Annotated in this window: 54 protein-coding genes (1 of these 54 running past the window's edge); 24 read left to right on the forward strand and 30 right to left on the reverse strand. The window is 60.6% G+C overall.

Annotation, left to right across the window (positions count from 1 at the left end):
- From P9L99_18790 to P9L99_18825, 8 genes are all read left to right on the forward strand, one after another.
- Window positions 1-200: diadenylate cyclase (locus P9L99_18790; protein ID MDP8225414.1), on the forward strand; the 200-nt coding region annotated here is incomplete at its 5' end.
- A 3-nt stretch (window positions 201-203) separates the two neighbouring features.
- Window positions 204-1,178, forward strand: a complete 975-nt coding sequence (locus P9L99_18795; GenBank protein MDP8225415.1) for a CdaR family protein — start codon at window positions 204-206, stop codon at window positions 1,176-1,178.
- A gap of 28 nt (window positions 1,179-1,206) precedes the next feature.
- Window positions 1,207-1,944 (forward strand): pyridoxine 5'-phosphate synthase, encoded by a 738-nt coding sequence (locus tag P9L99_18800; GenBank protein ID MDP8225416.1) that lies wholly within the window; start codon window positions 1,207-1,209, stop codon window positions 1,942-1,944.
- Complete coding sequence (gene acpS, locus P9L99_18805; protein ID MDP8225417.1) at window positions 1,944-2,315, forward strand: holo-ACP synthase; 372 nt, start codon at window positions 1,944-1,946, stop codon at window positions 2,313-2,315. Before P9L99_18800 ends, acpS begins: the two co-directional genes overlap by 1 nt.
- Window positions 2,312-3,895: an NAD(P)H-hydrate dehydratase gene (locus P9L99_18810; GenBank protein ID MDP8225418.1), complete on the forward strand. Its 1,584-nt coding sequence runs from the start codon at window positions 2,312-2,314 to the stop codon at window positions 3,893-3,895. The genes acpS and P9L99_18810 overlap by 4 nt, the downstream gene beginning before the upstream one ends.
- A complete protein-coding gene (gene tsaE / locus P9L99_18815; GenBank protein MDP8225419.1) occupies window positions 3,892-4,365 on the forward strand; it encodes a tRNA (adenosine(37)-N6)-threonylcarbamoyltransferase complex ATPase subunit type 1 TsaE in 474 nt (157 codons plus the stop codon). The genes P9L99_18810 and tsaE overlap by 4 nt, the downstream gene beginning before the upstream one ends.
- 3 nt (window positions 4,366-4,368) lie before the next feature.
- Window positions 4,369-5,607 carry an aspartate kinase gene (locus P9L99_18820; protein ID MDP8225420.1) on the forward strand — a complete coding sequence of 413 codons (1,239 nt, stop codon included), beginning with the start codon at window positions 4,369-4,371 and terminating at the stop codon, window positions 5,605-5,607.
- Between the two features lie 30 nt (window positions 5,608-5,637).
- Window positions 5,638-7,230, forward strand: a complete 1,593-nt coding sequence (locus P9L99_18825; protein MDP8225421.1) for an oligosaccharide flippase family protein — start codon at window positions 5,638-5,640, stop codon at window positions 7,228-7,230.
- Here P9L99_18825 and P9L99_18830 read toward each other — a convergent pair.
- Window positions 7,196-8,575: an FAD-dependent oxidoreductase gene (locus P9L99_18830; GenBank protein MDP8225422.1), complete on the reverse strand. Its 1,380-nt coding sequence runs from the start codon at window positions 8,573-8,575 to the stop codon at window positions 7,196-7,198. The genes P9L99_18825 and P9L99_18830 overlap by 35 nt on opposite strands.
- A 109-nt stretch (window positions 8,576-8,684) precedes the next feature.
- Between P9L99_18830 and P9L99_18835 the strand changes: the two genes are divergently transcribed.
- The 9 genes from P9L99_18835 to galE all read left to right on the forward strand — a co-directional run bounded on the left by P9L99_18835 (window position 8,685) and on the right by galE (window position 19,050).
- Window positions 8,685-9,578 carry an SUMF1/EgtB/PvdO family nonheme iron enzyme gene (locus P9L99_18835; protein ID MDP8225423.1) on the forward strand — a complete coding sequence of 298 codons (894 nt, stop codon included), beginning with the start codon at window positions 8,685-8,687 and terminating at the stop codon, window positions 9,576-9,578.
- Entirely contained in the window at window positions 9,575-10,732 is a 1,158-nt protein-coding gene (locus P9L99_18840; GenBank protein ID MDP8225424.1) for a glycosyltransferase, read from the forward strand. The genes P9L99_18835 and P9L99_18840 overlap by 4 nt, the downstream gene beginning before the upstream one ends.
- Complete coding sequence (locus P9L99_18845) at window positions 10,729-11,898, forward strand: glycosyltransferase family 4 protein (GenBank protein ID MDP8225425.1); 1,170 nt, start codon at window positions 10,729-10,731, stop codon at window positions 11,896-11,898. The genes P9L99_18840 and P9L99_18845 overlap by 4 nt, the downstream gene beginning before the upstream one ends.
- 62 nt (window positions 11,899-11,960) lie before the next feature.
- Entirely contained in the window at window positions 11,961-13,151 is a 1,191-nt protein-coding gene (locus tag P9L99_18850) for a glycosyltransferase (GenBank protein ID MDP8225426.1), read from the forward strand.
- Complete coding sequence (locus P9L99_18855) at window positions 13,148-14,266, forward strand: glycosyltransferase (GenBank protein ID MDP8225427.1); 1,119 nt, start codon at window positions 13,148-13,150, stop codon at window positions 14,264-14,266. The genes P9L99_18850 and P9L99_18855 overlap by 4 nt, the downstream gene beginning before the upstream one ends.
- 86 nt (window positions 14,267-14,352) lie before the next feature.
- Window positions 14,353-15,753, forward strand: coding sequence for an undecaprenyl-phosphate glucose phosphotransferase (locus tag P9L99_18860; protein ID MDP8225428.1), 1,401 nt, complete (start codon window positions 14,353-14,355; stop codon window positions 15,751-15,753).
- Window positions 15,754-15,778: 25 nt separating this feature from the next.
- Window positions 15,779-17,110: a UDP-glucose/GDP-mannose dehydrogenase family protein gene (locus P9L99_18865; GenBank protein MDP8225429.1), complete on the forward strand. Its 1,332-nt coding sequence runs from the start codon at window positions 15,779-15,781 to the stop codon at window positions 17,108-17,110.
- Between the two features lie 19 nt (window positions 17,111-17,129).
- Window positions 17,130-18,068, forward strand: coding sequence for an SDR family oxidoreductase (locus tag P9L99_18870; protein ID MDP8225430.1), 939 nt, complete (start codon window positions 17,130-17,132; stop codon window positions 18,066-18,068).
- 4 nt (window positions 18,069-18,072) lie between these two features.
- Window positions 18,073-19,050 carry a UDP-glucose 4-epimerase GalE gene (gene galE, locus P9L99_18875; protein ID MDP8225431.1) on the forward strand — a complete coding sequence of 326 codons (978 nt, stop codon included), beginning with the start codon at window positions 18,073-18,075 and terminating at the stop codon, window positions 19,048-19,050.
- A 76-nt stretch (window positions 19,051-19,126) separates the two neighbouring features.
- Here the strand turns inward: galE and efp are convergent, their stop codons facing one another.
- The gene (gene efp, locus P9L99_18880; GenBank protein MDP8225432.1) at window positions 19,127-19,699 is read right to left on the reverse strand and encodes an elongation factor P; all 573 of its coding nucleotides are present in this window, start codon (window positions 19,697-19,699) and stop codon (window positions 19,127-19,129) included.
- A 141-nt stretch (window positions 19,700-19,840) separates the two neighbouring features.
- Between efp and dacB the strand changes: the two genes are divergently transcribed.
- Genes dacB through P9L99_18895 form a run of 3 tightly spaced genes read left to right on the forward strand, consistent with a single transcriptional unit; the run spans window position 19,841 to window position 22,772 of the window.
- Window positions 19,841-21,370: a D-alanyl-D-alanine carboxypeptidase/D-alanyl-D-alanine-endopeptidase gene (dacB, locus tag P9L99_18885; protein ID MDP8225433.1), complete on the forward strand. Its 1,530-nt coding sequence runs from the start codon at window positions 19,841-19,843 to the stop codon at window positions 21,368-21,370.
- Entirely contained in the window at window positions 21,367-22,224 is an 858-nt protein-coding gene (locus tag P9L99_18890) for a shikimate dehydrogenase (GenBank protein MDP8225434.1), read from the forward strand. Before dacB ends, P9L99_18890 begins: the two co-directional genes overlap by 4 nt.
- Window positions 22,221-22,772, forward strand: coding sequence for a shikimate kinase (locus P9L99_18895; GenBank protein ID MDP8225435.1), 552 nt, complete (start codon window positions 22,221-22,223; stop codon window positions 22,770-22,772). The genes P9L99_18890 and P9L99_18895 overlap by 4 nt, the downstream gene beginning before the upstream one ends.
- Here P9L99_18895 and P9L99_18900 read toward each other — a convergent pair.
- The 11 genes from P9L99_18900 to P9L99_18950 all read right to left on the reverse strand — a co-directional run bounded on the left by P9L99_18900 (window position 22,769) and on the right by P9L99_18950 (window position 33,172).
- Window positions 22,769-23,701, reverse strand: coding sequence for a dihydroorotate dehydrogenase (locus P9L99_18900; protein MDP8225436.1), 933 nt, complete (start codon window positions 23,699-23,701; stop codon window positions 22,769-22,771). The genes P9L99_18895 and P9L99_18900 overlap by 4 nt on opposite strands.
- Window positions 23,698-24,519, reverse strand: coding sequence for a dihydroorotate dehydrogenase electron transfer subunit (locus P9L99_18905; protein ID MDP8225437.1), 822 nt, complete (start codon window positions 24,517-24,519; stop codon window positions 23,698-23,700). The genes P9L99_18900 and P9L99_18905 overlap by 4 nt, the downstream gene beginning before the upstream one ends.
- On the reverse strand, window positions 24,516-25,001 hold the full coding sequence (gene rimI / locus P9L99_18910) for a ribosomal protein S18-alanine N-acetyltransferase (GenBank protein ID MDP8225438.1): 486 nt from the start codon (window positions 24,999-25,001) through the stop codon (window positions 24,516-24,518). Before rimI ends, P9L99_18905 begins: the two co-directional genes overlap by 4 nt.
- Window positions 24,994-26,553, reverse strand: a complete 1,560-nt coding sequence (locus tag P9L99_18915) for a hypothetical protein (protein ID MDP8225439.1) — start codon at window positions 26,551-26,553, stop codon at window positions 24,994-24,996. The genes rimI and P9L99_18915 overlap by 8 nt, the downstream gene beginning before the upstream one ends.
- 76 nt (window positions 26,554-26,629) lie before the next feature.
- Entirely contained in the window at window positions 26,630-27,316 is a 687-nt protein-coding gene (locus P9L99_18920) for a hypothetical protein (protein MDP8225440.1), read from the reverse strand.
- Between the two features lie 70 nt (window positions 27,317-27,386).
- Window positions 27,387-28,277 (reverse strand): FHA domain-containing protein, encoded by an 891-nt coding sequence (locus P9L99_18925; protein MDP8225441.1) that lies wholly within the window; start codon window positions 28,275-28,277, stop codon window positions 27,387-27,389.
- A 28-nt stretch (window positions 28,278-28,305) separates the two neighbouring features.
- Window positions 28,306-29,475: a glycosyltransferase family 4 protein gene (locus tag P9L99_18930; protein MDP8225442.1), complete on the reverse strand. Its 1,170-nt coding sequence runs from the start codon at window positions 29,473-29,475 to the stop codon at window positions 28,306-28,308.
- A complete protein-coding gene (locus P9L99_18935) occupies window positions 29,472-30,419 on the reverse strand; it encodes a glycosyltransferase family 2 protein (GenBank protein MDP8225443.1) in 948 nt (315 codons plus the stop codon). The genes P9L99_18930 and P9L99_18935 overlap by 4 nt, the downstream gene beginning before the upstream one ends.
- A gap of 46 nt (window positions 30,420-30,465) precedes the next feature.
- A complete protein-coding gene (locus P9L99_18940) occupies window positions 30,466-31,056 on the reverse strand; it encodes an XTP/dITP diphosphatase (protein ID MDP8225444.1) in 591 nt (196 codons plus the stop codon).
- Window positions 31,053-31,784, reverse strand: coding sequence for a ribonuclease PH (rph, locus tag P9L99_18945; protein ID MDP8225445.1), 732 nt, complete (start codon window positions 31,782-31,784; stop codon window positions 31,053-31,055). The genes P9L99_18940 and rph overlap by 4 nt, the downstream gene beginning before the upstream one ends.
- Entirely contained in the window at window positions 31,784-33,172 is a 1,389-nt protein-coding gene (locus P9L99_18950; GenBank protein MDP8225446.1) for an HD domain-containing protein, read from the reverse strand. The genes rph and P9L99_18950 overlap by 1 nt, the downstream gene beginning before the upstream one ends.
- Window positions 33,173-33,302: 130 nt before the next feature.
- Between P9L99_18950 and P9L99_18955 the strand changes: the two genes are divergently transcribed.
- The gene (locus P9L99_18955; protein MDP8225447.1) at window positions 33,303-34,283 is read left to right on the forward strand and encodes a hypothetical protein; all 981 of its coding nucleotides are present in this window, start codon (window positions 33,303-33,305) and stop codon (window positions 34,281-34,283) included.
- Here P9L99_18955 and coaE read toward each other — a convergent pair.
- The 4 genes from coaE to P9L99_18975 form a co-directional block, all read right to left on the reverse strand.
- Window positions 34,280-34,879 carry a dephospho-CoA kinase gene (gene coaE / locus P9L99_18960; protein MDP8225448.1) on the reverse strand — a complete coding sequence of 200 codons (600 nt, stop codon included), beginning with the start codon at window positions 34,877-34,879 and terminating at the stop codon, window positions 34,280-34,282. The two genes, P9L99_18955 and coaE, sit on opposite strands and share 4 nt — an antisense overlap.
- Window positions 34,876-36,069 (reverse strand): hypothetical protein, encoded by a 1,194-nt coding sequence (locus P9L99_18965; GenBank protein MDP8225449.1) that lies wholly within the window; start codon window positions 36,067-36,069, stop codon window positions 34,876-34,878. The genes coaE and P9L99_18965 overlap by 4 nt, the downstream gene beginning before the upstream one ends.
- A 3-nt stretch (window positions 36,070-36,072) precedes the next feature.
- Complete coding sequence (locus P9L99_18970) at window positions 36,073-38,523, reverse strand: MFS transporter (protein MDP8225450.1); 2,451 nt, start codon at window positions 38,521-38,523, stop codon at window positions 36,073-36,075.
- A 70-nt stretch (window positions 38,524-38,593) separates the two neighbouring features.
- Complete coding sequence (locus tag P9L99_18975; GenBank protein ID MDP8225451.1) at window positions 38,594-39,178, reverse strand: HD domain-containing protein; 585 nt, start codon at window positions 39,176-39,178, stop codon at window positions 38,594-38,596.
- Between the two features lie 109 nt (window positions 39,179-39,287).
- Here P9L99_18975 and P9L99_18980 point away from each other — a divergent pair, with 109 nt between their 5' ends.
- From P9L99_18980 to P9L99_18990, 3 genes are all read left to right on the forward strand, one after another.
- Entirely contained in the window at window positions 39,288-39,863 is a 576-nt protein-coding gene (locus P9L99_18980; GenBank protein ID MDP8225452.1) for an HDIG domain-containing protein, read from the forward strand.
- A 14-nt stretch (window positions 39,864-39,877) separates the two neighbouring features.
- Window positions 39,878-40,186 (forward strand): hypothetical protein, encoded by a 309-nt coding sequence (locus P9L99_18985; protein MDP8225453.1) that lies wholly within the window; start codon window positions 39,878-39,880, stop codon window positions 40,184-40,186.
- 208 nt (window positions 40,187-40,394) lie between these two features.
- A complete protein-coding gene (locus P9L99_18990) occupies window positions 40,395-41,471 on the forward strand; it encodes a PilZ domain-containing protein (GenBank protein MDP8225454.1) in 1,077 nt (358 codons plus the stop codon).
- On the opposite strand, the gene P9L99_18995 is transcribed toward P9L99_18990, so the two are convergent.
- From P9L99_18995 to acnA, 13 genes are all read right to left on the reverse strand, one after another.
- A complete protein-coding gene (locus P9L99_18995) occupies window positions 41,452-42,627 on the reverse strand; it encodes an MFS transporter (protein ID MDP8225455.1) in 1,176 nt (391 codons plus the stop codon). The genes P9L99_18990 and P9L99_18995 overlap by 20 nt on opposite strands.
- Window positions 42,624-43,736, reverse strand: coding sequence for an MFS transporter (locus P9L99_19000; GenBank protein MDP8225456.1), 1,113 nt, complete (start codon window positions 43,734-43,736; stop codon window positions 42,624-42,626). The genes P9L99_18995 and P9L99_19000 overlap by 4 nt, the downstream gene beginning before the upstream one ends.
- Before the next feature lie 140 nt (window positions 43,737-43,876).
- Window positions 43,877-45,013 carry an AmmeMemoRadiSam system radical SAM enzyme gene (amrS, locus tag P9L99_19005; GenBank protein MDP8225457.1) on the reverse strand — a complete coding sequence of 379 codons (1,137 nt, stop codon included), beginning with the start codon at window positions 45,011-45,013 and terminating at the stop codon, window positions 43,877-43,879.
- A gap of 106 nt (window positions 45,014-45,119) precedes the next feature.
- Entirely contained in the window at window positions 45,120-45,701 is a 582-nt protein-coding gene (locus P9L99_19010) for a hypothetical protein (protein ID MDP8225458.1), read from the reverse strand.
- Window positions 45,679-45,894, reverse strand: coding sequence for a hypothetical protein (locus tag P9L99_19015; GenBank protein ID MDP8225459.1), 216 nt, complete (start codon window positions 45,892-45,894; stop codon window positions 45,679-45,681). The genes P9L99_19010 and P9L99_19015 overlap by 23 nt, the downstream gene beginning before the upstream one ends.
- A gap of 17 nt (window positions 45,895-45,911) precedes the next feature.
- Entirely contained in the window at window positions 45,912-46,931 is a 1,020-nt protein-coding gene (locus P9L99_19020) for an iron-containing alcohol dehydrogenase (GenBank protein MDP8225460.1), read from the reverse strand.
- A gap of 155 nt (window positions 46,932-47,086) precedes the next feature.
- Entirely contained in the window at window positions 47,087-48,322 is a 1,236-nt protein-coding gene (locus P9L99_19025; protein ID MDP8225461.1) for a citrate/2-methylcitrate synthase, read from the reverse strand.
- A 123-nt stretch (window positions 48,323-48,445) separates the two neighbouring features.
- Window positions 48,446-49,870 carry an aspartate ammonia-lyase gene (locus tag P9L99_19030; protein MDP8225462.1) on the reverse strand — a complete coding sequence of 475 codons (1,425 nt, stop codon included), beginning with the start codon at window positions 49,868-49,870 and terminating at the stop codon, window positions 48,446-48,448.
- Between the two features lie 5 nt (window positions 49,871-49,875).
- Window positions 49,876-50,583, reverse strand: coding sequence for a 2Fe-2S iron-sulfur cluster-binding protein (locus P9L99_19035; GenBank protein MDP8225463.1), 708 nt, complete (start codon window positions 50,581-50,583; stop codon window positions 49,876-49,878).
- 15 nt (window positions 50,584-50,598) lie between these two features.
- On the reverse strand, window positions 50,599-52,290 hold the full coding sequence (locus P9L99_19040; GenBank protein MDP8225464.1) for an FAD-binding protein: 1,692 nt from the start codon (window positions 52,288-52,290) through the stop codon (window positions 50,599-50,601).
- Window positions 52,291-52,352: 62 nt separating this feature from the next.
- On the reverse strand, window positions 52,353-53,216 hold the full coding sequence (locus tag P9L99_19045) for a thiamine pyrophosphate-dependent enzyme (protein MDP8225465.1): 864 nt from the start codon (window positions 53,214-53,216) through the stop codon (window positions 52,353-52,355).
- A complete protein-coding gene (locus P9L99_19050; protein ID MDP8225466.1) occupies window positions 53,216-54,919 on the reverse strand; it encodes a 2-oxoacid:acceptor oxidoreductase subunit alpha in 1,704 nt (567 codons plus the stop codon). The genes P9L99_19045 and P9L99_19050 overlap by 1 nt, the downstream gene beginning before the upstream one ends.
- Before the next feature lie 62 nt (window positions 54,920-54,981).
- A protein-coding gene (gene acnA / locus P9L99_19055; GenBank protein ID MDP8225467.1) for an aconitate hydratase AcnA crosses the window boundary here: on the reverse strand, window positions 54,982-57,671 show its 3' portion. Its footprint extends 25 nt past the window's final position; 2,690 of the gene's 2,715 nt are visible here — the last part of the coding sequence; its start codon lies beyond the right edge, outside the window; its stop codon occupies window positions 54,982-54,984.

Genomic DNA, 57,671 nt, shown 5'->3' on the forward strand with positions numbered 1-57,671 from the left:
CGCTGGCCAGCGACGTGGAAATCGACAAAGACCTGGGCACGCGGCACCGGGCCGGCCTAGGCGTCTCCCAGGAAACCGACGCGCTGGTTCTCATTATTTCGGAGGAAAAAGCGCAAGTGAGCGTGGCCCGCGAAGGCCGCTTGACCAGTAACGTGTCCAACGAAGATTTGTTGGACCTGCTCCACTCGCATTTTGGGTAAGCGATGAAATCGTCTCTGATCAAATTCTTTTCCGAGAACCTGCTGCTCAAGCTGATTGCTTTGATGATTGCGGTCCTGCTGTGGAGCCACGTCAGCTCTCGGGAAACGGAACTTGAGGTGCCCTCCAAGGTCAATTTGGAAATCCGAAACCTGCCGCGCACCCTGGTTCGCATCTCCGACTTGCCCAACGAAATCGAAATCAAAGCCCGCGGCCCGCGCACCGCGCTACGTGCCCTGCGCAACCGCGAATTGCGCTACGTTCTCGACCTCGCCGGCGCCAATCCCGGCCCGATGGTCGCCAAATTCTATGCGAGTAAGATCGAAGGCCTGGCCAGCGGCGCTAAGGTGACAGAGATCTACCCGAGCCAAGTGCAGATCATCCTCTCGGAGCGAAAGAATAAAACCGTGCGTGTGCGCCCGGTCTTTCGCGGCGAACCGCCGGAGGGGCTCGAACCTCTCAAGCCGGTTGTCGAGCCGGAGTTGGTGGAGATTTCCGGCGCCACCGAGGAGATTGACATCCTCACGGAGGTCGAGACCGAAATCATCGACCTGACGGGCCACGGCGAAACGTTCTCGGTGGAGGTCGGCCTGGACCTGATCAACCGACACGTCGAGCCGGTGCGTGAAAAAGGCGTGCGCGTGACGGTTCCGATCGGCCGGCCGAAAATCAAGAAGATGTTCTACGGTATTCCGATTACCGTGCGAAACGCGGAGTACAAGTACAAATTGAGTCGCCAGGACCTCGACGTCCAACTGGAGGGTTCGGCCGAGCAACTCACGCTGCTCACGGCCGGCGATCTGACTTTGGTCGTTGACGCCGCCGACATGAAGCCTGGTGAAAAACGCGAAGTGACGCCGACCCTCGAACTGGCCGGCGGTATCGCCTTGCGCAACTACAGCATGCCGCCGGTGACGATCCAAATCGCGGGCGGGAAGAAACCGAATAAAACGCCGTCGGGCAAAAAGAAACTGAAATAGTCGGCTTCGTTTTCCTAAGGAGGCTAGGTTGCCAGTAAAACTTTCGGTCAACGTGGACCACGTCGCAACGGTGCGCGAAGCGCGCAAAATCGATCAACCAGACCCGGTGGCGGCCGCGGCTATGGCGGAACTGGCCGGGGCCGACGGCATCACGATTCATTTACGCGGCGATCGCCGGCATATTCAGGAACGCGACCTGGAGCTACTGCGCAAAACCGTTAAAACGAAACTGAATGTCGAAATGGCCACCACCCAGGAAATGACCCGCATCGCCTGCGAAGTGCGGCCCGATATCGTGACCTTCGTACCCGAACGCCCCGATGAAATCACGACCGAAGGCGGCCTCAACCTGTTGCACGCAAGAGAAGCCGTCAAAAGCGCCGCCGCCGTGCTGGCCGAACACGACATCATCGTCAGCGTTTTTATCGATCCCGATCTCGACCAGATCAAAGTGGCGCGTGAGGTCGGCGCGAAGGTCGTCGAGATCAACACCGGTCGCTACTGTGACGCCCGCAAACGCGAAGACCGCGAACGCGAGTATCGACAGATCGTCGACGTCGTGCGCCTCGCCGCAAAATTGCGCCTCGACGTGGCCGCGGGTCACGGTTTGGACTACAAAAACGTTCAACCGATCGCCGCCATCCTGGAAATCCGCGAACTCAACATCGGCCACACCATCATCGGCCGCGCGATCTACGTCGGCCTCGATCAGGCCGTGCGCGAAATGATCGCCGCCATTCGCGAAGGAAGGACAGCCGCCGAGTGATGATCCTGGGCGTCGGCGTCGATCTCGTTTCAGTGCCGCGCATCGAACGAATCATCGCTCGCTCACCGCGTTTTCTGCGACGCGTGTATCACCCGGTTGAAATCGAAGAAGCCAACGGACGCCCCGATCGATTCGCCACACGGTTTGCCGCCAAAGAAGCATGGCTCAAAGCCATGGCGTTGCCCCTGTTCACTGTGCCGCTCACCGAGGTCCGCATAGAAATAGGCCGGAGCGGCCAGCCGCAACTGCATCTGGACGGACGCGCCGCCGAACTCGCGCGCGAACGAAACGTGCATAACTGCCACGTCAGCCTAAGCCATACCGCCACCGAAGCCGTGGCCGTTGTCGTATTAGAGGGAGAGAAGTCATGAAGCTCGCCACCGCCGCGCAAATGCGCGAAATGGACCGCGCCGCCATCGAGCAATACCGTATCCCCGGCATCGTTCTGATGGAAAACGCGGGGCGGGGCGCCACCGAGACACTGCTCGGGCGCTTCCGCGATTCTTGCGAATTCGGCGTTGCCGTGCTCTGTGGGCCCGGCAATAACGGCGGCGACGGTTTTGTGATCGCCCGCCACCTGTTCAATCGCGGTTTCGAAGTGGAGTGCTTTCTACTCGGCGCGCGCGGTAAGTTGAAGGGCGACGCCAAAATCAATCACCGCATCGCCGCCAACCTCGGCCTACCGATCACGGAGATAAAAACCGATCGGGATCTTCTCAAAGCGGCCGTGATTCTCGCCGACGCGGGGTTGATCGTTGACGCCTTGTTCGGCACCGGCCTCTCACGTTCCATCGAAGGCGTGGCGGCGGACTTGATTGAACTCGCCAACGAGCTTGAGGTGCCCCTGGTGGCCGTGGATATGCCCAGCGGCGTGGGTTCCGACGACGGGCGCCCGACCGGGCCGGCGATCATCGCCGATCTCACGTGCACCTTCGGCCTGGGCAAGGTAGGGCAGTTCATCCACCCCGGATGCCGGTATTGCGGTGAGATCGAAGTCATCGATATCTCGCTGCCGCCGTACTTCACGGCCGAATTCAGTCTCGACCACGTCCTGTTGGAAGAAGCCGATTTGCTGCCGCTGTTTGGCCGCCGCGAAATGGACACCAACAAGGGAACCTATGGCCATGCCGTCATCCTGGGTGGCGCGCCGGGCATGAGCGGCGCAGTACGTATCGCCGCCGAAGCCGCCGTGATGGCCGGGGCTGGGTTGGTTACCGCCGCCGTGCCGTCGTCCTTGGCCGGCGTGATCGAAACGACGCTCACCGAAGCCTTGAAAACGTCACTGGCCGCCGATCCGCAAGGTCGCTTGGCCGATCGAGCCCTCGACGCCGCGCTGGCCTTGCTCAATGAGCGAAGCGCCGCCGCCGTCGGCCCGGGCATGGATCGTTCCGACGGGCTCGAGACGTTCATGGCCGGTTTGGTGGCCGGAATCACAACGCCTACGGTCATCGACGCCGACGGGCTGAACAACTTGGCCGCTAATGTCGCCGCGCTGAAAGACGCGAAAGCACCCATCGTCGTGACGCCGCATCCCGGCGAGATGGCGCGCCTGCTCGGCACCGATACCACCGCCGTGCAGTCCGATCGACTCGGTGCCGCCCGGCGATTCGCCGCTGAATATGGAGTGGTGACGGTGCTCAAAGGATCGCGTACCGTTGTCGCCGCGCCGGATGATCGCGTTTGGATCAACCCCACCGGCAATCCGGGCATGGCCACCGGCGGCACGGGCGACGCGCTCACCGGCCTGATCGCCGGATTCCTCGCCACTGGTTTGGCGGCTTTGGACGCCGCCCTGTGCGGTGTCTACATTCACGGACGCGCGGGAGACCTCGCCGCTGCCGCCGTGGGTGAGCGGGCCCTCAGCGCCGGAGTGTTGTTGCGGTTCCTGCCCGAAGTGTTGCGAGGCTTGGAAGCGACGCACGCCAAGTTCGAAACGGAGGATGGTGTTTGACGGCTCGCATCGCCGGGATAAGCCGCGACGAAGAGGAAACCCGTGAGTGGGGAAAACGGCTGGCCGTGTACCTGCGACCGGGCGACGTCGTCGGTCTCGTGGGCGAGTTGGGCGCGGGCAAAACTCGCTTCGCCCAGGGATTGGCCCGCGGTTTGGGCGTCCCCGCCGACACGGTCATAACAAGCCCGACTTTCACGCTGTTGGCGATTTACGAATCCGGACGGTTGCCATTCTACCACTTTGATTTCTATCGCCTAGAAACGGCCGTGGATCTTGAGCGCATCGGTGCGGAGGAATACTTGTGGGGCGAGGGCGTCTGCGCCGTCGAATGGGCCGAACGCATACCGGAGGCGTTGCCGGATGAAACTCTGTATGTAAACTTCGTCATTGACGGCGATACCCGGCGGCTCGATTTTCGCGGCGCGGCGCATCGTTGGCGTGAGGTTTTGGATACTTTGGTAGCGGAGTAATAGATGGCGATCATCGTGCAAAAATACGGCGGGACGAGCCTCGGCTCGATCGAGCGGATCCGCGAGGTCGCCCGGCGCGTTGTGGCGACGCACGAGGCAGGCAACGAGGTCGTCGTCGTGGTCTCGGCCATGGCCGGCGAAACCGACCGCCTGCTCGGTCTGGCCGCACAAATCACTGAGCGCCCCAACGACCGCGAAGTCGACCAACTTCTAGCCACAGGCGAGCAAGTCAGCATCGCTTTGCTGGCGATGGCCATTGAATCGACGGGCCACCAAGCCCGCTCTTTCTTGGCCCACCAGGTGCGTATCCGCACCGACAACCGCTTCTCGCGCGCCAACATTATCTCGATTGACCCCGACGCCATTCTCGACCGACTCGGCGAGCGAAAAATTGCGGTTGTCGCGGGCTTCCAGGGCGTAGACGTCGAAGGCAACGTCACGACGCTGGGCCGCGGCGGGTCCGACACCACAGCCGTCGCGCTGGCTGCCGCACTGAAAGCGGACGTGTGCGAAATTTACACCGACGTGGACGGCGTCTACACCACCGACCCGCACCTTTGCCCCACGGCGCGCAAGCTCGACCGCATCAGTCACGATGAAATGTTGGAACTGGCCAGTCTCGGCGCCAAAGTGCTGCACATACGCGCGGTGGCGTTCGCCAAAAAATTCGGCGTGCCTCTCCACGTGCGCTGTTCGTACAACGACCGACCCGGCACGTGGGTCGTACCGGAGGATAGCTGTATGGAATCGGCACCCATCACCGGAGTCACCTACGTAAAGGACGAAATGCGCATTCGCGTCTTGGGCGTGCCCGATCGCCCGGCCGCGACGCGCGACTTGATCGTGCCGCTCGGCCGCGCGGGTTTGCGCGTTGATACGATCGTGCAAAACGCCGGGGTTGACGGCTTTTTCGACCTCTCCTTCACCGTACCCAAAACCGAGGCGCAGCAGGCCCGCGAGTTGGCTGAGCACGCCGCGGACGATCTGGGGGCTATCGGCGTGGAACTCGAGGGACCGGTGGCCAAGGTGTCGGTCATCGGCGTGGGATTGCGTACCCATACGCAGGTGCCCGCCAAGGTTTTCGAGACGTTGGCCGCTCACGACATCCCCATACAGATGGTCGCCTCCAGCGAGATCAAGCTGAGTGTCATCATCGACGAAGTGCACCTCGCCGAAGCCGTACGCGCTTTGCACACAGCGTTCGAACTCGACCAGGGAGACGCCGGTTGCGAAGAGGTGTAAATCCTCGGGCAATCGTTTAGGATCGCATTCATGAATCCCGCTCCAACCGAAACCACGGGACCGCCGCGCCTCGGCGAGCGTGCCGCCGGTGCCATGTATTGGAACCTGCTGGGCAAGTTCGCCCTGATGCTGCTGCGCTTTCTCGAATCGGTCGTGCTCATCCGCCTGCTCGGCGACGCCCTCTACGGTTCCTTCGCCGTTGCGCTGACGATCAACAACATTGCGGTGCTTGCTGCGGCTCTCGGCCTCGAAAACACGTTATTGCGCTTCGTCCCGCAAGCGCTCATGCAAGAGGGAGCGCGCGGCGAGCGCCGCTTGGTCCGCCAGGCTTTGCTCACACGCTTGGTGCTTTCTTTGGCGGTCGCGGCGGGCATTTGGTGGGCGGCGCCGTGGCTCGCCGAGGTATTACTCAAAGACCCCGCGCGCGATATCTGGGTGCGCCTCGCCGCATTTATGCTGGTGGGCCTGGGCCTGCAGAATCTCTTGGCGCGAGTCCTCGTCGCCCGTTATGAGCAGAAATTCATCAACTTCGTCCAAGCATCGCTGACCGCATTGTACTTGGTCGCGGCGACCATCGCGGTGAAGCTCGGCGGCGGCCCGGCAAGTGTGCTGGCGTGCTTGGTCGTACTTTACGGAGCAACCGCCGCGCTTTTCCTGTGGCGCTGGCGACGCGAGAATCCGATAGCGCGGGAACCGGTCGAGCCCGGCGAGCCGCCGTCGATCTGGCGCGTGATCCGTTTCAGCGGCTTCAGCTACGTTTACAACGTGCTGCATTTCGTGCTGCAAAAACCGATGGACGTGCTGCTGCTAACGCTCCTGTTGGATCAACCCGCGCAGATCGCGTTCTACGTCATCGCCTACAATTTTGTGTTCCAGTCGGTGTCGTTCTTCGGCAACGCCTTCTCCGAAGGGGTTTCGCTGGCCATGATCAGTGAGGTGGCCGCGGCCGGAGACTACGATAAACTGCGCCGCATTTTTGCGGTTTCGATGGAATATTTGTACCTGTTCGTCATCCCCATTTTTATCGGCGGGCTGATTATCGGGGCCGACATTCTGCACGTGCTGTATCCCGAAAGCACCGCCAACGGCGCGTTCGGCCCGATGATCGTGCTGCTCTTCGCGCTGTCGTTCGCCAAGATGGGGAGCCTGACGGCCAACTTCCTGCAAGGCATGGACAAGGAAAAGGCGCTGGTACAAGCGCGGCTTGTTTTTGGGGCCGTCAACTTCATCCTCGATCTCATCCTGATTTGGCAATACGGGGCGCTCGGCGCGGCGATCGCGACCAGTATCGCGGTTGTCGCCGGCATCGGCTATGAGTGGCGCATTGTTCACCGCGCGTTGCAGCCGGTGTACCCCTGGCGTTTCTTGTCGAAGATCGCCGCGGCGGGGGTGGGCATGGGCGGTTTGCTTTTCTGGTTGCGGGGCGCGCTGCCGTGGCCGCTTTGGGGGAAGGTGCCCGCATTGCTGATCGCGGGGATCGTCGCGTTCACGCTCTTGCTGTTGGTTTTGCGACCCTTCCGCCCCGATCACGCCGACTTGTTAGCCAGCTTACCGCTGCCGGGTAAAAAGTGGTTACTGCGCTGGTTCGTCAGCCGGAAGAAACCTGCTTCGCCAACTTCTTAACGGAAGTACGAGCGGCAATCAGCAGCGGGTCGATCACCGGCGAGAAGGGCGGCGCATACGCAAAGTCGACGGCGTTTAATTCTTCGACCGTCATCCCAGCGTGCACCGCGACGGCAAGGGTGTTAATCCGCAACGCCGCGCCCTCCTTACCGGCCACCTGACCGCCAAGAATCCGGCCTGTTTGCCGATCCAGCACCAGGCGCACGGTAATCTTCTGCTTCCCCGGCTGCGCGTGAGCGCGGCTGTTGTGCGTGATGAGATTGACCAGTGGGTCGAAGCCGGCTTCGCGCGCTTGGGCTTCGGTCAGGCCGGTCACACCGATTTCCAGTTCGAAGCATTTGAAGTGAAACGATCCGAGCGCACCGCCATACGTAAGGTCGCCGCCGGCGGCGTTTTCACCCGCGGTCCAGCCGTGCTTGTTGGCGATGTCGCCCAGCGGATAGTGGGCGGGCTGGCCGTTGATGCGGTTGATTGTTTCGGCGCAATCTCCCGCCGCGAAGATGTCCGGCACATTCGTGCGCAGGTGGTCGTCCACGGCAAATGCGCCGGTAGGGCCGACCGCTACGCCCGCAGCAACGCCGATCTCTACGTTCGGCTGCACGCCGATTGCCACCAACACCATATCCGCATCGAAGCTGTCGTCACCGGCTTGCACGGCGGTGACCCAACCGTTCGCGTCGGTTTTCAAGCCCGTAGTCGGATGACTCGGTTCGTAATGCACGCCGCGCTCTCGCAGCTCGTCAACAATCAACGCACCGATCTCTTGTTCGAACTGCCGGCCCGCCGGGAGGGGGCTGCGGGTTAGGATCGTGTTTTCCACGCCTCGCGCGTGTAGCGCTTCGGCCATTTCCAGGTTGATGAATCCGGCGCCGATACTCACCGCCTGCCGCGGTTTGCGCTCGCGGATAAATGTGTCGATGGCCCGCGCCGAGTCCAACGACTTCAAGTGAAATACATTGGGCGCGTCGTGGCCCGGAAGCGGCAGCGGACGCGGTCGCGCACCGGTGGCGAGGATGAGCGTATCGTAGTTAAATTCCTCGGTTTCGCCGGTCTCTTTGATCAACACGGTGACGCTCTTCGCTTCCGGATCGATCTTCGTCACTTCGTGCCCGAGGCGGATATCGATGTTTTGCTTTTCGCGGAACACGCGCGGCAAACGCACCAACAGGTTTTCCCAACTCGGAATGACACCGCTGATGAAATAGGGTTCATCACACGCGCCGTAGCTGATATGCTCGCCCGCTTCAAACAGGATGATTTCGAGATCAGCATCCACGCGTCGCGCTCGACTGGCCGCGCTGGTGCCGGCTGCGACGCCTCCAATAACGATCAATCTCTTACTCATGTCTATATCTCCGGTATTCAAAAGAAAGTTCGCGTGAGTTAGTATGAACATACACATTATACCAAACGAGCGCCTTGGCGGGGGCCCAATGCGCTGAAGGAGCGATTTTTTGCGGTACTTCTGGTTGGTGCCGATTTTCGTGCTACTGGCGTTCGTCGCCTGTGAATACAATAACGATTTTGAACTCGACAGCGACCTCTATGGGGACGCTGCGGCGTCGCCGACGGTATTTGTCGCGGCCGGCTATTTCACCATGGGTTCGGATTTCAGCCCCGGTTTTTTCGATGGCGTGCCTGACGAACCTTTCACCGACGAGCAGCCCGAGCACCGCACCTATGTCTCCGCCTATCGAGTCGAGATCCATGAGGTGACCAACGCTCAGTACCGCGCCTGCGTAGGGGCGGGGCGTTGCGAGGACCCTCGAAGCGCCGGCAGCATTGATCGCGCCGATTACTATTCCAATCGCGCCTTCGACGATTACCCGGTGACTAATGTTACTTGGCAGATGGCCGATGATTACTGCCGCTGGCGCGAACGCCGCTTGCCGAGCGAGGCCGAATGGGAGAAGGCGGCGCGCGGTACGGCCGACGAGCGAACCTTTCCGTGGGGGTGGCAGGAACCGACCTGCGGCCTGTCCAACCTATCGATCCCGCGGGCGGATTCACTTTCCGCCGACGCCGAATACGAAGAGACCTGCCACGCGCGTCCGGTCGAAGTTGGGACCTACGCCGCGGCGGCGTCTCCGTTCGGGTTGACCGAAATGGCGGGCAATGTCTCTGAATGGACCGCCGATTACTATGACGCAGATTACTACGATGCGGGTCTGTGGCCTCACAACGGCGTTGACCCGCAAGGCCCGCCGGACGGCGAGCGTCGGGTCATTCGCGGCGGCAACTTCGCGTCGACCGCGTATTTCGCCAGAGTATCCTTCCGCGAAAATGCACCGCCGGAGACATACACCGCCGCTTTGGGCTTTCGTTGCGCACAGGATGTCGTTCCATGAAGATATACGCAGGCTTCGACCTTCCTCGACAAATCTTGATGTTTTCTACTGCCGATTGGGACGCGCCGCTGTGGACCAATAAGCAGCAGGTCGCGTCTCGTTTGGCGAAGTACTTCGACATCATTTACGTGGAACCGCTGGCAGCCGTGGGGGCCGGGCAACGGAAACTGTTGGGCGGCGATTCCTATACCGCCGATTGCGGCGTGACGGTGTACCGGCCGCCGGCGGCGGCGCCGTTCGGCAACAAGATATGGTCCGTCAATCGGGCCAATATCGCGTACGCGTCTCGCGGCGTGAAAAGCATAATGAGAGAGAAAGGTTTTTCGCGGCCGATCTTCTGGTGCTACCCGCCCACGGCGCAGCCCTTTTTGACGCAGATCGACAGCGCCGTCTCGTGTTACGACTGCGTGGACGAATACAGCGCCTTTCCCGGCGCCTGGGCCATCGTCACGCGCAAGATGGAGCAACGGCTGCTAAAGTCCGTCGACGCGGTTTTCACTACCGCGCAGAGTTTGTTCGAAGCCAAACGGCCCTACAACAAGCACACGTACTTCGTGCCGAACGTCGCCGATTTCGGCCACTTTCACAAAGCGACGACCGCCAAGCCGATAGGCCGCATCAGGAATATCAAACGGCCGGTGATCGGGTTCGTCGGCGCCGTGAACTACAAGCTCGACGGCGAACTGCTCGCCACGCTCTTCCGCTTGCGACCGAACTGGAGCTTCGTGTTCATCGGCCCCGACTGCGGTTTCGGCGTCGATCAACTCATCCGGCACCGCAACGCCCATTTTTGGGGGCGCAAAGATATCGACGAACTGCCGGCGATCATGGCGGGTTTCGACGTTTGCATGATCCCCTATAAGCTCAACCGTTACATTGAAGGCGTACTACCACTCAAATTTTTCGAATACCTCGCCACCGGCAAGCCGGTCGTCGCGACCAAAATGGCGGAATTGGAAAAATACACGCCGATGGTCGACCTCATTACGACGCCGGAAGATTTTGTGAACGCGGTGGAACGCCGCCTGGCCGACGATCCGCATCGGGAACAACGTTTGGCGTTGGCCCGCGCCAACAGTTGGGAGCATCGCATTGAACGCATGCTGACCATCTTGGAAAACGTCTATCAGGAGAAGCGCGAGGACCACCTATGAGAGTACTGATTTCCTCCCGCGATTACCTGCCGGACTACGGCGGCGTGCAAATCTATATGGAGCGCCTCGCCCATTACTACGGCGAGAAGGCGGTCGTCGTTACCCGGCATTGTCCCGGCGACGAATCGTTCGACCGTGACCAACCCTATACGATCAAGCGCATGCCCCGCTTGGAGTGGCGGCACGGCAATCGCGTCATCGGCGCGGTGCTGCGGGTGTTCAGCTACATCGCGCGTTTCATCATCAGTGGTATTTACCTCGCCGACGCCATCCGCGATCAAAAGACGGATGTCGTGTATTGCGCCTATCCCTTTCCCAACGGCCTGCCGATGATGGTCGTTCGCATTCTGACCGGCTGCCCCTACGTCGTGTTCGTGCATGGCAGCGAAGTTCTGCGCGAGCGCGAGGCCGGCGGCATCAGGCTCTTGGCGTTGCGCGTCGTGTTGCGTCTCGCGTTGCGCGTCGTGGCGACCGGTGAGTTCATGGCGGAGATCGTCGGCCACTATGTTGATCGCCGGCGCGTGATCGTGACGCCGCTGGGCGCGGATTCCGGCCCGCTGGATGCCGACACGCCGCCGCTGGAGGAGATCGGGGGCGTCGATTTACGCGGCAAGCAAGTCATCCTGACCGTGGGACGTGTCGAAAAGCGAAAAGGTCACGACAACATCGTCAAAGCGTTGCCTGCAATCTTTGAGTCCCGGCCGGAAGCCGTCTGGGTCATCGTGGGCGACGGGCCGGAGCGCGCACATATCGAGAAGGAAGTCGCCGGTTCGCCGTGGCGCGACCGCGTTATCTTTACCGGCCGCTTGAGCTACGCCGAACTGGCGGGAGCCTACGCGCGCGCCGATCTTTTTTTACTGCCCAACCGCCAAGTCGGGTACGACGTTGAGGGCTTCGGAATCGTCTTCCTGGAGGCCGCGATGTTCGGCACACCTTGCGTGGCGGGCAACAGCGGCGGCGCCCCGCAAGCCATCGACGAGGGCCGCACGGGCTTGTTGTGCGACGGCGACGACCCGGCGGATATCGCCGCCAAGGTCGTGACGATTCTTTCCGATGAGGCGAAAGCGCGTGCAATGGGCGAGGCGGGCCGAAAATGGGTTGAGAAGCACACGTGGGCCGCTTGCGCACAGACCATCGAATCCGTCGTCAAACCACTCGTGAGTTGACCCTTCGTTGCCCGAGGGGCGGCGACCGGCTAGGATGACGGCGCACTTTTGAGGAAACCAATTTGACGCTTCGAGGCCGCGATATCGTCTGCTTGGCCAGCGCCGCCTGGGACGCGATGTGGGTCAACTCCCAACACGTGATGCACCGCCTGGCAAAGCACAATCGCGTGCTTTACGTCAACAACCTCGGCTTGCGTCCGCCCACCGCTTCGAGCGGCGACTGGCAGAAAATCAAGAAAAAGCTAGGCGAATGGACCAGCGGCGCGCGGCAAGTCGAAAACAACCTGTGGGTCGTCGCGCCGGTCAGCCTCCCGCTACACCGCCGCGGAACCGTTCGCGCGTTCAACGCGTGGAATCTGCGGCGCACGTTGCGCGCGTGGACGACGAAATTCGGCATGCAAAAACCCATTCTGTGGTCGTTTCTACCGCTGGGCGCGACTCTCGTCGGCGACCTTGACGAGTCGCTCGTCGTATACCACTGCGTGGACGACTACGCGGCCAACCCGGGCGTACCGGCGACGGAAATCAGGGAGATGGAAAGCCGCTTACTCGCCGCCGCCGACCTGACGATTGTCACCAATCCGGTCTTGTATGAGGAGCGGAAAAGCCGCGCGGCCAATATCGAGTATTTCGGGAACGTCGCGGACGTCGAACACTTCGCCCCGCGTCCCGATCGCCGCGTTCCGGAAGCATTACGTGACTTGCCGCGGCCGATTATCGGTTATCACGGCAATATCTCCGGCTACAAAACCGATGTGCCTCTCATGGCCGCGCTGGCTCGCGCCATGCCGCATGCGAGCATCGTGCTGATCGGGCCGGTCGGGTGGGGTGACCCGCATACCGACGTCGCTTCGTTGCGGGAATTGCCCAACGTCGTTTTGCTCGATCGCGTGCCGTACGACGCGCTGCCGAGCTACGTGGCCGCCTTTGACGTCGCCATCCTGCCGCTCCATGACAACGAGAGCACGCGGCGCAGCTTCCCCATGAAATTCTACGAATACATGGCGGCGGAAAAGCCGATTGTCGCCCGTGACCTGCCGGCGTTCGACGCGTACCGCGACCGGCCGGAATTGTGTCGCTTGGCAAAAACCGAAAAAGGCTTTATTACCGCGGTGGGCGAGGCTCTCGCGGCGCCACCGGCTCTTGAAGCACGACGGGCCGAGGCGAAGCGGAATTCGTGGGATGTCCGCATGGCGCAGATTGAAGAGGCCGTCGTGACGGCCTTGCAGGCGAAGGGAAAGGGGAGCGAATGAAAATCGCGCTGGTACACGATTGGTTGACCGGAATGCGCGGCGGCGAGAAGGTCCTGGAGGTCATGTGCGAAATCTGGCCCGACGCCGACCTTTTCACGTTGCTGCACGTGCCGGGATCAACCTCGCCGACGATTGAGAATCGCCGCATCTTTTCCAGTTTTATCCAAAAACTACCCCGCGCCGCGAAGTGGTATCGCAACTATCTGCCCCTGATGCCGACCGCCATCGAGCAGTTCGATCTGCGTGGCTACGACCTCGTAGTTTCCACCAGCCATTGCGTCGCCAAGGGCGTCATCACCGCGCCCGGCACCTGCCACGTGAGCTATCTGCACACGCCGATGCGGTATGTGTGGGACCTGTTCGAAGACTATTTCGGCGCGGCTCGCGTGGGGCGCTTCAAGCGGCTGCTGATCTCATTTTTCGCCAACTACCTGCGCATGTGGGATGTCACGTCGTCGTGCCGCGTTGACGACTACCTGTGCAACAGCCGCCACGTCGCCAAACGTATCGCCAAATATTACCGCCGCGATGCGACGGTCATTCACCCGCCGGTCGACACGGCACGCTTTTCCATTGGGCGACCGGAAGAGTTTTACCTCTGCGTCAGCGCGCTGGCGCCCTACAAGCGAATCGACCTGGCCGTCAAAGCCTGCGCCAAGTTGGGCAGAAAATTGAAAGTTGTCGGTACGGGTCAGGATGTCGACCGCTTGCGACCGCTGGCCGGTCCGGGCGTGGAGTTCCTGGGGTGGCAGGAAGACGAAACCATCGACGAACTTTATCGCACGTGCCGCGCCTTCATCTTTCCGGGCGAGGAAGATTTCGGCATCACGCCCGTGGAGGCGCAAGCATCCGGCCGGCCGGTCATCGCGCTGGGGAGGGGCGGCGCTTTGGAAACGGTGCGCGGTTTGGACGAGGAGACGCCCACCGGCGTGTTCTTTGCCCGCCAGACGGTTGACGACCTCGCCGCGGCGATTGTTTCCCTTGAGAGCAACCTAGATCGTTTCGACTCCGAGGCCATCCGCGCGCACGCGCTGAGCTTCGACCGCGAAGTGTTTCGGCGGAAGATCGAAACTCATGTGAACCAGACCTTTAAGGACTTCCAAGCGCGGCAATAAACCGCGGCCGCGTTGCAAAAAACGTCCGTTTGGCTACACTGAGCGCGGCTTTCAAGCGAAGTTTGATACCCGAGGTATGAAGCAGCATGATCGGCGAACGATCGACGTTTTTACGCAGCGTGCAAACGGTGGCCGATTTGGCCGTCGTAGTCGTGGCGTGGCTCATCGCGTACCCGATTCGCTTCAATTTCATACCGCTGTTGATCGATCACGTGCCGCCCTTTGCGCACTATGCCGCGCTGGCCGCGTTGGCCCTGCTGGTGTGGGCGGTGGTTCTTCGGCTGCGGCCGCTACTGGGCGGCGGTTTAGCCGCCGGTCTGCAACGCGACCTTTTCTGGGGCCTGCGGAACCACTTGTTGGCCTTCGTGACTTTCGTGGTCGTCACCTTTTTCATCAGCGCCTACAAGCCAAGCCGAATCGTATTGGTGATTTTCCTGACGCTGTCCACGCTCGGCATTGTCGGGGTTCGCGTTGCGATGCACCGCTGGCAACTCGCTCGTCTGCGGCGCGGCGAGGGCGTGACACGCTGCTTGGTCGTCGGCACCGGCAAACTCGCCCGGTCGCTCGTCGAGCGCCTACATAGGCGCGCGGATCTGGGGCAGGTCGTGCAGGGGTTCTTGGCCGACCGGCAGGAAGAAGTCGGCACCGAGATCGACGGCCTTCCGGTGCTGGCCACCGTTGAAGAAGTGCAGCGCGTCGCCGAAGAGAAGAATGTCCAACGCGTGTACGTCGCGTTGCCGATCAGCGCCCACGACCGTTTGAGTGCGGTGCTCAACAACCTCGAAGAAGAGATGATCGACGTCAAGGTCGTAGTCGACTTGATGGATTTCGTTGTGCTGCGCAGCGCCGTGGAGGATTTCGAGGGGCTGCCCGTTATCAGTTTGAAGCAGACGCCGATGTCGGGCTGGGGCGCGGCGTTGAAGCGAGCCTTCGATATCGCGTTCGCCGGGACGGTCATGATTTTCGGCGCCCCGGTTTTCGCCGCCATTTCCATCGCGGTGAAACTCAGTAGTCCGGGGCCCGTGTTCTACGGGCAGGAGCGCATGGGGCTGGACGGGAAGGTCTTCGACATCTTCAAGTTCCGGTCGATGCGCGCTGACGCCGAGTCCGATACCGGTGCGGTCTGGGCGAGGGAAGACGATCCGCGGCGCACCCGGATCGGCACTTTCCTGCGCCGCACCAATCTCGATGAACTGCCGCAATTCTGGAATGTCCTTAAGGGCGAGATGAGCGTCGTTGGGCCGCGACCGGAGCGGCCGGTGTTTATCGAGGAATTCCGGACCGAAATCCCGAAATACATGTTGCGGCACAAGGTCAAGGCGGGCTTGACCGGCTGGGCGCAGGTGAAGGGCTGGCGCGGTGACACCGATTTGCGCCCCCGCATCGAATGTGATTTGTATTACATCGAAAACTGGAGCTTTTGGCTGGACCTGCGCATCATTTGGATGACGCTGTTCTCGAAGGCGGCCAGGGAAAACGCATATTGAACCAACTCGTCAAGGAGTGGATTAGATGAACATCTGTGTGATCGGCACCGGCTATGTGGGCCTGGTGGCGGGTACGTGCTTTGCCGAAACCGGCCACGACGTGATCTGCGTCGACAAGGACGAAGAGAAAATCGCCATGCTCAATCGGGGAGAGATCCCCATCTTCGAGCCGGAACTTGACACCCTGGTCGAACGAAACACGAAAGAAGGCCGACTCGTGTTCACAACCGATCTCGTGCACGGCGTGCAGCAGAGCTCGGTCATTTTCATTGCCGTGGGCACGCCGCAGGACGAAGACGGCTCCGCGGACCTCTCCCACGTACTCGAAGTGGCCAAGGCAATCGGTCGGGCGATGAACGAGTACAAAATCATCGTCGATAAATCCACCGTTCCGGTCGGTACGGCCGACTTGGTGCGCGAAGCCGTCGCCGGCGAAACCGATCAACCCTTCGACATGGTCTCCAACCCCGAATTCATGAAAGAGGGCGCGGCGGTCAACGACTTTTTGTACCCCGACCGCGTGGTCATCGGTGCCGGTACCGAGCAGTGCAAGGAAATGATGGGCGAGTTGTACGCGCCGTTCGTTCGCACCGGCAATCCGATCATCTTCATGGATATTCGCAGCGCGGAGATGACCAAGTACACCGCCAACGCGATGCTCGCCACGAAGATCAGTTTTATGAACGAGATCGCCAACCTGTGCGACGCGGTCGGCGCCGACGTTACCGCCGTGCGGCGCGGGGTGGGTACCGACACGCGCATCGGCTCGCAATTCCTGTTCCCGGGCGTCGGGTACGGCGGTTCGTGCTTCCCGAAGGACATCCGGGCGCTGGCCCGCACGGCCGAGCGCTTTGGTATGACGCTCGATATTCTTTCGTCTGTCGATCGCGTCAACGAAGCGCAGAAGACGGTCATCGTTCGCAAGGCGAAGAAACACTTCGGTGAGGACCTCAGCGGCAAAACCTTCGCGGTCTGGGGGCTTTCCTTCAAGCCGCAAACCGACGACATGCGCGAAGCTCCGGCCAAATTTATTATTCGCGATCTGGTCGCCGCAGGGGCGATGGTTCGCGCCTTTGATCCCGCCGCGATGGAAGAAGCCGTTCAACCCTACAATCTGAAGGACGTTTACGACGCGGGCCGGATGGTGCTTTGCGATAACGCGTATGAAGCCCTGGAGGGGGCCGATGCGCTGATCGTCGTGACCGACTGGAACGAATTCCGGCGTCCGAATTTCACACGGATCAAAGAAATGATGAACCAGCCGGTCGTATTCGACGGCCGCAATCTATACACGCCCGGCATACTCCGGGAACTGGGCTTTTCGTATTACGCGATCGGCCGGGATGCGGTGAATTAACGACCGGAAGGGAGTGATGATGCCAAGGATTCTGATCACCGGCGGTGCCGGTTTCATTGGATCGCACTTGTGTGATTACTACGTCGCCAAGGGCTACGAGGTGATCGCGATAGACAACCTGCTGACGGGTAATGTGGCCAACATTGCGCACATCACGGCGGAGAACTTTTCGTTTATCAAGCACGATGTGACCAATTACATTTTCATCGACGGCCCGATCGATCTCATTCTCCACTTCGCGAGCCCCGCCAGCCCCATCGACTACCTGGAATTGCCGATTCAGACCTTGAAAGTCGGCGCGTTGGGTACGCACAAGGCGCTTGGCTTGGCCAAGGAGAAGGGCGCCCGTTTTCTGTTGGCGTCGACTTCCGAGGTATACGGCGATCCCTTGGTGCATCCGCAGCAGGAGAGCTACTGGGGTAACGTCAATCCCATCGGCCCGCGCGGCGTGTACGACGAGGCGAAACGCTTTGCGGAGGCCCTGACGATGGCCTATCACCGCACGCACGGCGTGGAGACACGCATTGTGCGCATATTCAACACCTACGGTCCGCGCATGCGTTTGATGGACGGGCGCGTCGTGCCGACCTTTATCGGCCAAGCGCTGCAAGGGCAGCCGCTGACGATCTTCGGCGACGGTCACCAAACCCGCAGTTTCTGCTACGTATCGGACCTCGTAGACGGCATCGACCGCTTGTTGATGAGCGAGGAGACCGACCCGGTCAACTTGGGCAACCCACACGAGATGACGATCCTCCAATTCGCCGAGTTGATCTGCGAACTAACTAGTTCCAAAGGTGACTTCGTCTATCGCGACCTACCGGCGGACGATCCGAAGGTGCGGCAACCGGATATTTCCAGGGCCAAACGGATTCTCGAGTGGGAGCCGGTTGTGCCGTTGGCTGAAGGGCTCCAGAAAACAATCGATCACTTTAAGAACGTGATTTACAAGGATTAATCCCATGACCGTACTCGTGGCCGGCGGCGCCGGTTACATCGGCAGCGTCACGGCGGCGGAATTGTTGGATGCGGGTTACGAAGTCGTCGTGTACGACAATCTCGACCGCGGTCACCGCGCCGCGGTACCGCCGGGCGCCGAGTTTATCGAAGCCGAACTCGGCGACTCGGATACCTTGACCCGCGTCCTGCGCGACTACGAAGTGGAAACGATCATGCACTTCGCGGCACACAGTCTCGTGCCCGAAAGCATGGCCTACCCGGAGTTGTACTACGAAAACAACGTGGTCGTCGGGAAGCGCATTCTTGACGCCATGATGCGCGCCGGAGTCAACTTCATCATTTTTTCAAGCACGTGTGCGACCTTCGGCGAACCGAACGAGGTTCCGATACACGAGCAGATCGCGCAAAACCCCACCAGTCCCTACGGCGAGACCAAGCTGGCATTTGAAAAGATGTTGCAGTGGTATCACCGCGTTCACGGCCTCAACTACAGTATCCTGCGCTATTTCAACGCCGCAGGCGCGGCCCACGGCCTAGGCGAGGACCACGATCCGGAAACCCACTTGATTCCGATCGTGCTGCAAGTCGCGCTCGACCAGCGGAAGCATATCTCCATTTTCGGCGAAGACTACCCGACACCCGACGGCACGTGCGTTCGCGATTACATCCATATCGTCGATCTGGCGCGCGCCCATATTTTGGCCATGCAGAAAAAGAGCGAAGAGGCGACGCATTTCAATTTGGGAAACGGCACCGGATACAGCGTCAAGGAAGTCATCGAAGTCGCCCGCGGCATTACGGGCCATCCGATTCCGGCTGTGACGGCGCCCCGGCGGCCCGGCGATCCCCCCGCGTTGATCGGCGCGGCGGACAAAATCAAAAGGGAACTGGGCTGGGAGCCGCGGTTCCCGGATTTGGAATCGATCATCGCGTCCGCCTGGGCGTGGCACCAAGCCCATCCGCGGGGTTACAAGAAATAGCGAGGCCTCCCACCGAAGCGAACGGCGCACCGCTGGCCGGTCGCGACCTCACGAAAGAAGAATTACAGGGATGCGTTTAGTCCCGGGCACGCTCGACGTACTGGCCCGTTTCGGTGTCGATACGCAGGACTTGGCCGGGTTCGATGAATCCCGGCACCTGGACTTCGAGGCCGGTTTCCAGGACGGCTGGTTTGGTCTGGTTGGTGACCGTGGCGCCCTTGATGTACGGCGCGCATTCCTCGACGCGTAGCTCGACGATTTTCGGCAGTTCGACACCGATCACGCGGCTGTTGTGGAGTTGCATGTCGACCGTCGCATTGGGCAACAAGAATTTGAGTTGTTCGGCGACATCCTCAAGCGGCATGGCCATTTGTTCGAAGGTTTCGTTGTTCATAAAATGCGCCATGTCGCCGTCTTCGTAGAGATACTCCATGGTTTGCGTGTCGAGCACGATGCGTTTGACCTGTTCGGTGGCGCGGAAACGATTCTCGCGCTGAACGCCGGTCATGATGTTGCGCATTTTGATCTGCATCACGGCTTGCCCTTTGCCCGGCGTGATGTGCTTGGCGTTCATCACTTTGTATGGTTCGCCTTCGTATTCGATGATGTGTCCGGCCCGAATGTTGTTCGCATTGTAGAGCGTTGCCATGTCGTCCTCCGAAATCGTCTCAAATATACGAAACGCCGCATTGTAACCGGGCTAAACTGCATTGCAAGGTCACACGGCGGGTTGCCAGGAAGCGAGGGCGTCTTTAACCTGTTTCCAAACCGTTGGAGGGAGCCGAACGTCATGACTTGGTCGCAGCGTCGCGGAGCGTATGCCGTATTCGCCCTGATCCTACTACTCGTCGTCGTTTGCTTCGGTGTACATGCGGCGGAAACCGATCCCACACCGGCCGCTTCGCCGACGCCTACGGCGGACACGCCGGAAATGACGCCCGCCGAGGAAGAAGTGCCCGCGGGCCCCACGCTCTCCGCCGATCAGCGAAAGAGAATCAAACGGCTCCTAAGCAACCCGATTCTGAAAAACGCCAAGCTGACGATTCAAATCAAGCACCTGAAAACCGGCAAAGTGCTTTTTGAACACAACCCGAACCGACTCTGCATCCCGGCCAGCACCAACAAATTGGTTACCGGCGCGGCTGCCTATAATTTGTTGGGGCCTGAGTATCGTTTCAAAACCCGCGTGAAGGCCGACCGGCTGCCGGACCGCCACGGTGTCGTGAAGGGCAACCTGTACGTCGTGGGCAGCGGCGACCCGGCCTTGACGATGGAACAAGTCTGGAAACTCGTGCATGGGATGGAAATCGCCGGCGTAAAAAAGGTGACCGGCGATCTGGTGGGCGACGACACCTTCCACGACGCGGTGCGCTTCTATCCCGAGTGGGGCCGGCAAACGTACCGCGCCTACCATGCGCCGTTGGGCGCGCTATCGGTGAATTTCAACACGGTCGCGTTTTCCGTGCGAGGTGGTGGCGAAGTGGGCGCGCCGGCGAAAACGACGTTTGACCCTCATCCCGACGATCTGAAGGTGCGGGGCAGTATCGCCACGGTGGATGGGATGGTGAACAAAACCTACCTGTCGTTCAACCAGGGCACGGCGCACATCAGCGGTGAAATTGGCAGGACGGCCCGGCCGGGCCCGACCTATCACGCGATCCGCGATCCCTTGCCCTTCGCGCTGGGCACGATCCGCGCCATGATGAAAAGCGTCGGCATCGAGGTCGCGGGCGTCAATCGGGCCGGTTCCATCGGCCGCAAAGGCTACGTGATTTGCGAGCACGAGGGGCCGGAGATTTCTGAGATTGTCCGGCACCTTTACCGCTATTCCAACAATTTCACCGCCGAGCAATTGCTGCGCACGATCGGGGCGGTGGAACAAGGCGTGCCGGGCTCGCGGGAAAAGGGTGCCGCGGCGGTGACGGCCTGGCTCAAGCAAAATGGCCTGTACCAAGAGGGCGAAGTCGTTTTCGACGGTTCCGGCCTGGCCCGTGAAAACCTACAGAGCGCGCACAGCATGGTGAATCTGCTGGCCTGGATGGCCAACAATCCGCGTCTCTTTCCCGAGTATCTGAGCGCGCAGCCGATCGCCGGCGTAAACGGCACCCTGCGGTATCGCTTCAAGAAATCGCCTTTGCGGGAGCGGGTTCGCGCGAAAACCGGATTGCTTAACGGTGTCGTGTCGCTGGCCGGCTATTGCTACGACGCGCGGAACGACCAGTACGCCTTCGCCGTGTTGATCAACAACTTCGCGCCCACGGCGGGCGTTCGCGGACCGCAGCGGCTAACCGAAAAAATTCTCGAAGCGGCCATGGAATGAACGCACTACCCCAAAGCGAGTCCCGTACGTTCTTCGGCGTCATCGGGCGCGACGTCTCGCAGTCGAAAAGCCCCGCCGTCCATAACGCGGGATTCGCGGCTCTCGAATTGCCGTACACTTTTATCGCCGTCTCGACCGACTCCCCGGAGGCCGTCGTCGCCGAAGCCAGGGCGAAGGGTTGGGGCGGCCTCGCCGTAACGATGCCCTACAAAGAAATCGCGCTGCGCCTCGCCGACGTGACGATGACCGTCGACCGCGAATTGGGCGCGATCAACACGCTGGTGTTTCAAGAACAAGGCATTCTTGGCGTCAACACCGATGTCAGCGGCATTTTTGCGGCCTTGGACGAACGTAACGTGACTCTCACCAACAAAGCTGTCGTCGTGATCGGCGCCGGCGGGGCGGCTAGGGCTGCGGTGGGTGCCGCGGTGCGCAGCCGGGCGAAAAACGTGGCGATCCTCGCCCGCCGTCGCGATCGTGCCGAGCATTTCCGTGAGCAATTCGCCTACGCCGGCATCCCGATGTCCGCCTGCGGAATAGACGATCCGGAAGCGCCCGGCATCGTCATGTCCGGCGAATGCGTGTTTCAAACCACGCCGGTCGGCGGTGGGGAATGGATCGACCAAACGCCCGTGCCCGCGCAATGGATGGGACCGCGCGTCGTGTTGCTCGACGTGGTGTACCAACCGTTGCCCACGCCGCTGATGAAGGCGGCGGAGGCCGCTGGGGGCACGGCCATCGGCGGCGACCGCATGTTTCTGCATCAGGCGTGCGACCAGTTCCGTTTGTGGACGAATAAGGAACCGCCATTCGACGTAATGGAGCGGGCGTTCTACGAAGAAGGAAGAAAATGATTTTCGCGCTTATCGGACCAAGAGGCGGCGGCAAGACGACCGTCGGCAAACGTTTGGCGAATCTCACCGGGTGGCCCTACTTGGCCACCGACGATGAGGTCGTCGAGACGGCGGGTAAAACCGTCACGGAAATTGTGGAAAGCGGCGGTTGGCCCGCATTCCGCGAACTGGAAAAACAAGCTTTGCAGACCTGCCTGTCGCGTTTCGCAAGCATTGTCGAGCCGGGTAAGGGCGGTTTTCTCGACACCGGCGGCGGCATCATTTTGGACGAGGAAAATCGCGCCGTGCTGCAACGCGAAACGCAGATCATCTACCTGCATGCCTCGCCCCGGGTGATGGCGAAACGTGTGGCGGAATCGGACGACCGGCCCGCGTTGACCGAGGGCGGCGACCCGATTGAGGAAATCAAGGACGTCTTCGCCAAACGCGACCCGCTTTACGTGGCGCTGGCCGACCTCGAACTCGACACCGAAACCTTGGGCATCGAGGCGATCGTGACGGTTCTGATGAACTGGGTGACGGCGCGGTGCGGGGTTTGCGAATTCTAAGGCGTTGCGCGAAACGTGCCGCGCAGTGCGGCGAGGTTCGGTAGGCCTTCGGTTTTCAGCCAGAGCGCCATCTCGGCGGCGATGCGAATGGGCGAACGAGGATCGACGAAATTCGCCGTGCCGACCTGCACAGCGTGACAACCCACCAACACATATTCCAACGCGTCTTCGCCGGTGGCGATGCCGCCGATGCCGACGACCGGCACGTCAACGGCTTGCGCCACTTGCCACGCCATGCGCAGCGCGACGGGTTTGATCGCCGGTCCGCTGAGGCCGCCGGTCACGTTGCCGAGCATCGCGCCGCGCGTCTGCAGGTCCACGGCGATACCCAGCAGCGTGTTGATCGCCGACAGGGAATCCGCCCCGGCCTCCGCGGCGACTTTCGCGAGCGATACGATATCGGTGACGTTCGGCGTCAGCTTCACCATGAGGTGCTTGTCGGTCGCTTGCCGAACGCGTTGCACGAGTCGGCCGAGAACGTCGGCGTCGGTTCCGAAAACGACGCCGCCCGCTTTGACGTTCGGGCAGCTTACGTTGAGTTCGAGGCCCAGAACGTGTTCCGCCTCCGGGCTGGAAAGGCGCTCGACAACACGCAGGTAGTCGTCTTCGGATTCTCCGTACACGTTGGCGATAATCGTCGCGCCATGCTCCACGAGGCGTTTGTATTTGTGTTCCAGAAAACGCTCGACGCCCGGATTCTCCAGGCCGATGGAGTTGAGCAGGCCGCACGGCGTTTCGACAATGCGGGGTGTCGGATTGCCGCGGCGAGGCTCCGGCGACAACCCCTTGACCACGATGGCGCCGACCGCCGCCAGATCAGTGAGGTCTTCGTACTCGACGCCGTAACCGTACGTACCCGAGGCGGCCATCACGGGAGTCTTCAGCAGCAGGCCGCGCCCTAAGTCGACTCGTAGATCGGGTTCACTCATGCCAGATCGCTCCACACCAATTGCGAGGCTTCAAACACCGGGCCCTCGTGACAGACGCGCAGGTAGGGAATGCCTTCGTCCGCCGCGTTCTCGACAACCTGTACGACGCAGCCGCGACAGGACCCGACGCCGCAGGCCATCATGTTTTCCAAGCTTACTTGGCAGGGTACTCCAGCGGCGGCCGCTTGTTCGGCGACGGCCTTTAGCATCGCCGGTGGGCCGCAGGCGAGCACTTGGCATTCGGCCGCGGGTAGGGAGGTCAGGCGCGGCGAAAATACTTCGGTAACCAGGCCGCGGTGACCAAGCGAACCATCCTCGGTGGCCGTCAGCAGTGGTACGTCGCCGGCTTCGAAATCCGCAAGCGCCGGTAAGTCCGTAGCCGTGCGTCCGCCAAAGAAAGCCTCGGGGGCGAAATCCTTCCGCGGCGTGATTTCGTCGAGCAGGAAAAGGAAAGGGGCGATGCCGATGCCGCCGCCGACGATCAATACGCGCGGGCGTGTCGGGTCTACGACAAACGCGCCGTCACCCAACGGCCCCAAAACGTTGACGGTATCGCCGGCTTTAATATTCCCCAGAGCAGCCGTGCTCTCGCCGACGATCTTCACCAGGATTTGGACGATGCCGTCATCGGTGACGCGATGGAGTGAAAAAGGCCGGCGGAGGCGGCGGAAGTCATCCAGACGGCGGGTAAGGGTAATGAATTGTCCGGGGCGGGCGGTTTGCGCAAGTTCTGGAAAACGGAAGGACAGGCGAAAGTGGCTTTCATTCAGCCGTTCGTTGGCGGTAACCGGCACGTCCTGCAGGAACTTGGCCGTCACGTTTCCTCCGCGTCTTCGGATAACGAGAAAACCAGAATAATGGCGTCTTCGCCGGTATCCGAATAGTACCGGCGGCGGCGATACGCTACTTTGAAACCCGCGCGGGTGTACATCGCCAGAGCCTCCCGATTGGACGGCCGGACTTCCAACCACGCGATCGACGCGTCCTTGGCCTTGGCGCGGCGCAGCGTGGCTTCCAGCAATTCCCGTCCGAGCCCGCACGAGCGAAATGATTTATCGATGGCGAATTTTAAAATGTGCAGTTCGTCGGCGACCAACCACGCGAGGGAATACCCGATCAGTTCGCCGCCGTTGCGCACCGCGAAAAACAGTGCGTAGGAGCGGGAGAGGGCGTCGTGAAAGCTGTCGATGTGCCAGGGGGTCAGGAACGCTTCGGCATCGATGTGGGCGATTGCTTCCAAGTCGTCGGGCATCGCGCAATCGATGCTGATTTCCGGCGGTTGGAGAGCAATGCTAGTCATCGTCGCGGTCGTGAATGTCGATTTGGACGCGGAAACGGCTTTCCACGTGCGTGATGAGTTCTTCCACCACGACGCCATAGTCGCCGCCGAATTCATCGGCCGCCTGGTCGACATAGTGCGAAAATCCCGAACGGCCTTCGGCTTCACGGGTGCCGTCCACTACGATAATCAACGCTTGTTTGGCGAGCAGGCGGCGCGCCAGGTCGCCTTGATAAACGAGTAGTTGGCGCAAATCGTTCAGATCGTCGTTGGAATCGTGAAAGACGTACAAGACCGGGAAGGTTTTCCAGTTACTGAAGTCGTCGAAATACCCGGCGGGGAATCCGACACCGAAACGCACGTAATTCTGGAGGTTATCGCTGAAAAATTCCCGTACCTGCCAGATCACCGGCGCTTCTTTCGGGCTGTCGTCGAGGCCGTTAGGCATGCGCAATGACAAAAAGCGCAACGCTTGGTTGAGGCGCGCGGCGCGAAACGCTGCATCGTCCTCGCTCCAGAAATCGGCGTCGGAAGCCGGGAGATCGAAATACGAAAATTTTTCCGGCAGCCAGAACGAGTTGGTGAATACCGGATAGTCGCCGAGGAAGTCGTCATAACGGCCAAGGGTGTTGACGATGCAGAAGTCGTCGGTCGTTCGGTCCACTTCGTCCAAACGGAGCGCCAGCACGTCGGCCAACGCGGCGGTTTGTTCGTTGTACCCGCGCGGATCCTCGCGCAGCGAATCGAGATAGATGCTGCCGGCGTAGCCGCCTTCGAGGGGAATGTTGGCCGTCGCGGCCAGGTTTATCGGGTCATTGTCGAGCCACCGCGCCACTCGTGGGTTGGCGTCGAAGCGGCCGTTTGCCTCGCCGTAATCGCCGCTGGCGTCGACGCCGTCCAAGCCGACGTCGTCAAAGCTCTCACCGGGGTCGTAAGCGCCGTTGTCGTTCACGTCGTCATAGGGTTCGGCCAGGCGCAAGACCAAGGGCTCACCGGCATCGCGTTGGCCATTGGCATTCAGATCGTGCGCGAGGACGAAATCGACAGGGGCGCCGCGGTCATCGTATACGGTGACGACCGGGAAAATTCCGTCGGGATCGACCGGGCTGATCATGGGCGGCAGGGAGACAGGCTCGCCATTGTCGAAATCCGCCGCCGTTACGCCGGGCGGGAAGAAGGCGCTGTCGGGATTGATGTAGAACGCGTTGCCGAATGCGGCGACCAGATCGCGATCGGCCTGCAACTGCGTAGCGCCGTCACCGGTCTGACCGTAGAGATCGAAATTCTCGAGGTGTTCGTTGAGCGCCGCCAGTCGCCGCACGGCACTGCTGGGACCGTTCAAAGCGGCAACGACATTGAACCGACCGGGCGAGTCAAAAAACAGTTGCAGCGCTTTGTAAGCGCCGTCGCCCACGCCGAGCAGCGCGCGGTAGGACCCGAGGTACGCCTCATCCTCGATGTGGTCGACGCAAGTGAGCGGTTCGGCCGGGTCGGGGGAGTCACCCCGGTCGCAGGCCGGTGCGAACAAACATAAGGAAATGGCAACGAAGGCCCATAAAATACTGAATCGCAAGGGAAATCTCCCATTTTTTCGAGCCGCGAAAAATCCGCGGCATGCTAGCACCGCACCTCGGGGGTGTCAACGTTTGTTACAAGAAGCGACCTCGGATAATCACGACGTTGCTTCGTTCGCGCAATTCCGCGATGTGTTCCTGCAGTTTCTCGTTATAGAGAGCTTTGCAAGCCATTTCGATCAATTGTTCTTCTGTTGCGCCTGGCGCCGCGGCCCGAAGCTTGGCTTCGTTCTTTTCGAGATACGCATTACGTCCAAGCTTAACCTGCACGGCGATTTTTTTCTCCAGGTAGTTGGCAATCACCAGCCGGCGATAAAAGCGCTTGGTAATCAAGCGGAAATGTTCGAGATCCTTGTGAGTTTGTTTCACGCCCGGATCACGAAGATCGTGCTCCATCAACCAGTCATGGTAGGCCTTCGGGCTGGAGAAAGTGGCGCGAAACTCGGCCATGGCAGCCTCGACGCGTTCCGGAGGAACCTCGGCGAAACCCATTTTGCGCGCCTGCATATACAGGAGCTTGCGCGTGATGATTTCCTGAAACGCTAGCTTCTCGGTCGGATTTTCCGGAACCTCGGTCAGCGAAAACCAGATTTTGGTACGCGCTAGAATCTCGGTTTCGACATAGACATCTTCAATGGAAATCGTTTCGTTCTCGACGGTCGCCACCAGCGAATCGACCATGATTCGCTCTTCGGCCCCGGCGACACTGCCGAACGAAATCAGCAAAGCCGCAACCAGCAAGAAAATCCATGCACTTTTCATTGTCCAACCTCACGCAAAGGCGTGTGCTTTTTGTAAGGCATGCACCTCATTTTCGCAAGCCGTGGCGCCGTCAAAACCAGAACAACGCCACGGCAACCGCAGCCGCGAGGATCACGGTGCCCCCGGCAACCCACAGCCACCAGCGGTGCGATTGCGCTTCATCACTCTTCACCGCCACCACTTCCACGGGACGTGACGGCACCGGATGGGCCGGGTCTTCGTACACCATCACCGTTTCCCCGAGTTGTATGTGGTCACCGCTTTTCAACGGCACACCGCGGACCTTGCTGCCGTTGACCAGCACGCCGTTCAAGGAGCGATTGTCGTAAATATAATGAGCGCCCTTGCGCGAGACGACCCGCGCGTGCGCCGCCGAAACCTGGTTGTCGGGCAGCACCAGGTGCGCCTCCGGGCTACGACCAATTTCGATTTCCGGCGAAGTAAGCACGACGATGCTGCCACGTTTGGGGCCCGTGGCGATCACCAATCGCGGCCGCGTTTTCCCCTCTTCGGTCAGCGCGCCGAGATCGGCCTTGAGTTGCTGAGTTTGCGCGATCACCGTCGTGTCGTCGGTGGCAGACTCCACCTCGGGCGGGAAATCGGCGGCGGGCAGGCGCAGGTGGCGGGCATGGTCCTCGTCGCCGGCGGTGGTGGCTTCCATATAGCTGTCCTTTTCCTCGATGAGCACGAGCAAATGCTTGCCGACACCCACACGGTCGCCCACTTGCACGGGAGTCAATCCGGCGATGCGCTGCGCATTGAGAAAGGTTCCGTTGCCGCTTTCCAGATCGCGGATGAATATCCCTTCGTGGGTTTGGGTCAGCTCGGCATGGCGTCGGCTGACTTCCTCGCCGTCGAGGAAAATCTCGCAGGATGGGTCGCGGCCGATTCGTTGCAGGATACCGGTGATCGGGTACCGGAAAGTGCTTTGTCCATCGACCACCCGTACGAGAGCTTTCATGCCGCAACTCCTCGTAAATAGATATCCATCACGATTCCAACAATCCCCGATAGGCGGCCACGAGCGGTTCGTTCACCGTCACAAGCGAGTAGTGCTTTTGGAGTCGATCCCGCCCAAGGCGACCCATGCGGTGACACGCCGCGCGGTCGGCAAGAGATCGCTCCACGGCCCGCGCGAGGCCTTCCTCGTCGCCGGGTTCGACCAGCCAACCGGTTTCTGCTTCGGTCACCAAATCGGGCAAAGCGCCGACTCGAGTGCCGAGAATCGGTGTCGCCGCGGCCATACTTTCCAGCGCGACGACGTTAAATCCTTCCCGATAGGACGGGATAAGAAGCAAATCGGCGTCCTCCAAGACCTTCTTTACGTCCGATTGTCGCAAAGCGCCGCGCCATATGACGCGTTTTTGGAGCCCGAGCGCCTCGGTCATCGACTGCAATTCGGACCGCAGCGGCCCCTCGCCGGCGATCTCCAGGCGCCATTCGACATCGGTCTCGATTCGGCTCATCGCCCGCAGCAGCAAGTCGAAGCCTTTCTCCGAACTCAAGCGTCCGACGGCGGCGAGACGAAACGGACCGTCCGCTGATTTTCGCGGCGTGAACTCACCGGCATCGACGCCATGGGGCAGTTGGAGGATTTTCGCCCCCGGGACCCCGATTTCCGAAGCGCGCCGGTGCATATCGTCGCTATGCACGACCACGAGGTTCGCGGCGCGGGCGGCGCGGCGGGCGAAAGTTGCGTAAGGGCCGTCGGCGCGGGCCAAATCGCTGCCGTGGAAACTGACGGCCAGCGGCTTCTCGCGACGCACCTGCTTCAAGGAGGCGAGCGCCCCGGCGAAAGACCAATGCGCGTGCAGCAAGTCGTGATCGCGAGCCAGCCGCGATGCCGCCCGTATCAAACTCAGGCCAAACGCGGGCACGCCAAGCCAAAGCCAGGGTTTGTTTTTCAGGTTGGCGGGGATGCCGCCGCCGTAGGCGATTTGCTGCGCGCGTTCGGGAAGATAGCGAAAGCGTTCGATACGCAGCGGGCCGATGGTCTCGCGAGTCGCCGCGCCCGGGGCGCCGGGTGCCAGGACTGTGACGGAGCAACCGCATTTCGAAATTGCCAGGGCTTGGCGATATACGAACACGCCCGACCAATGTTCCGCATAGAGCGGGAAACTCGTAGTGAGAAACAGGACGCGCGTGGCGTCGGAGCTCACGATCCGTCATCCCGGGTTCGTTGGCGGGACCGGGCGAGCAGGTCTTCGAGTAGGCGCCGGTTGGTCGCCGAGAGGTCGGCCAGCACGCCGAGGACGCCGGTTTGGAAGCCGATGATAATCAAGATCGCGGCGAGGATCAGGCTTTGGACATGACCGCGACCGCCTTCGGTGCAGTAAAAATAGACGAAGCGCATGCCGATGAGCATTCCCACGCCGAGAAGCAACGCCGCGATCGACCCGAGCGCGCGCAAGGGTTCATACGTGATGAACATGCGGACGATCGTGATGGCGCTGCGCCAAATGTATTTCGGTGTCGAGCGAATGAGGCGGCTTTCCCTGGTTTTCGGATTCACGTCGATCGGAACGGTCACCACGGCGAGGTCTTGGCGCCCGGCCTGGATGAGTGTTTCGAGGGTGTAGGTGTAGCGATTGATGACGTTCAAGCGCGTGGCGGCGCGTCGAGAGAAAGCGCGAAAACCACTCGTGGCGTCTTCCACGCGCAGGCCTGAAAAGCGGCGCACGACGGCCGATCCGGCACGCTGCAAACGTTTCTTGAACCGCGAAAAATGCGGAACGTTTTCGATGTTGCGGACGCCGACGACCAACTCGGCTTCACCGTCGACAATCGGTCTTACCAACTCGGGGATTGCCGTACCGGGATACTGATTGTCGCCGTCGGTGTTGACGATGACATCCGCGCCGAGGGCCAGCGCTTTGTCCAAACCGGCGCGGAACGCGGCGGCCAGGCCCCGATTAGAGACGAAACGCAAAACGTGATCGACACCGGCATCCCGCGCGATCTGCCCCGTGCCGTCGGTGCTGCCGTCATCCACGACGAGGATTTCCACCTCATCGAAACCGGGAATCGCGCACGGCAGGTCGGCGAGGGTGCCCGGCAACGTGGCGGCTTCGTTGAAGCACGGAATTTGAATGATGAGTTTCATCGTTTCTTTCTTGCCACAGGAACGGCGAGATTGGTAGCGCCGCGGGTCACGGCACCAAGAAATCCGCCAGTTGATGGACCAGCCCCCGAATGGCTTTGCCGCGGTGACTGATGCGGTTTTTTACATCGGGCGGCAGTTGCGCGAAGGTCGCGTCGTATTCCGCCACATAGAACAAGGGGTCATAGCCGAAGCCGCCGTCGCCCTGCGGAGCCGCCACGATTTCGCCGCTGCATTCGCCGCGCGAGTCCACCGTGTCGCCACCGGGTTTGGCGCAAACGGCGACGCAAACAAAATGGGCCGCGCGATGTGATTCATCAGCTAATTCGCGCAGCAACTTCTCGTTGTTGGCGGCGTCATCCGCGTCGGGTCCGGCGTAACGAGCGCTAAACACACCCGGCGCGCCGTCCAAGGCGTCGACGCAAAGGCCGGAGTCGTCGGCGATGGTGACGATGCCGCTTCGTTCGGCAAAGAAGTCCGCTTTTTTCAACGCATTTTCACGAAACGTCGCGCCGTCTTCGAGCGGTTCCTCGGTGATCGCGAGGTCGCCTAAGCCGAGGATTTGATGCCCCTGCGGTTCGAGAAGCTGGCGCAACTCGCGCAGTTTGCCCGCGTTACCGGTGGCGACGAGGATATTCACCCGCCGCTCCGGAGAAAGCGCACGGGCCCGGTGGCCACGCGTTGTAACCGCGTGAGTTTGCGGACGCCGCGTTTCGCCAAACCCAACAACTGATGCAAATCTTCTTCGGTGAAGGTTGCCTCCTCGCCGGTCATTTGGATTTCCACGAGATCGCCGCGACCGGTAATCACGAAATTTGCGTCGAGCGTTGCGGAGAAATCTTCTTCGTAACAGAGATCGAGATAGGCTTTCCCATCGACTAGGCCGACGCTGACCGCCGCCACCGAATCCCGCAGCGGCATCTGTTGAATCAAGTTTTTCTCGCGACAATAACGAAGGGCGTCGATGAGCGCGATGTAGCCGCCGGAGATCGCCGCGGTCCGCGTGCCGCCGTCGGCCTGCAGGACGTCGCAGTCGATGACGATGGTCACGCCGGGCAACTTGGACAGATCGGTGACGGCCCGAAAACTGCGGCCGACCAAGCGGCTGATTTCCTGCGCCCGCCCGCCGCGCCCACCGGTGCGGGGACTGCGTTCGTGACCGGCACGCGGCAGCATGTCGTATTCGCCGGTGACCCAGCCGCCGTCTTCGGCTTTTCGCCAGCGTGGAAGATGCTCATTCACTGTGGCGGTGCAACGAACGTGAGTTAGGCCGAATTCGACCAGACAGCTTCCTTCGGCGTGGTCGGATACACCGCGTGTGAATTTTACGGGGCGCATTTCGTTGGCGCGGCGTCGGTCGAGGCGCATCAGTTCGAGTCCTTTGGTTGGATGAGGTTTTCATTGTGAGCGATTCGCGCGAGCAGGTCCAGCGCTTCACGACGCGTGAGTGACGGACGCCGGAAACGCTCTTCTTCCACGGCCTCCAGCAAGCGACCCACCGCAGGCCCGGGCGGTACGCCCAGGGTCAATATCTCTTCGCCGGAAACCAGCGGCTCGCCGGGAGCGCCGCGGCGCTCCCTCTCCGAAGCGAGGAAGGCGGCGAAGGCTTTGGCGCGGGCCAGTCCCTCTGGAGGCGCTTTGGGTCCATTGGTAGCGAGCAAATCGGCGCGGGCGAGTGCCAGGGCCAGCAGCCAATCTTCTTTCAAGTCGACGAAAAAGCGGCGTGCGGCGCGGGAAGTCAGCCGGTTGTTGGCGTGCAATTCGGCCAGTTGGTGGGGCCGCATGTGCACATCGACTAGGCGAACGAGACGCTTTTTCTCTTTCTTGGAGAGGCGCAATCGATCGGCCATTTGTGCGCTCAATTGGGCGCCGAGCCTCGAATGCATTGGGAAACGCGTGAAGCCGCGTTTTTCATCAGGCGTCGCGCTGGGCGGTTTGCCGACGTCGTGCAGCAGCGCGGCCAGCCGCAGCATCGCCCGATTTTCCGGCTCGGCGAGGGCCGGAGCGAAAAATTCGTCGCGCACCAAGGCGTCAACCTGTTTGGCGGCTTCGATGGAATGATCGCGAACATCGAGGTGATGATATTCCGGTTGCGGAAACCCGGCGGCGGCGGCCAACGGGGGGAAAAGGGCGTCCACAATGCGGCACTCATCCAGTGCGGCGATCCACGGCGCGGCGCGGGCGTGGCCGAGGATCCGGCGCAGTTCTTCCCACACGCGTTCACCCGGCGTCTCGGCCAGATTTTTCGCGTGGTCGCGGCAGGCGGCGATTGTTTGTTCGTCTACCGTCAAATCGAATTGCGCGGCGAAACGAAATACGCGCAACACGCGCACGGGGTCGGCGGCGAGCACTTCCGGGGAAGGCACGCGCGCGATACCGGCCGACAGGTCATCCAGGCCGTGGAGCGGGTCGACCGGTTCGGCCGGGCCCGGAAAGCGCAGGGCGACGGCGTTGATTCTCAGGTCGCGCCGCGCGAGATCTTCTTCGAGCGTAGCACCTTGGAAATCGGCCAGATCAAGCCAGTACTCGGGCCGCAGCACGACGCGGCAGACGCCGAAATCGGCGTGAAGCAGGACGAATCGCGCGCCGAGTTTTTTGGCCAGACGCTCACCGACGTCCAGCGCGTGCCCGGCCGGCAATAGCAGGTCGATATCTTTCGGTTCGATGCCCAGGGCCAGATCGCGAACGGTTCCGCCGACCAGGTAGACGTGGTCCGTGAGTTCGGAAAGCAATGTTCCCCAACGTTGTTTCCGCATATTCGCGGCACCCGTTTCGATCCGGGCGATAAGGTCGTCACGCGTCGTCATAGTTCGTCTACAATATCGCATTTGCGGAACGCATTCACCCGTGAAATGTGTAATAATACCGGCCCGGTTGGAGGTTGGTGTGCGCGAATTCGTTTTTCTCGCCCTGCGTGTACTTGGAATCGCGGCGATCGGCGTGGTTGCGTCGTTTGTGGTGTTGAATGTCGTGCTTTGGCTGCGTTTTCTGTTGGGAAGTTTGCGCGACAGGGCGTCGTGGCGGCGCATCGAGAGGGTGACGGAAAGCGACGAATTCGATATCGGCGAAGCGCAGCAGATGAGCATTCAGGTTCTTTTCGAATGGCACACCTCCAGCGATCGACTCATCGGCGACGCCGGGATGAGTTATTTGATCGAGGTGGACGGCAAGCGCTTTTTGTTCGACGTGGGCGATCGGCGGTGGCGCGAACGGCCGTCGCCTCTATGCCACAACCTGCAGGCGCTCGGCTACGATCCGGAAAAATTCGTCGGCACGCTCGACGCGGTCGTGCTGAGCCACAATCACCGCGAACACGTGGGCGGCACTTGGGCGGCGTGGACCGGGCGGTCGGGTGTGGAACTCGATTTCTCGGATGTACCCGTCTACTCGGTGTCCCGGAACGCGAAGACGCCGCATAAGTTGGCGCCGGGCGTGGCCGTGTCGCCGCGCCTGCCGGGTCGACTCTACGTTTTCGGGCGCGTCTATGAGCGGATGCTGATCGTTAATCTGGCCGGAAAGGGACTAGTTTGCATCGTCGCCGACGCGCACCCCGAGGTCTTGCCGATTCTGGCCTACGCGTTGCATCTCACGGGCCAGAAAACCTACGCATACATCGGTGGGTTGCACGCGTTGCTTGATGACGAGGTCAGGCTTCCGTGGCGTTGGCTGGTGTCTCGGCGGCAGCCTTGGCTGCGTAATCGACCGGAGGAAATCGGGTTGCTTGCCGTTGCCTTGCAGGAAGTCGGCGTCAAGAAGCTTTACGTTTCGGCTCACGATTCGGACAAGTTTTCCTTGGGCATGATTCGCTCGACATACGGCGACAAGGTTCGCATATTGGCGGCGGGCGACAAGTATACGGTCGACTAGTCCGAAGCGGTTAGGGCGTGGAATATTGCCACGACCTGCTGCCGGGTCCTGTCCAGGTCGCCGCTGTTATCCACCACATGATCGGCGCGTTTTGCTTTTTCGTACGGGTCCATTTGCGCGGCGACCACGCGCTCCACGGCCGCCGCGTCCAATTCCGTGCGCTTCACAACACGCGAGATTTGGGTGGCTCGCGGCGCCACGACCGCGACGGTGGCGTGAAAAACATCCGGCGTATCCACCTCGAAAAGCAGCGGGATTTCAATAGCGATTATCACCAGGTTTCTTTGCGCACATTCGGCGATCCATTCGGCGATACGTTGAAAGACCAGCGGGTGAATGATTGCCTCGAGATCGCGTCGAGCCGCCTCGTTTCGGAAGACAACATCGCGGAGCTTCGCGCGGTCGATACCGCCGTCGGCACAAAGGACGTCATTTCCGAATAGGTCGAGAATTTGGTTGTAACCGGGCGTGCCGGGTTCGACGACATCACGCGAAACTTGGTCGGCGTCCAGGGTTGGCGCGCCAAGGTCGCGGAACATCGCGGCGACGACACTTTTGCCGCAGCCGATACCGCCGGTGAGGGCGATCACTTTCATTTTGCGCGAACCAGAGAATCAATGGTTTCCAGAAAAAGGTTCGTCGCGTCAGGACCGACCGACATCGAACGTTCGTAGGCGTAACGCGGATCATCCGCTTCCCGATCACTAACGAGGTAGCCGAGTTCGTCGTTGCCGAGGCCGAAAAGGAAGGCCGGATCGCCGGTCAGCAAGTCCTTGGCGGCAAAGCCGACCGAGGGGAGCGGTTCGCCGGGCAAGGTTACGAATTGCGCGGAACCGATTTGCCAAAAGTCGATGCGGGTTTCGATTTCGTTGCGGCGGAATTCCCGCTGAAAAACTCCCAGGTTCGCCATGAATGTGAACTGCTTGTTGTCCACGGGGAACCAACGCCGTTGGTGGCGATGCACGATCTCCTTGATGGTCGTCGGGCGGATTTGTTCCCAGGTCGCCGCGGCGATTTCGCCAAACGCGCGACCCATGTTCCGGTAGAAGCGCCGCCGGTCGCTGTATCCTGTGTCGTCATCCAAGACGCTGGTGATCATGCCGCCGAGCGCACCGTTCATGAATATGCTGACGGCGCCGGTCGCGTCCTCCACGGCTTTGTGCAGGTAATGAACGTAGTCCGGCGAGATCTTCGTGTTCATGTCCCACAAAATCTCCGGATGGCAGGCGTAGTTGGTCAGGCAAGCGATCGGGCGACCGTCCACGGTGTCCACGCGCATGATGCCCATGCTTTGATCGTTGTAGCCGGGTTGGCGGATGTTCAAGGTCCACTCACTTTTGTCGCCGGCGTCCTCGCCAAAGCCGATCACCGCCGGGCGCCGACGTCCTCGGGCGCGCCGCACGCCGGCCACGACCTGATCGATCAGCCACTTGATGTATTCGGGGTCCCGTCCGTTTTTGATCGGCACGCCGCCGACGGTGGGCCCCCACAGGCCGATGGTGTCAGGCCCGGCGTGTGTGTGCGTGCTGCAGACCAAGATGCGTTCCGGGGCGATACCACGCAATCGGGAGCGCAGCGTGTCAACGTCACCGAGCAGGAAACCGATGAGGTCGAGGCTGATCCATACCGCGGGGCCGTTCTCATCTTCGAGGAAGAGGATGCGCGCGGTGAGGGGGTCCAAGACACCGGTCGCCAGGCGGTTGGGACCGAAGCCGGCGAGATAGGTCTCGTGGATCAGATAGGGCGTGATGTCAACTTTTACCGCGGATGCCAGTATTGTATCCATGACTCACTTCTCGATTGGGTAGAAACGGAACGACCACCAACCCATTACCAGGAACACGCCCGCGACCGGGCCGGCCAAGAGAATCCCCCAGGGATTGTCCACTGTATCGCCGAAATATTTGAGCAGCAACGGGGCGATCACCGTGGCAATACCGGCAGCGAATTTGGTCAGCAAGCCCTCCATGCCGTTGTACATTGCCTCGCGTCGATAGCCGGTACGCTTGGCGTCCAGGTCGATGATATCGGCAAAGATCGCCCGCGGCAGTACGAAAACCGAGGCGATTGGGAAGGTGGCGAATACAAAAATAACGCAGAGGTGAATGAGGATCACCGCGCCGTCGTTTAACCTGCCGCCGACAATCGCGTTGGCCGCCCAGCCGAACACGGGGAAGTGCTTCATCGTCACCAGGAAGGGCAGAACGGCGGCGAACCATAATTGCGACAGGAGGAATATCTTCTTCTTCCCGATTCTGGCGGACATTTTGTAGACGACCGCAAACAGGGGCAGTGCGAAAATGACGATGCCGCCCTGCAAGAAGCCGGCGATGTCTTCCGTGAAACCCATGATGACGACGACCATGAAGGGGATCATCGCCACGAGAACGTCCACCGCAACGCGGAAGAAACTCACGGAAAAGACGTAGGGAATGAACGCCGGGTTTTTCAAGCAATGGCGGAACGCTTCCCAGAATTTGAACGGCACTTCCTTGGTAGCGTCGTGCGGCTTTTCGCGGACGCGCCAGATCGAAAGCCAGAAACAAAGCATCATGGCGATGCCGAAAATCCAGGCCGCGAGTTTGTAGCCGTCTTTGAAGTGAATCGGTCCCACCGTGATGCCGCCGCCATTGAGATCGGCGACCGTGACCGAGGCCGCCGGGCCGGCCATGTCCATGCTTTGCGGTCCTTCAAAGGTGCCGTCTTCCAGGGCGAACAACGCGTACACCAAGCCGCGATCGGCGCTAACGGTGACGATGTCCTTACGGCCGTCGTCATTCACGTCGCGCATGTAGAGGTTGGTGGCGTTGGGGCACAGCGGATAGGCTGTCGGTTCGTGAAAATTGCCGTCGCCGGTACCGAGCCGCACGAAAGCCGCGCCGGAGATCGCGTCGGCGGAAATCAGATCGGCGTATCCGTCGTTATTGATATCGGTGGCGGCTACGGCGGCGGCGCTCAAGCCCATGTCGAATCGGGCCGAGTACGTATAGGCGCGCCCGTCGTCGCCGAGGCGGCTGACGATCCGGCCAGTCGCCGGGGAGGCTGCGACCAAATCGAGCCTCTTGTCTTTGTTGAGGTCGGCTGCGGCCAACGAGGCGGTTTGCGGATCGGTCGGCAGGGTGACGACATCGCCCAGTGTTCCGTCTCCGGTGCCCAACCGTACCGCAAGCGTGCCGTCGTCGGCGTTGGCGGTCACGATATCGAGGTACTTGTCGTCGTCGAGATAGGCGGTAATTACCTGCGTGGGGCGTCGGCCCATCGGATAGCTTTGCAGGTCGCCGAAGCCTGTTTCGGTGCCGAGGCGTACGCCGATGCCGTCATCGCCCGCATTGGCCGTTACCATGTCGAGATGGCCGTCGAGATTCAGGTCGGAGACCGCGAGCCACGCCGGCGCCGTGCCCATAGCCCATTGCACCGGGTCGCCGAGCACGCCGCGGCCGAGGCCCTGGCGGACGGTCACGCTATTGGTGCCGGGATTGACCGCCAGCAATTCACGGTTTTCGTCGCCGTTCAGGTCGGCCACAACCAGCGCGACCGGGCCTTCACCCATTTCGATCGACTCGACCGGTCCAAATTGATCGTTGAGAATGAACTCGTCCTCTTCGGGCGGTTCGTCCAGGGCGTAGCGCACGTCGACGGTGCCGTTATTCTGATTGGCCACCAACACATCCATTTTGCCGTGGCCCATAAAGATGAAAATGCCAAGCACGACGGTGGCCACGAGCATTCCTAAGACATCGCCGTAACCCATGTAACTTGATATTTCGATGCGCTCGTCGTTGTCGTAGGTGATTTCCGGCAGCAACGCCAAGTAGGGCGCGACGACCGCCGTATAGAAAAACCAGAAACCCGAAAGGCTCACGACCAGCCACATCACGTTCCCCCAGGAACCGGGAAAGCTTGGCGGGTAAAACAACATAATGGAAAACAAGGTTAGAAAAGGCGCGCCGAACACGACCCAGGGAATCCGTCGTCCCATTCGCGTGGTGTACTTGTCGGATATATACCCGACGAAAGGATCGGCAACCGAATCGACCAAGCGGCCGACGAAGTTGATAAGTGCAAAGGCGCCGTAGCCGACGATATATATCTTGTTGCCCGCTTCGTCGACTTGACCGGTGTAGAAATACAGGAGCCAACCCACGACAATCGACGGTGAGAGAGTCACGCCCATTTCGCCTGCGCTGTAAAGAATTCGCTGGAGGAGGCTAAGTTCCTTATTTCCGCGGGAAGCGCTCATGCAGTTCTCCTTGGGATGAAGGGCACATCCTTATTAACACGGGAATTTTGAACGCGCAATCAAGCGCACGTTACGGCTCGACGCTGTTATCGTTCAGTTTTTGCGGCCTCTGACGACGGAGTTCCTCGAACAGGTCGCGAGCCTCAGGCAGACCGTAATCGCGAAAATTGGGTTCGTAGTTCCAGAATCCGAGAATACCTCGGTGCCCGTCCATTTCGTAGCGCAACACCTTGAGCATCATCTGCAGCTTGTCGGCGGCGCGGACGATGCGGGCTTCGAGACTTTCGGCCGCCTGAAACTCGGCGAACATCTCTTTGAACGCCTCACCGTCGCCGCCCAGTATATCCAGCAGTTCGTTGGCGATGGCGGTTTCGGCCTGCTCCTTGGCGCCCGCGGGCAAGTACTTCTCGGCGATCTTCGGCACGTCGGTGAGCTTGATCTCCCCCAGTTCATGCAGCAGGGCCATGCGCAACGCTTTGAGCGTGTCGGCACCCGCGATGCGGTCGGCGAGCAGCATCGCCCAGAAGGTGACGCCGTACACGTGCGCCGCAACGGATTCCGGATGAGAAATGCCGCGCATCAGGTAACCCATGCGGGGAAGAGCTTCGAGGTGATCGACCTGCAAGGCAAAATCGACGATGGCTTGAGTATCCATGGGCCCTCCGGAATCGGGACATCGTAGCCACGACGGCCGCTTGTCACAAGCGCGTCTTGCATGGGGCGGCCGGCGGCTTTAACATGACGTTTTCGAAAGGAATACCGCCATGGAAAGAAAGAACCCCGGAATCACGCGTGAAACTGCCTTCGAACTGCTGACGGAGAAGTTGGGACACAAAGACCGACTGTTCAAACACAGCCTCGCTTCCGAGGCGATTCTGCGGAAACTCGCCGAGCGCCTGGGCGAAGATCCGGATTTCTACGGGATTGCCGGTTTGCTGCACGACATCGACTTGGGTTGGTTGGAAGAGGACCTTGCCGAGCATGCCATCCAGGGCGCGGATTTCCTGGCCGAGCGCGGCGTGCACGAGGAAATCACAACGGCCATTCGCCGGCACAATAAGCAACTGGACCTGGCGCGTGAAACGACGCTTGATCACGCCCTGGCCGCGGGTGAAACCGTGACCGGGCTGGTTATCGCCGCGGCCCTTGTGTATCCGGACAAGAAGCTGGCGTCCGTCAAACCCAAGAGTGTTCGCAAGCGCTACAAAGAAAAGGCCTTTGCGGCCGGCGCCGACCGCGCTATCATCGCCGAGTGTGAGCAGGTCGGCATTCCCCTCAGCGATTTCTTGGATTTGAGCCTGGAAGCGTTGAAGGAGATTGCCGACGATCTCGGGCTTTGAGGAGTAATCGATCGATGGAATTTAGTTTGTTTGACCGCGTCCGCGACCTCTTTGACAAGGCTTCCGAAAACGTCACCGAGGTCAGCGACGCGCTGATGGTAATCGAACCCGTCCCGCCCTACGGCGGGCGCGGCGCGGTGACGGTGTTGATCACGGGCGCCGCCCTGCTGTCGATGGCGTTGGTCAGCGGCGTGGGGCTGGTTTCCATGGTGATCATGCTGATGGCGCTGGCGATTATTTTCATGATTCTGACGAACGTTTTCGGTATTTCCTTCGACGTGGATCCCAGCGAGATTTTCCGCTACGGAGGCGCTCCCTGGTAATGCGGGCGCTGGTTTTCGACCAAACCCTTCAATTTGTGCGACCGAAACCGGCAGCGGCCTTTCTGCACCCGCTTTACGTTTGCTCGCTTCCCAACGATTGGAAATTCGTGGTAGCGTTAAAAGGGTGTTCCGCTTCGATGAGGTATTGGCGGCCTTTGATGCAGCGCGGGACTCGCGCATCCTCAAAGTGCTTGTCAAAATGTGAATGATGCCCAAGCGTGAGAAAAATATTCTAGAAAAAAGATCTTTCCCCCGCGTGCCCGCGTACACAAAAATTCGCGCCCACTTACGCCACCATTCCGAGCACAAGGCAGCCGAGGTCGGCAACATCAGTTCCTCGGGCATGTTGGTGTGGGTGAAAACGCCGTGGGATGTCGGTTCGATTTGCGATTTCGAATTCACGTTGCTCGACGACGTCCGCCCCTTTATCGGGCGCGCGGAAGTTTTGCGCATCACGGAACCGGGCTGTCGGCTGGATAAGTGCGTCGGGCTAGGCTTGAAATTTCTGCATATCGAACCCAAGCCTTTGGGCGTTATCGGAATGCTTCGTCACGCCGTTCGGATGCAGGCCATGAGTCTGGAAAGCGCCATCGGAGCGATGCGCTATGCCTGGGCCGAATTGCAGGGAAATATTACCGAACACGAATTCGGGGAACCGGGCGCCGGATTTCGACAACCCGTGTTGATGCTGCACGGATGGTTGGGTACGCGCGGCGTGCTTAATTTTCTGGAACGTCGCCTTAAACGCGCCGGTTTCCCGGTGTTCTCGATCGACCTCGGATTGCTCAACGTCCGCGATATCGAACACAGCGCCGAAGTCGTGGCCGGTAAACTGAGATGCCTTTCCGAGCGTATGGGGTTTGCGCGTATCAGCGTCCTGGCGCATTCCATGGGCGGCCTGATTGCGCTGTGGGGACTGAAGAAACTCAACCTCGCCGAATACGTCAGTCGCATGGTGGCGATCGGCACGCCGTTTCACGGCTCGCACCTGACCCGGCCGGGGATGGTGATTTTCAGCCCGCTGATCAAGACGCTTTGGCAAATGACGCCGGGATCGGATTTCATTCAGCGACTGCACGAGGATCCGTTGCCCGGCAACGTGGACATTGTGTGCTTCGCGGCGCGGGACGATTTTTTCGTACGGGCCGAAAGCGCCACCCTGGAGGGCGCGAAAAATATATTGATCGACGGGGGGCACGCATCGTTGATCACGAGCCGCTACGCCACGGCGAAGGTGGTGGCCGTGCTGGAAGGGCGCGACCCTTTCATCCCGAGTCAGCGTTAGCCTTCGAACGAACGTGCCGCACCACTAACGGAATTCCCAGCAAAAGAAGCACGACGCCGCTGATCCAAATCGGATGTTCATAGCCGAAGTACTCGCCCGCCGGAGCGGCGACGATGGCGCCGGCGACCATACCGGCGGTCATGGCGAGATTGATTACGCCCGCATTGCCGCCGAGACGCTCGACGTGGAACAGGCGTGTCACCCCAAGGTAGAGCACGACCATGATCGTACCGTCGCCGAAGCCGTGGATCATGCGAAAGAGAACCGAGATCCAGGGGTTGTCGATAATCATGCCCAGGTGCCCTACGCCCGAAAGGATGAGGGCGAAAACGACGATCAGAAGATGGGGAGCTTTCGGGTCGACGAGGCGCCGCCCCACGAGCAAAACGACGGCGATGACCGCGACGAACTCGGCTGCCATGTAACCGCCCATTTGCTGCAGGTTAAGCCCCAGGTTCCTGCGCAGGAACAGGCCGTAGCAGGTTTGTTCGACGCCCCAGTGAGTCGTAAAGAGAAACAGCCAGCCGATAAACAGTATGACTCGTGGCGTCAGTAAGTCGCGCACGTACGACTTCATGGCTTGACGCTTCACGCGAGTCGGCGGCAAGGCGAGGGCGGGAATCAGCAGTAGTAAGGTGACGCCGGCCAAAACGCGAAAGGTCCATTGGAAATCGAAGGCGGTGAGTAGCATCGCGGCCATGATCATGCCCACGGCGATGCCGCCAAAACGCCACGCGACGAACAAGGCGATGCGGTTGCTCGTGCGATCGCCGGCGTCGTGCTTGAGCAGTTGCATTTCCATCGTCAAGCGGAGCGTGTTGTACATAAACGCCCAGCCGGAAAAGACGAGGAGGAAAGCGGGAAAGCTTTTCACGTAGCCCATCGCCAACAAGAAGACGCTTTGGGCGGCCAGGGCCACGAGCGCCAGCGTGCGACTGCGAATGCGGTCGTTGCCCAGCCCGGCGGGCACTGAGGCCAACGCGAAGGCGAGGGCTTGAAAGGCGAAAATGGAGCCGATCTGCGCGCCGGAATAGCCAAGTTCCTCCGAGAAATAAACGGGCAGCCAGAACATCGTCACCGACGTGAGCAGGGAAAACACGCCGAATAGCGCGCTCGGTAGCCAGTCCGTGCGCCATGACGAGGTCGGAGGGTTCATCGGGCTGAGTGGACCGGTGCGCCGGCGGGGCAACGGCAAAGGTACACGGGCAAGGCCAAGAGTACGAGCATCATGCCGCTGGCCCAGATGGGCACGCCGTATCCGAAATGCTCGCCCACCGGGCTGGCGACCAACGCGCCGACGATCAACCCGGTCATCATCGCCAGGTTGACCACGCCGGTGCTGCCGCCGATTCGCTCGGCATTGAATAAGCGGGCGATTCCTAAATAGATCAGCACCATCATCGTGGCGTCACCGAGCCCGTGCACGAAACGGAACGACACCGAGACGAACACGTTCGAACTGACCATGCCCAGCAAACCGATTCCCGAGGCGAGCAAGCCGCCGATCAGGCACGCGTTGCGAATCGCCATCGTCCGCAGTCGCGGCGCCAGAAGCAGCCCGACAAAAAGAAAGGCGGAGAATTCGACGGCCATGTACGCGCCCATCTGCCGTAGCGAAAGCCCGAGGCTCTTTTTCAGAAACAAGCTGTAACACGTGTATTCCGAGCCCCAATGCGTGCAAAACAAAAACATCCAAGATACGAACAGCAGCACGCGGCGGTCCATGAAGTCCGCGGCGTACTCGCGCAGGTTCACGCGGCGCACCGGCGTGCGCGGAAGCAGAAGGGCCGGAACGATCAGCACGACGCACACAATCGCCACAAACATGAACGTCACATGAAAACCGAAACGGGTCAGCAGGAAACCCGCCAGCAGCGAACCGACGCCCAAGCCGCCGAAACGCCAAGCGACGAATACGCCGATGCGTTGCGCGGTTTTGTCGCCGGAGTCCGTTTTCAGCATTTGTGTTTCGATGCTGATGCGGAAGAGGCTGAAGGTCATCGACCAAAAGAAATAAGCGACGATGCAAATGGCGAAAGCTTCAACGTGGTCGAACCACACGAGAGTCACGGCTTGAGTGAGCAGACCCAACACGACCCAGAAGCGGCTCGACAGGCGGTCGTTACCCAAACCCGCGGGGAACGCGGCCAACATCCCGGTAACCGCATTCAAGGCGAAAAGCAGGCCGATCTGGGCGCCGCTGAAGCCGAGGACGTCGGAGAAGTAAACCGGCAGCCAGAAGACGGTCACCGCCGAGAAAAGCATGAACGCGCCAAATAGTGCGCTTGGCAATCCATCACGAAGGAAACCGTTTTTAGAATCGAAAAGGGGCATTCGTTACGATCCAGGATATGTAAAGTCGCCCTATTGTTGGGGAGCAACTCCGCGTGTCAAGTGAAATCGCGTTACGACCATACGCCCGGTATGGCCGTGCCGCACTTGGCACAGCGACCGTCATCAAGCGCCACGACTTTGGCAGTGAAGCCGTAACGTTGGATGACTTTCTCGCCGCACTTCGGGCAATACGTGTGCGTACCGGGATGCCCCGGCACATTGCCCGTGTAGACGTAACGCAGGCCGGCGTCGAGCGCGACTTGGCGGGCCTTTTCCAAAGTGGGCACCGGGGTGCGCGGTAAATTTCGCAACTGAAACATCGGATGAAAACGGGTGAAGTGCAGGGGGACGTCAGCGCCGAGATGCGTGTAGACCCATTTGGCCAGGGCGCGGATTTCCTGCGGATCGTCGTTCAAGGTTGGGATCACGAGCGTGACGATCTCCAGCCAGCATTTCTCCTCGCGAATGCGCACCATGCCCTCGAGCACCGGCTTGAGCGACGCGCCGCAAATGTCGCGATAAAACTTCTCGCTGAATCCCTTCAGATCCACTTTGTACGCGAGAATATTCTTCGCCAGTTCGCGCTGCGGGGCCTCGTTAATGAAGCCGTTGCTCACGACAACGGTACGAACGCCAAGTTTTTTGGCTTCAACGGCGGTGTCGATGATGTACTCGGGCCAGATCGTCGGTTCGTTATACGTAAAGGCGATCGTAGCGCTGCCCGCGGCCTTCGCGCGTTTCGCCAATTCGGCCGGCGACCAAGAGAGCGAACGTAAGTCACCGGGCGTGGCCTGGGAAAGCTGCCAGTTTTGGCAGTGCTTGCAGGTCATGTTGCAGCCGACGGTGGCCACGGAAAACGCCTTGGACCCCGGCAGGACGTGATTGAAGGGCTTTTTTTCGATGGGATCGTTGTGGTGGGTCACCGGTTGGCCGTAAACGAGGCTGACGAGCTTGCCGTTGTCGTTGCGACGCACGCGGCAGAAGCCCATTTTTTCGGAGGCGATCGTACAGCCCTGAGGGCAGAGGTCGCATTGAATATTTTCGCCGTCGGCATGCCAGAAGCGGGCGGCGTGTCCCGACTGATTCCCCAGGGGCGGTGCGGCCATCGCCTGCGTTGTATTCGAACGCTCGCAACCGGTCAGGAACGCGCAGCCGGTACCGGCCATGGCGAAAAGGAAATCACGACGGGCGAGGTCTTTTTCTTTCATGGACGCTATCTTAGCAAAAGAAGTTGAGAAACAACATAAGAAGAGCCGCTAATTAATGGAACAAAATGCATTAACTATGAATACCTATCTAACTGTAATATAAGGCTTATGGCTCAGGAATCACGGCGACTTGCTCGGCGGCGTGAAGAGTCGATAGTGTGAAACGCCATCGATTGGGGCCGATTTTTTCGCCGTCGAGTTCGGTTTCATTTCCCGACTTCACTAGCAGGAAGCTTTCCGGCTCAAAGCCAAGCGGCGGCTCGATCAGCGGGTCCAGGTACTCTTCGGGATCGGTAAAAACGCCGCCGCCGGAGTCGTTCCAGTCGCCGACAAAAAATCGTGGTTCGTGTAAGCGCAGCGCGCGGGTCTCTTCGTAGTCGGCGTGGTTGCCGTCGGTGCCCAGGACCGTGAAGACGATCCATTCATGAAAGCGCGCAAAACCGTCGCACTGCAGAACTCGTAGCGTGGCGGTAGCGCCCGGCGTCAGGAAAGGATTGTCGACAATCGTGAAATTCGAAACGTCGAGGCCATCGATCGCTAGGCCGTTGACCACGATCTCGACTTCGCCGTCGTTTTCGCCTTTGACGGCGTTGAGCACCCAACGGGGATTCTCACCCCATTCCTCGATGATCGCGCGCTGCGTCGCATTGAGGCTACCGTTGTGGCTACCACAGGTAAATGTCGTCATCGACGACCGAGTCATCATCGGTGACCGAGTCATCATCGCCGGTGTCGTCATCGACGACCGAATCGTCACTGCCGGTGTCGTCATCGGCGACGGAGTCGTCGTTTTCATCATCGTCGTTGTTGCAGCCGGGCAGCGCGATCAGCAAAGCGGTCATGGAGACGAGAAGAATTACGACCCAAAACACGCGAGGCATTTTGTGGCCTCCAAAAATCAGCAGGCCGGTTCCGCGAACTTCGTCATCAAACCGTCGACCCGGTTTTCGGCCATTCCCAGGTGATGGTAGATGCCGTAGGGGAGTTGGGTTTCTTCTTCCAAGTATTGCGGCAGCGCCAGCAAGGTGTCGTGAATGTCATCAATCGTGACGCCTACCTGCGCGGGACGAAAATCCAGGTCGATCGCAGCCAGAAAATCGAGCACCGGCTGCAGCGGCTGTTCCTGGGACATTGCCGTAAGCACGACGGCCATGGCGATGAGTTCGCCATGAATAAAGTGCCTCTTAGTCAAGGCCTCGATGCAATAGCCGAAGTAGTGCTCGGAGCCTTCTTCCGGGCGGCTGTTGCCGAACTGCTCGCAGAGACGGACTTCGCCGACGTAAAGTTCCGATAGCAGCGCCAGGCCTTCTTCGGTGTTCTCGCGGATCGCGTCGGCGCCGGCAAAGAGTTGATCGAGCAGCGTTTGCGATTGCGCGGCGATGTCCGGATCGTAGGCTTCGGCGGTCTGCTCGTGAGCGAGCCGCCAATCGAACAGGGCGGTATAGATGGAAAGGATATCGCCAATGCCGGCCCGGTTAAGGTTCGGCGGCGCTTTTCGCAGCAGTTCAAAATCGACCAGCAGATGTTCCGGGAATACTTCGCCCACGTAACGCACGCGATGATCAACCCGCACGCCAATGGACTTCGTGAACGGGGCGTCGGCGCTGAGGATCGACGGGACAAGAATCAGCTTAGCGCCGGTTTTCCAGGCGAACATCTTCGCCGCGTCGCAGGCGCTGCCGCCACCGATCCCGAACACGGTTTCGCACTGGGCGACGCGCTGGATTTGCCGCTCCAAACGAGACTGCTCCATGGATTTGGGCACGGCGACTTGTTTCGGCGGGAAATGAAACTCGTGTTTGACCAGTTCCCAGGCTTCTGGTGCGCAAAAAACGAGGCAGTCGTCAAAGTACGCGCGGTCGAGAGTCGGAATGAGGTCGGTTCCGTATGTTGGTAAAGCTTGGCGAATGGCAGTCACTCGAAACTCCTTCAGGGCACGTTCCAAAAGTGGCACTCAGTGCAGAATGATTGTTGTCATTATGCTTGGACAGCACTAATTGACAAGACCCCAGGGAACGGAAGGGGCCGGCATTCGACCCAACGCGGAGTGGACTCGGCGGCTATCGGCGCGGATCAGTCGCGGTTTTCGACGTCCTTCCAGACACAGCCTTCTTCGCCGCAATATCTACCGATGTAGTCAGCGCGAGGACGATAGAGCGCGGGTTTGCCGGAGACCTCGGCGAAGAACTCCTCGATGTAATGCGCGACCCAACCGGATACGCGGGCCATGGCGAAGATCGGCGTAAACAGATCCACGGGAATTCCCATGTAGTGGTAGACCGAGGCGGAGAAGAAGTCGACGTTGGCGTTGATGTCCACGCCTTTGCGCCGCTTGAACTCTTCTTTGGTGAAAGAGAGGATTTCCTCAGAGAGTTCGTACCACGTTGCATCGCCGGATTGCTCACCCAGGTTTTGCGACATGGGGCCGAGAATCTTCGCGCGCGGGTCCAGGGTTTTGTACACGGCGTGGCCCATGCCCATGATGCGCCCGCCGGAATTAAGTGTACCGAGAACGAAATCTTCTACGTTGTCCTTATGACCAATGTTTTGGAGCATCTCGTAAACGCGGGCGTTGGCGCCCCCGTGCAATTCTCCGGAAAGTGAGCCGTTGGCGCTGGCGATGGCGGCGTACATCGTGGCGCGCGTCGAGGCGACTTGGCGGGCAGTAAACGTCGAGGCGTTGAACGAATGTTCGGCGTGCAGGATCATGGCCACGTCCATGGTCCGGGCGGCGAAGTCGTCGGGGATCTCGCCGTGCATCGTGTAGAGAAAATTACCGGCAATGCCCAACTCGGGGTTCGGGTTCACAACGTGTTTTCCCTGGCGAATGCGGTACCACGCCGCCACGAGCAGGGGGAACATCGCAACGAGGCGCGTCGCCTTGTTGTAGTTGGCTTCCTTGGTCGTTTCCGCCGCCTCCTGATCGTAGGCAGCCAGAAGCGAGACAACGCCCTGCAGGACATCCATCGCCTTTGTGGAGTTCGGAATGGCTTTCAGCGCATCGACAATGCCTTCAGGCAGAAAGCTGTATTCACCGATCCGTTCCTTGAAGGCGGCCAATTCCTCTCGATTGGGCAGTTTGTTTTTGATTAGCAGGTGCGCGACTTCTTCGTATGTGGCCTTGCGGGCCAGCGTTTCGATGTCGTAGCCGCGATATAGCAGGACGCCTTCTTTGCCGTCGATTTTACAGATGGCCGAGTCGGCGACGGTGACGCCGCGCAAGCCGACGTTTTTGGAAATCGGCGTGGGTTGAGGCTGAGGAGAAGCTTGGCTATCGACCTGCGTGCGTGCGTTTTTTTGAATAATCATTCGAAGGCTCCTTTTGTTCCCGGAGCGCGTCCTGCGCCATAAAGCGCGGCGGCGACTCTTTTCAGCGACGTTATTATTTAATAATTCCTATTTGCCGATTTACAAGCTCCACGGCGCGGTCGACTACTTCTTTTTCGGTTTTCCGGCCAGATCGGGGTCCGGACCGGTCAAGCGTTTAAGGTTGAGGACGTGCTTGATCTCCTTCTCGCTTAACATGCCCTCCGCGCGAACCAACTCAGTGATCGTTTTGCCTTCCGCAAAGGCGCGTTTGGCCACAGCCGCCGCGCCCAGATATCCGATCGACGGCGCCAACGCGGTGGCCAGCCCCATGCTGCGATACGCGTAGTCTTCACACCTGTCCGGATTGGCCGTGATGCCCTCCACGCAGCGTAGGCGCAGTTGTCGGCATGCCGAGGTCAGCACTTCAATGGACTCGAGGATATTCTCCGCCATGATCGGCATCATAACGTTGAGTTCCAACTGTCCGGCCGCGGAAGCCAGGCTGACGCACGTGTCGTTACCGATCACGTGGAAGCAAACCATGTTGACCATTTCCGGCATCGAAGGATTGATTTTGCCGGGCATGATCGAGGAACCCGCCTGCACCGAAGGCAGAACGATTTCCGCCAAGCCGGTCGTCGGACCCGATGAGAGCAGGCGCAGGTCGTTGGCGATGCGGCCCAGTTCATTCGCGAAATCGCGCAGCGCCCCCGAGGCGCGACTCACCGGCGCCTGGCATTGCATGGCGAACTGAAGGTCGCGGGCTTTTTTGAACGCGTGGCCGGTTTCGTGGGAAAGCTCCTCGCACATGCGTTTGGCGTAGGCGGGGTGGGTATTCATGCCCGTGCCGGTCGCCGAGCCGCCGATGCCCAATTCCAAGAGGTCGCCCGCAGTGCGCCGCACATGCCGGGTGGCGGAGCGGACCGTCTCAGCGTAGGCCTTGAACTCCGCGCCCAGCGTCACCGGCACGGCGTCTTGGAGGTGCGTACGGCCGCTTTTGACGATCTTCGCAAAGCGCTTGCCGAGGTCGGCGAGGGAGGCGGCCAGTTTTTCCGCTTCGGGGTAGAAATCGGCCAAGGCGTCGACGGCGGCCAGTCGCATGGCCGTGGGGAAGGTGTCGTTCGTGGACTGTCCCATGTTGACGTGGTCGTTGGGGTGCAGGAATTGGTACTCGCCTTTTTTGCGGCCGAGCAGTTCGAGGGCGCGATTACACAGGACCTCGTTGGCGTTCATGTTCGTGCTGGTTCCGGCGCCGGCCTGAAAGACATCGATGACAAACTGGTCACGAAACATGCCGGCCAGCACTTCATCGGCGGCGCTACGGATTGCCTTTGCGTCTTTGGCGCGCAATCGGCCCGCTTCCCGGTTCACCTTCGCCGCGGCCTTCTTAATGCGGCAGTAGGCCTCCACGATTCGCGGGTGAATCTTGCGCCGGCTGATCGGGAAGTTGATCAGCGCGCGCCCGACGTTGACGCCGTAGTAAGCATCTGCCGGGATTTCGAGGGTGCCGAGCGAATCTTTTTCCACACGAACGCTTTTCTTAGCCACTTGATCTACTCCTGTGCCGATAGTTCCTTGCGAATGAAATTGATCGCGCGCAGCGGGCGCACGTCCTTGGGACATACTTTGACGCAGTTGGCATGTGAGTCGCAAGCGACAACTCCGAAGTCGGGGTCGGCGGCTAGGCCGATGCGTTCGTCGCGAGCGGCGTCGCGGGAGTCGAAGAAGTATTTGTAGAGGGCCACCGCAGCGGCCGGTCCCATGAAGGTTTCCGCGTCGGCGCGCTTCGGGCAATCGGAAAAGCACGCCGCGCATTTGATGCAGGTGATCGCCCGGATCATCTGGTCGAAGTGTTTTGGATCGAGTCCTTCGGTGTGGACGTAGTCGTGGTCCTCGATGTCGCGCCGGATGAAGGGCAGGATGCGCTTGTACGCATCGAAAAAGGGATCGAGGTCGACCACGAGATCGGTGATCGGCATCAGGTTGCCGATAGGATCGACGACGACCTCGCCTTGCTCGACCAGCGTCGCGACCTGCGTTTTGCAGGCCAGGGCGGCGACACCGTTGACGCGCACGGCGCACGATCCGCAAATCGCACCGCGGCAGCTATATCGATAGGCGAACGAGGGGTCGTGATCGTGTTGGATAATGTGGAACACATCCAGCAGGGTGTCGCCCGGATCGAACTCGACTTCAAACTTTTCGCGGTACGTTTCGTCATCGTCGGCGTTTTTCCGGAAGATATCGAAAACACCTTTCATCACCGGCTCCTTTTCTCAGTACGTAATTTGATCGAGAGGCTTGGTGTCGACGATCGTGACATCGAGATGATCCAAGTGGAGTTTGTTCCCGTCCTCGCGCGTCACGAGGCTGTGCTTGAGGAAGCGTGCGTTGTCCATCTTGGGAAAGTCGAGGTGGTAGTGACTGCCCCGCGATTCCTCTCGTGCGACCGAGGCGAAGGCGCAGGCGTAGGCGATGTCGAGCATGCAACCCAGCTCGATGGCGCGGAACGCCTCCATGTTGAAGGTGAGGTTGCGGTTGGCGACGCGCACGCCGCTGAAGCGAGCGCGGACCGCTTCGATATCGGTCAGCCCCTTTTTCATACCCGCCGCGTCGCGCTTGATGCCGAGGCCCGCGACCATCGTTTTCTCCATTTCGGTCCGCAACGCCGGCACCGATTCGGTCGCTTCACCGTCGAACAATGCGTTGAAGTTCGCCATCTCGGCTTCGATCAACGAGGCAGGAGCTTCCTTCTTCTCACCGAGCGATTTCGGAATCATCGCGGCCGCGCGGATACCGAACACCACGGTTTCCAGCAGCGAGTTGCCGCCCAGGCGATTGGCGCCGTGTACCGAGACGCAAGCCGCTTCGCCCGCAGCGAACAGGCCGCGCACCGGCGTGGCGCAATCGGTGTTCACATCGACGCCGCCCATGGTGTAGTGCACGGTCGGTCGGACGGGGATGGGGTCGTCGATCGGGTCGACGCCCGCGAAGTACATGGCGATCTCGCGGATTTGCGGCAGGCGTTGGGTTAGTTTCTCCTTGCCCAGATGGCGTAGATCAAGGCGCACGCAGCCGTCGTCGAAACCGCGTCCCTCCACAATCTCCGTGTGGATGGAGCGGGCCACGAGGTCGCGGGGCGCCAATTCCATGAACTGTGGCGCGTACTTCTCCATGAAACGTTCGCCGTGCTTGTTGACCAGGTAGCCGCCTTCGCCGCGGGCGCCCTCGGTGATGAGAATGCCGTTGGGGATGCCGGTCGGGTGGGTTTGGAAGAATTCCATGTCCTTGAGCGGCACCCCGGCGCGCCAGGCGAGCGCCATGCCGTCACCCGTGTTGATCAGCGCATTGCTTGACTGCCCGAACACACGGCCCGCTCCGCCGGTCGCCACGAGGCCTGCCTTAGCGGAGAAAAAGCCGATTTTGCCGGTTTTGAGGTCGAAGGCGAGGAAGCCGTAGAAATCCTTGCCGTCGGAGACGATGGAGAACACGAACCATTCCCAAAAGACATCGACGCCGCGCTTCGTCACTTGTTCAAACAGCGTGGTCAGCAGGGCGTGACCCGTGATGTCCTGGACGTAGCAGGTGCGGTTGCGCCGCTGCCCGCCGAAGGGGCGTTGCGCGTAGTTGCCGTCGGCCGAGCGGCTGAACGAGGTGCCCCAGCGGTCCAGTTCGTAGATGGCGTTGGGCGCTTGTTCGGTCAACACGCGAACGGCGTCCTGGTCTCCGAGAAACCAGCCGCCTTTGAGCGTGTCGTAGTAATGGTCTTCCCACTTGTCGTCGCGCGCGACCGCCGCGTTGATGCCTCCCTGGGCCGCTCCGGAGTGGGAACGTACCGGGTGCACTTTCGTCAAGACCGCGACTTTGAGGTCGGGATGGTCCTCGGCCATTTTTACCGCCGCCGACATACCGGCAAGGCCGGCGCCCATGATCGCGACATCGTATTCAAAGCGTTCGGAGATCTGCACGTCACACCTCCCTACATTTTCTCGATTGTTTTTCTCACGGCGACATCCATCGCCGGTATTTGCTATCTGAAGCGCGCGAATAGTTCGGCGGCTCGTTCCGGTTTCCGCGTCAACGTTTGGGTGACGATCGGCTCGCCCTGCAGCGCTTTGCGGTTGGCGCCGAAAACGGGGCGTTCGACCTGGTAGTACAGGCCGGTCGGAATCCGGCCGTCGGGCAGGCCGTGCATCGCCAGTTGCAGAGCGGCGTCGAGATCCCCGGCGTCGTGTCCTTCGGGAATAAACCCCGAGTGTTGCTTGTACCAGGCGAAGGAGTTGACTTTGTTGAACGAAACGCAGGGACTCATGACGTCGATCAGCGCTGCGCCCTTATGCATGATGCCCGCCTTGAGCAATTCGACGAGCTGCTCCCGGTAGCCGGTGAAGGTTTTGGCCACGAAGGTCGCGCCGCAAACCAAGGCAAGGGCGCTGGGCCTCAGTTCGGTGGCGCCGACACCTTCGTTGTGGATCTTGGTCACGTAGTCTGCCGCCGCGGTGGGGGATGCTTGACCTTTTGTGAGACCAAACACGCGGTTGTCGCTGGCGATCATCGTGACGTCGAGATTGCGCCGGATGTTGTGGATGAAGTGGTTGCCGCCTTCGGAATAGAAGCAGCCGTCGCCGGAAATCACCAACACCTTGGCTTGGTGGTTGGCCATCTTCATGCCCAGGGCGAGCGGCATCATGCGGCCGTGCAGGCCGTCGAACATGTTGGCCTTGAGGCTGAAACCGAGTTTCGACGCCTGGCCGATGCCCGTCGCCAGCATCAACTCGCGGGGCTCGATACCCAAATCGACCAACGCCGATTTCAGGCAATCGAGCAGGTCGAAATTGCCGCAACCGGGGCACCATTGGGGTTCGTGCAGTTCGTAGTCTTCTAAGCGCGGCATTAGATCACCTCCCGCAGGCGAAAGAGTATTTCTTTTACCGTAAACAGCCGGCCGTCGATCTTGCCGATATGCGCGGTAGTAGCGATACCGCATTCCAGCAACAGCAATTTGCCGAGTTGGCCGGTGAAGTTCATCTCGACCGTGTATAGCCGCTCGGCGGGCGCGAGGGCGCGGCGTACCGCTTTGCGGTTCATCGGGTAAAGGTGGCGAAATACCGCCACGCCCAACCGATGTCCTTCTTTTCGCATCAGTGCGGCCGCTTCCAGCAGCGGCCCGCATGTCGAGCCCCAGCACAGAAACAGCGCCTCCTCGGGATCGCCGACGATCTCGGGGCCCGGGAACTCCGCGGCAATGCCGTCGTGCTTGCGCATCCGTTTCTGGAACTGGGTGATGCGATTGTCGATGTTATCGCTCAGGTGGCCGATCTCCGTGTGTTCGTGGCTGTCCTGCTGAATGATCCACTCGGAAAGCACGGGATAGGCGCGGGGCGAGACGCCGGAATCGGTAACGGCGTAGCGCGGCATGAGGGTGCCCGGTGCGGCGGGTTCCTCGGCGACGGGTCCGCGGTCGATCGTTACTCGGCTCGGGTCGAATTCCTCGACGGTGCTTTGCGAATCGGCAAACGCCTGGTCGGTCATGATGAATACGGGGATCTGCCAGCGCTCGGCGATGTTGAAGGCCTCGGCGCCCATGTAGAAGGCGTCTTCGTGGTCGGCGGGAGCGATCACCGCGCGCGGAAATTCGCCCTGTGACGCGAACACGACCTGCATCAAGTCCGCCTGTTCGGTGCGCGTGGCCATGCCAGTGGAAGGGCCCGGCCGCTGCGCGTCAAGAATCACGACCGGCGTTTCGGAGATGCCCGCCAGGCCAATCGTCTCGGACATGAGTGAAATTCCCGCGCCGGAGGTGCCGACTGCCGCCCGGGCGCCGGCGAACGCCGCTCCACATGCCACGTTGATCGCGGCGACTTCGTCTTCGACTTGTTCGACCACAACGCCCATCTCCCGGGAAAACGAGGCGAGGGCGGTCATCAAGGAAGTGGAGGGGCTCATCGGGTAGCCGGCGTAGACGCCGATGCCGCCCGCGACCATGCCAAGCGCCAGCGCTTCGTGGCCGTCGACAAACATCCGTTGTGTTTCCGGATGCAGGGCGAAGGGCAGTTCGTGGCGATCCTCATCACTGACCAGGTCGGCGCAAGCCTGCGCGGCATCGAAGTTCAATTGCAGGACTTCCGGCTTGATCCGTTTCCCGAGTTGGATGTCCACGGCGTCGGTCAAGTTCCGGCGGTCGAAGCCGATCATCTCGATCAACATCGCTAGCAACTTGACGCCCACGAAACGCGGGTTGTCGGCTTTGGCCGGGCCGGCGTCGTTGGGTAGCGGGCGCAGGCGTGGGTCGTTAAAACCCTCGGCGTCCTGCTCCATGCACAACGTAATCGCCTCGGGACGCAGGTCATACAAATGGATCCGGATGCTCTCTTCGTTGAGCGCGACCAGATAATCGATTAGTCGCACTGAGGCCCCGAGTGGCTCGTCGGAAATACGAATGCGCATGAAGTTGTGCCCGCCGCGCACGCGCGATTGGTAGTCCTGCGTCGTGAAGAGGTGGAGTCCTTGGCGGAGGCAGAGGCGGCCAAAGATGGCGGCGGCGGATTGTACGCCCTGTCCCGCTGCACCGGCGATTACCACGTTTAGATTAGCCATTCCAACCCTTTCGTCCGCGTTAGCGGGTGACCGACGTTGCGACGCCCGAATATGGGTACCGTTTACTCGCCGATCATGCGTCGCAGCGCCATGTCGAGCACGCCGCCGTGCCGGTAGTATTCGACTTCCACCGGCGAATCGATGCGGCACGTCGTGTGGAAGCTGCCCGTGCTACCGTCCTCGCGCTGATAATCCACCACGACGTCCTGGCCCGCGGTGAGGTTATCGTCAACGTGAATGGTGAATGTTTCCCGACCCGTAAGCCCCAGGGCGTCGGCGCTTTCACCCGGCTTGAATTGCAGCGGAAGCACGCCCATACCCACCAAGTTGGCGCGGTGGATAATTTCAAAGGATACGGCGATGACGGCCTTGCCGCCCAGCAGCTTCGTGCCCTTGGCGGCCCAGTCGCGACTGGAGCCCATGCCGTAGTCCTTACCGGCCAGCACAACCAGCGGCACGCCGTCGGCTTGGTACTTCATCGCCGCGTCGTAAATCGTCATCACCTCGCCTGAAAGCAGGTGCGTCGTCCAACCGCCTTCGGTATCGGGGGCCATTTGATTGCGCATGCGAATGTTGCCGAAGGTGCCGCGTGTCATAACGCGATCGTTGCCGCGGCGGCTACCAAAGGAATTGAAGTCTTTGACCTCGACTCCACGCTCGATCAAATAGCGCCCGGCGGGCATGTCCGCGGGTATCGCGCCGGCGGGGCTGATATGGTCCGTCGTGACGCTGTCGCCGACCTTGACCAGGCAGCGGGCGCCGATGATCGGTTCGATGGGCACGGTTTCCAGCTTCATGTCGACGAAGAAGGGCGGCTCCTGGATGTAAGTGCTTTCATCCGACCACGGGTAAACCGGCTCGTCGGTCGAGGGAATGCCGTTCCATATTTCATTGGCGTCGTAGATTTCACCGTAGACTTTCCGATACGACTCAGGCTCCTGCGCCTTGGCGATGTGCTCCTCGATTTCCGCCTTGGAGGGCCAGATATCGCGCAGGAAGACGTCGCGGCCTTCGGAGTCGACGCCGATGGGTTCGCTGGTCAGGTCTGTAAGCACCGTACCGGCGATGGCGTAGGCTACGCATAAGATCGGCGAGGCGAGGTAGTTCGCCTGGGTGTGCGGATTGATGCGCCCTTCGAAATTGCGATTACCGGATAGGACCGCCGCGGCAACCAAGTCGCCTTTTTCGATCGCGTCGACGATGTGCGGGTCGAGTGGCCCGCTGTTGCCGATGCACGTCGTGCAGCCGTAGCCCACGGTGTGAAAGCCAAGCTTTTCCAGATAGGGGGTTAGGCCGGCCTGGTCTAAATAGTAGGTGACCACGCGCGAGCCGGGCGCCAGGCTGGTTTTGACGTGGGGTTTACGGGTCAGGCCTTTCTCGACAGCTTTTTTCGCCAACAATCCGGCGCCGATCAGTACGTAGGGATTGCTGGTGTTCGTGCAGCTTGTGATCGCGGCGATAACCACGTCGCCGTGTTTCAATTCGCCGGCGGTGCCGTCCGGATAGGCGACGGCCGCGCTGGTTGTCGTGTCGTCGTCGCCCAGGGCGAAGCCGCGCTCGGCAATCGGACGCCGCAAATCAGCGCTGAACTCGGTCTTCATGTCGGCCAGCGCAACTTTGTCCTGCGGCCGTTTGGGGCCGGCAAGAGACGAGACAACGGTGCTGATGTCGAGTTCAAAAACGTCCTTGAACACTGGCTCGGGACCATCGTCGGTGCGGAACAATCCCTGCGCTTTGCAATACGCTTCAGTCAGCGCCACCAGCCCGTCCGAGCGGCCGGTGTTGCGCATATAGCGCAGCGTCTCCCGGTCTACCGGGAAGTAGCAGGCGCGCGCCCCCATCTCCGGCGACATATTGGCGATCGTGGCGCGGTCGGCCAGACCGATGTTCGAGAGCCCGGCGCCGAAGAACTCGACGATTTTCCCCACGACGCCTTTCCGGCGCAGAAGCTGGGTAATCGTCAGCACGAGATCGGTCGCCGTGACGCCTTCGGGCAGCGCTCCGGTCAGCTTGAAGCCGACAATTTCCGGCATGACCATGAAGTAGGGCTGGCCGAGGATAACCGCTTCGGCCTCGATGCCTCCCACACCCCACCCCAGGATGCCGAGGCCGTTGATCATTGTCGTGTGGCTGTCGCAACCCACGAGCGTGTCGGGGTAGGCCAGTTCGTGTTCGAGGCCTTCTTCGGCGCGAGTGAACGTGACGCGGCCGAGCGACTCGAGATTCACCTGGTGGCAAATTCCCATGGCGGGCGGCACGCAGCGGAAGTTTTGAAACGCCTTTTGCCCCCAGTGCAGAAACTCGTAACGGGCACTATTGCGCTGGAACTCGAAATCGGAGTTGGTCTGGAGCGCCTCGGGGCTGTTGTAAACGTCCACTTGCACGCTGTGGTCGATCACGAGGTCGACGGGGATTTGCGGATTGATCTTCTGCGGATCCTTGCCGAAGCGCGCCATCGCGCTGCGTAACGCCGCGAGGTCCACAAGCGCGGGTACGCCGGTGAAGTCCTGCATCAGTACCCGCGCCGGGCTGAACGGGATGATGACTGCCTGCGGGTTTTGGGCGTCGTAACTGGCGATCGTGCGAACGTCTTGGGCCGTTACCTCAACGCCGTTTTCGCTGCGCAGTGCCGATTCCAGGAAGATTTTTTGCGTGCGCGGCATGCGATCCAGGTGTGCAATGCCGTCGTCGGCAAGCTTCATGAGGCGGTAGTAATAGTAAGTGCCCGCGTCGGTTTCTAAGATATCGCGGG

Origin of the sequence: Candidatus Lernaella stagnicola (assembly GCA_030765525.1) — a bacterium.
GTDB lineage: Bacteria > Lernaellota > Lernaellaia > Lernaellales > Lernaellaceae > Lernaella > Lernaella stagnicola.

Excerpts from the sequence above, each read along its gene's own strand:
- P9L99_18795 (MDP8225415.1), top strand. The coding sequence starts at position 204 with ATGAAATCGTCTCTGATCAAATTCTTTTCCGAGAACCTGCTGCTCAAG.
- acpS (MDP8225417.1), top strand. The coding sequence starts at position 1,944 with ATGATCCTGGGCGTCGGCGTCGATCTCGTTTCAGTGCCGCGCATCGAA.
- P9L99_18810 (MDP8225418.1), top strand. The coding sequence starts at position 2,312 with ATGAAGCTCGCCACCGCCGCGCAAATGCGCGAAATGGACCGCGCCGCC.
- P9L99_18820 (MDP8225420.1), top strand. The coding sequence starts at position 4,369 with ATGGCGATCATCGTGCAAAAATACGGCGGGACGAGCCTCGGCTCGATC.
- P9L99_18825 (MDP8225421.1), top strand. The coding sequence starts at position 5,638 with ATGAATCCCGCTCCAACCGAAACCACGGGACCGCCGCGCCTCGGCGAG.
- P9L99_18830 (MDP8225422.1), bottom strand. The coding sequence starts at position 8,575 with ATGAGTAAGAGATTGATCGTTATTGGAGGCGTCGCAGCCGGCACCAGC.
- P9L99_18840 (MDP8225424.1), top strand. The coding sequence starts at position 9,575 with ATGAAGATATACGCAGGCTTCGACCTTCCTCGACAAATCTTGATGTTT.
- P9L99_18845 (MDP8225425.1), top strand. The coding sequence starts at position 10,729 with ATGAGAGTACTGATTTCCTCCCGCGATTACCTGCCGGACTACGGCGGC.
- P9L99_18855 (MDP8225427.1), top strand. The coding sequence starts at position 13,148 with ATGAAAATCGCGCTGGTACACGATTGGTTGACCGGAATGCGCGGCGGC.
- P9L99_18860 (MDP8225428.1), top strand. The coding sequence starts at position 14,353 with ATGATCGGCGAACGATCGACGTTTTTACGCAGCGTGCAAACGGTGGCC.
- P9L99_18865 (MDP8225429.1), top strand. The coding sequence starts at position 15,779 with ATGAACATCTGTGTGATCGGCACCGGCTATGTGGGCCTGGTGGCGGGT.
- P9L99_18870 (MDP8225430.1), top strand. The coding sequence starts at position 17,130 with ATGCCAAGGATTCTGATCACCGGCGGTGCCGGTTTCATTGGATCGCAC.
- galE (MDP8225431.1), top strand. The coding sequence starts at position 18,073 with ATGACCGTACTCGTGGCCGGCGGCGCCGGTTACATCGGCAGCGTCACG.
- efp (MDP8225432.1), bottom strand. The coding sequence starts at position 19,699 with ATGGCAACGCTCTACAATGCGAACAACATTCGGGCCGGACACATCATC.
- dacB (MDP8225433.1), top strand. The coding sequence starts at position 19,841 with ATGACTTGGTCGCAGCGTCGCGGAGCGTATGCCGTATTCGCCCTGATC.
- P9L99_18890 (MDP8225434.1), top strand. The coding sequence starts at position 21,367 with ATGAACGCACTACCCCAAAGCGAGTCCCGTACGTTCTTCGGCGTCATC.
- P9L99_18895 (MDP8225435.1), top strand. The coding sequence starts at position 22,221 with ATGATTTTCGCGCTTATCGGACCAAGAGGCGGCGGCAAGACGACCGTC.
- P9L99_18900 (MDP8225436.1), bottom strand. The coding sequence starts at position 23,701 with ATGAGTGAACCCGATCTACGAGTCGACTTAGGGCGCGGCCTGCTGCTG.
- rimI (MDP8225438.1), bottom strand. The coding sequence starts at position 25,001 with ATGACTAGCATTGCTCTCCAACCGCCGGAAATCAGCATCGATTGCGCG.
- P9L99_18920 (MDP8225440.1), bottom strand. The coding sequence starts at position 27,316 with ATGAAAAGTGCATGGATTTTCTTGCTGGTTGCGGCTTTGCTGATTTCG.
- P9L99_18925 (MDP8225441.1), bottom strand. The coding sequence starts at position 28,277 with ATGAAAGCTCTCGTACGGGTGGTCGATGGACAAAGCACTTTCCGGTAC.
- P9L99_18935 (MDP8225443.1), bottom strand. The coding sequence starts at position 30,419 with ATGAAACTCATCATTCAAATTCCGTGCTTCAACGAAGCCGCCACGTTG.
- rph (MDP8225445.1), bottom strand. The coding sequence starts at position 31,784 with ATGCGCCTCGACCGACGCCGCGCCAACGAAATGCGCCCCGTAAAATTC.
- P9L99_18950 (MDP8225446.1), bottom strand. The coding sequence starts at position 33,172 with ATGCGGAAACAACGTTGGGGAACATTGCTTTCCGAACTCACGGACCAC.
- coaE (MDP8225448.1), bottom strand. The coding sequence starts at position 34,879 with ATGAAAGTGATCGCCCTCACCGGCGGTATCGGCTGCGGCAAAAGTGTC.
- P9L99_18965 (MDP8225449.1), bottom strand. The coding sequence starts at position 36,069 with ATGGATACAATACTGGCATCCGCGGTAAAAGTTGACATCACGCCCTAT.
- P9L99_18970 (MDP8225450.1), bottom strand. The coding sequence starts at position 38,523 with ATGAGCGCTTCCCGCGGAAATAAGGAACTTAGCCTCCTCCAGCGAATT.
- P9L99_18975 (MDP8225451.1), bottom strand. The coding sequence starts at position 39,178 with ATGGATACTCAAGCCATCGTCGATTTTGCCTTGCAGGTCGATCACCTC.
- P9L99_18980 (MDP8225452.1), top strand. The coding sequence starts at position 39,288 with ATGGAAAGAAAGAACCCCGGAATCACGCGTGAAACTGCCTTCGAACTG.
- P9L99_18985 (MDP8225453.1), top strand. The coding sequence starts at position 39,878 with ATGGAATTTAGTTTGTTTGACCGCGTCCGCGACCTCTTTGACAAGGCT.
- P9L99_18990 (MDP8225454.1), top strand. The coding sequence starts at position 40,395 with ATGCCCAAGCGTGAGAAAAATATTCTAGAAAAAAGATCTTTCCCCCGC.
- P9L99_18995 (MDP8225455.1), bottom strand. The coding sequence starts at position 42,627 with ATGAACCCTCCGACCTCGTCATGGCGCACGGACTGGCTACCGAGCGCG.
- P9L99_19000 (MDP8225456.1), bottom strand. The coding sequence starts at position 43,736 with ATGCTTTTCTCGGCGGTGACCGTCTTCTGGCTGCCGGTTTACTTCTCC.
- amrS (MDP8225457.1), bottom strand. The coding sequence starts at position 45,013 with ATGAAAGAAAAAGACCTCGCCCGTCGTGATTTCCTTTTCGCCATGGCC.
- P9L99_19010 (MDP8225458.1), bottom strand. The coding sequence starts at position 45,701 with ATGACGACATTTACCTGTGGTAGCCACAACGGTAGCCTCAATGCGACG.
- P9L99_19015 (MDP8225459.1), bottom strand. The coding sequence starts at position 45,894 with ATGCCTCGCGTGTTTTGGGTCGTAATTCTTCTCGTCTCCATGACCGCT.
- P9L99_19025 (MDP8225461.1), bottom strand. The coding sequence starts at position 48,322 with ATGATTATTCAAAAAAACGCACGCACGCAGGTCGATAGCCAAGCTTCT.
- P9L99_19035 (MDP8225463.1), bottom strand. The coding sequence starts at position 50,583 with ATGAAAGGTGTTTTCGATATCTTCCGGAAAAACGCCGACGATGACGAA.
- P9L99_19045 (MDP8225465.1), bottom strand. The coding sequence starts at position 53,216 with ATGCCGCGCTTAGAAGACTACGAACTGCACGAACCCCAATGGTGCCCC.
- P9L99_19050 (MDP8225466.1), bottom strand. The coding sequence starts at position 54,919 with ATGGCTAATCTAAACGTGGTAATCGCCGGTGCAGCGGGACAGGGCGTA.